Annotated in this window: 39 protein-coding genes, 1 tRNA gene and 1 pseudogene (1 of these 41 only partly in view); 33 read left to right on the top strand and 8 right to left on the bottom strand. The window is 71.0% G+C overall.

The window, feature by feature from the left end:
• Window positions 1-904: 904 nt before the first annotated feature.
• Complete coding sequence (locus tag GUI43_RS16885; protein WP_428842217.1) at window positions 905-2587, bottom strand: beta-N-acetylhexosaminidase; 1683 nt, start codon at window positions 2585-2587, stop codon at window positions 905-907.
• A gap of 356 nt (window positions 2588-2943) precedes the next feature.
• On the opposite strand from GUI43_RS16885, the gene ppdK reads away from it, so the two are divergent.
• Window positions 2944-5652: a pyruvate, phosphate dikinase gene (gene ppdK, locus GUI43_RS16880; RefSeq protein WP_112590415.1), complete on the top strand. Its 2709-nt coding sequence runs from the start codon at window positions 2944-2946 to the stop codon at window positions 5650-5652.
• Between the two features lie 42 nt (window positions 5653-5694).
• Here the strand turns inward: ppdK and GUI43_RS16875 are convergent, their stop codons facing one another.
• On the bottom strand, window positions 5695-6195 hold the full coding sequence (locus GUI43_RS16875; RefSeq protein ID WP_112590338.1) for a roadblock/LC7 domain-containing protein: 501 nt from the start codon (window positions 6193-6195) through the stop codon (window positions 5695-5697).
• A 253-nt stretch (window positions 6196-6448) separates the two neighbouring features.
• On the opposite strand from GUI43_RS16875, the gene GUI43_RS16870 reads away from it, so the two are divergent.
• The 3 genes from GUI43_RS16870 to GUI43_RS16860 all read left to right on the top strand — a co-directional run bounded on the left by GUI43_RS16870 (window position 6449) and on the right by GUI43_RS16860 (window position 9039).
• The gene (locus GUI43_RS16870) at window positions 6449-6802 is read left to right on the top strand and encodes a VOC family protein (protein WP_112590341.1); all 354 of its coding nucleotides are present in this window, start codon (window positions 6449-6451) and stop codon (window positions 6800-6802) included.
• Window positions 6803-6903: 101 nt separating this feature from the next.
• Window positions 6904-8175, top strand: a complete 1272-nt coding sequence (locus GUI43_RS16865) for a deoxyguanosinetriphosphate triphosphohydrolase (RefSeq protein WP_112699225.1) — start codon at window positions 6904-6906, stop codon at window positions 8173-8175.
• Between the two features lie 15 nt (window positions 8176-8190).
• Complete coding sequence (locus tag GUI43_RS16860; RefSeq protein WP_112699224.1) at window positions 8191-9039, top strand: siderophore-interacting protein; 849 nt, start codon at window positions 8191-8193, stop codon at window positions 9037-9039.
• Between the two features lie 7 nt (window positions 9040-9046).
• On the opposite strand, the gene GUI43_RS16855 is transcribed toward GUI43_RS16860, so the two are convergent.
• Entirely contained in the window at window positions 9047-10198 is a 1152-nt protein-coding gene (locus GUI43_RS16855) for a low temperature requirement protein A (protein WP_170158745.1), read from the bottom strand.
• Between the two features lie 166 nt (window positions 10199-10364).
• Between GUI43_RS16855 and dnaG the strand changes: the two are divergent.
• Both dnaG and GUI43_RS16845 read left to right on the top strand, forming a co-directional pair.
• Window positions 10365-12267: pseudogene (gene dnaG / locus GUI43_RS16850) on the top strand (DNA primase).
• Window positions 12268-12804 (top strand): hypothetical protein, encoded by a 537-nt coding sequence (locus GUI43_RS16845; RefSeq protein ID WP_112590355.1) that lies wholly within the window; start codon window positions 12268-12270, stop codon window positions 12802-12804.
• Window positions 12805-12813: 9 nt separating this feature from the next.
• Here GUI43_RS16845 and GUI43_RS16840 read toward each other — a convergent pair whose 3' ends face one another.
• Both GUI43_RS16840 and GUI43_RS16835 read right to left on the bottom strand, forming a co-directional pair.
• Entirely contained in the window at window positions 12814-13833 is a 1020-nt protein-coding gene (locus GUI43_RS16840) for a TAXI family TRAP transporter solute-binding subunit (RefSeq protein ID WP_112606206.1), read from the bottom strand.
• Window positions 13830-15857: a TRAP transporter permease gene (locus tag GUI43_RS16835; RefSeq protein WP_428842216.1), complete on the bottom strand. Its 2028-nt coding sequence runs from the start codon at window positions 15855-15857 to the stop codon at window positions 13830-13832. Before GUI43_RS16835 ends, GUI43_RS16840 begins: the two co-directional genes overlap by 4 nt.
• Window positions 15858-16280: 423 nt before the next feature.
• Between GUI43_RS16835 and GUI43_RS16830 the strand changes: the two genes are divergently transcribed.
• Window positions 16281-17213 carry an ABC transporter ATP-binding protein gene (locus tag GUI43_RS16830; RefSeq protein WP_091408968.1) on the top strand — a complete coding sequence of 311 codons (933 nt, stop codon included), beginning with the start codon at window positions 16281-16283 and terminating at the stop codon, window positions 17211-17213.
• A gap of 314 nt (window positions 17214-17527) precedes the next feature.
• On the top strand, window positions 17528-18067 hold the full coding sequence (locus GUI43_RS16825; protein WP_112699221.1) for a hypothetical protein: 540 nt from the start codon (window positions 17528-17530) through the stop codon (window positions 18065-18067).
• Window positions 18068-18228: 161 nt separating this feature from the next.
• Here the strand turns inward: GUI43_RS16825 and GUI43_RS16820 are convergent, their stop codons facing one another.
• On the bottom strand, window positions 18229-18465 hold the full coding sequence (locus tag GUI43_RS16820) for a flavin reductase (protein ID WP_112590369.1): 237 nt from the start codon (window positions 18463-18465) through the stop codon (window positions 18229-18231).
• A 251-nt stretch (window positions 18466-18716) separates the two neighbouring features.
• On the opposite strand from GUI43_RS16820, the gene GUI43_RS16815 reads away from it, so the two are divergent.
• Complete coding sequence (locus tag GUI43_RS16815; protein ID WP_249037771.1) at window positions 18717-19520, top strand: helix-turn-helix domain-containing protein; 804 nt, start codon at window positions 18717-18719, stop codon at window positions 19518-19520.
• Window positions 19511-19702 carry a DUF397 domain-containing protein gene (locus GUI43_RS16810; protein WP_112590374.1) on the top strand — a complete coding sequence of 64 codons (192 nt, stop codon included), beginning with the start codon at window positions 19511-19513 and terminating at the stop codon, window positions 19700-19702. Before GUI43_RS16815 ends, GUI43_RS16810 begins: the two co-directional genes overlap by 10 nt.
• A 7-nt stretch (window positions 19703-19709) precedes the next feature.
• On the opposite strand, the gene GUI43_RS16805 is transcribed toward GUI43_RS16810, so the two are convergent.
• A complete protein-coding gene (locus GUI43_RS16805; protein ID WP_112699220.1) occupies window positions 19710-19976 on the bottom strand; it encodes a hypothetical protein in 267 nt (88 codons plus the stop codon).
• A 294-nt stretch (window positions 19977-20270) separates the two neighbouring features.
• Here GUI43_RS16805 and GUI43_RS16800 point away from each other — a divergent pair, with 294 nt between their 5' ends.
• From GUI43_RS16800 to GUI43_RS16705, 20 genes are all read left to right on the top strand, one after another.
• Window positions 20271-21059 (top strand): ABC transporter permease, encoded by a 789-nt coding sequence (locus tag GUI43_RS16800; RefSeq protein WP_112699219.1) that lies wholly within the window; start codon window positions 20271-20273, stop codon window positions 21057-21059.
• A 68-nt stretch (window positions 21060-21127) separates the two neighbouring features.
• On the top strand, window positions 21128-21937 hold the full coding sequence (locus GUI43_RS16795) for an ABC transporter permease (protein WP_112699218.1): 810 nt from the start codon (window positions 21128-21130) through the stop codon (window positions 21935-21937).
• Window positions 21938-22001: 64 nt separating this feature from the next.
• A complete protein-coding gene (locus GUI43_RS16790) occupies window positions 22002-23021 on the top strand; it encodes a YihY/virulence factor BrkB family protein (protein ID WP_112606232.1) in 1020 nt (339 codons plus the stop codon).
• A 260-nt stretch (window positions 23022-23281) separates the two neighbouring features.
• Complete coding sequence (locus tag GUI43_RS16785; protein WP_112699217.1) at window positions 23282-24460, top strand: ROK family protein; 1179 nt, start codon at window positions 23282-23284, stop codon at window positions 24458-24460.
• 133 nt (window positions 24461-24593) lie between these two features.
• On the top strand, window positions 24594-26102 hold the full coding sequence (locus GUI43_RS16780; protein WP_181518705.1) for a sugar ABC transporter ATP-binding protein: 1509 nt from the start codon (window positions 24594-24596) through the stop codon (window positions 26100-26102).
• Window positions 26099-27226, top strand: a complete 1128-nt coding sequence (locus GUI43_RS16775; RefSeq protein ID WP_112590387.1) for an ABC transporter permease — start codon at window positions 26099-26101, stop codon at window positions 27224-27226. The genes GUI43_RS16780 and GUI43_RS16775 overlap by 4 nt, the downstream gene beginning before the upstream one ends.
• A gap of 97 nt (window positions 27227-27323) precedes the next feature.
• Window positions 27324-28376, top strand: coding sequence for a substrate-binding domain-containing protein (locus GUI43_RS16770; RefSeq protein WP_112590389.1), 1053 nt, complete (start codon window positions 27324-27326; stop codon window positions 28374-28376).
• A gap of 54 nt (window positions 28377-28430) precedes the next feature.
• On the top strand, window positions 28431-29606 hold the full coding sequence (locus GUI43_RS16765; protein WP_373861117.1) for a Gfo/Idh/MocA family protein: 1176 nt from the start codon (window positions 28431-28433) through the stop codon (window positions 29604-29606).
• A 643-nt stretch (window positions 29607-30249) separates the two neighbouring features.
• Window positions 30250-31416: an inositol-3-phosphate synthase gene (locus GUI43_RS16760; protein ID WP_112699216.1), complete on the top strand. Its 1167-nt coding sequence runs from the start codon at window positions 30250-30252 to the stop codon at window positions 31414-31416.
• On the top strand, window positions 31400-32359 hold the full coding sequence (locus tag GUI43_RS16755) for an SCO3242 family prenyltransferase (protein WP_112699215.1): 960 nt from the start codon (window positions 31400-31402) through the stop codon (window positions 32357-32359). Before GUI43_RS16760 ends, GUI43_RS16755 begins: the two co-directional genes overlap by 17 nt.
• Window positions 32356-33282, top strand: coding sequence for a sugar phosphate isomerase/epimerase family protein (locus GUI43_RS16750; protein WP_112590400.1), 927 nt, complete (start codon window positions 32356-32358; stop codon window positions 33280-33282). Before GUI43_RS16755 ends, GUI43_RS16750 begins: the two co-directional genes overlap by 4 nt.
• Window positions 33283-33325: 43 nt before the next feature.
• Window positions 33326-33934: an EboA domain-containing protein gene (locus GUI43_RS16745; protein WP_091409016.1), complete on the top strand. Its 609-nt coding sequence runs from the start codon at window positions 33326-33328 to the stop codon at window positions 33932-33934.
• Window positions 33935-34792 carry a TatD family hydrolase gene (locus tag GUI43_RS16740; protein WP_112590402.1) on the top strand — a complete coding sequence of 286 codons (858 nt, stop codon included), beginning with the start codon at window positions 33935-33937 and terminating at the stop codon, window positions 34790-34792.
• Window positions 34792-35991 (top strand): metabolite traffic protein EboE, encoded by a 1200-nt coding sequence (gene eboE, locus GUI43_RS16735; protein WP_112699214.1) that lies wholly within the window; start codon window positions 34792-34794, stop codon window positions 35989-35991. Before GUI43_RS16740 ends, eboE begins: the two co-directional genes overlap by 1 nt.
• Entirely contained in the window at window positions 35988-37403 is a 1416-nt protein-coding gene (locus tag GUI43_RS16730) for an alkaline phosphatase family protein (RefSeq protein ID WP_112699213.1), read from the top strand. Before eboE ends, GUI43_RS16730 begins: the two co-directional genes overlap by 4 nt.
• Window positions 37400-38467 carry a polyprenyl synthetase family protein gene (locus tag GUI43_RS16725; RefSeq protein WP_112590410.1) on the top strand — a complete coding sequence of 356 codons (1068 nt, stop codon included), beginning with the start codon at window positions 37400-37402 and terminating at the stop codon, window positions 38465-38467. The genes GUI43_RS16730 and GUI43_RS16725 overlap by 4 nt, the downstream gene beginning before the upstream one ends.
• Before the next feature lie 218 nt (window positions 38468-38685).
• On the top strand, window positions 38686-41541 hold the full coding sequence (locus tag GUI43_RS16720; RefSeq protein ID WP_211326711.1) for a PQQ-dependent sugar dehydrogenase: 2856 nt from the start codon (window positions 38686-38688) through the stop codon (window positions 41539-41541).
• 75 nt (window positions 41542-41616) lie between these two features.
• Entirely contained in the window at window positions 41617-43725 is a 2109-nt protein-coding gene (locus tag GUI43_RS16715) for a ThuA domain-containing protein (RefSeq protein ID WP_112590413.1), read from the top strand.
• Between the two features lie 323 nt (window positions 43726-44048).
• Window positions 44049-44552 carry a sensor histidine kinase gene (locus tag GUI43_RS16710; RefSeq protein ID WP_112601520.1) on the top strand — a complete coding sequence of 168 codons (504 nt, stop codon included), beginning with the start codon at window positions 44049-44051 and terminating at the stop codon, window positions 44550-44552.
• A 212-nt stretch (window positions 44553-44764) separates the two neighbouring features.
• Window positions 44765-45772 (top strand): sugar phosphate isomerase/epimerase family protein, encoded by a 1008-nt coding sequence (locus GUI43_RS16705; protein ID WP_112699212.1) that lies wholly within the window; start codon window positions 44765-44767, stop codon window positions 45770-45772.
• 64 nt (window positions 45773-45836) lie between these two features.
• Here GUI43_RS16705 and GUI43_RS16700 read toward each other — a convergent pair whose 3' ends face one another.
• Entirely contained in the window at window positions 45837-46241 is a 405-nt protein-coding gene (locus GUI43_RS16700; protein ID WP_112582512.1) for a hypothetical protein, read from the bottom strand.
• Between the two features lie 261 nt (window positions 46242-46502).
• On the opposite strand from GUI43_RS16700, the gene GUI43_RS16695 reads away from it, so the two are divergent.
• From GUI43_RS16695 to GUI43_RS16685, 3 genes are all read left to right on the top strand, one after another.
• Window positions 46503-46575: transfer RNA gene (locus GUI43_RS16695), tRNA-Asn, on the top strand.
• A gap of 157 nt (window positions 46576-46732) precedes the next feature.
• A complete protein-coding gene (locus tag GUI43_RS16690) occupies window positions 46733-48850 on the top strand; it encodes an MMPL family transporter (RefSeq protein ID WP_112699211.1) in 2118 nt (705 codons plus the stop codon).
• Window positions 48840-49025 carry the beginning of an FAD-dependent oxidoreductase gene (locus GUI43_RS16685; RefSeq protein WP_112699210.1) on the top strand. It continues 1053 nt past the right edge of the window, so 186 of the gene's 1239 nt are visible here — the first part of the coding sequence; the start codon lies at window positions 48840-48842; its stop codon lies beyond the right edge, outside the window. Before GUI43_RS16690 ends, GUI43_RS16685 begins: the two co-directional genes overlap by 11 nt.

Raw genomic sequence — 49025 nt, 5'->3', positions numbered from 1 at the left:
GTGGTGGGCTTGCTGGTGGTGGGTGCGGCGAAGGCGGTGGTGACGGGGCCGGCGATGGCGCCGCCGGTGAAGGCGAGCCCGGCGGCGGTCAGGGCGGTCTTACGGATCAGATCGGTACGCATGATGGCGTGCTCCTCTGGCGTCGGGGGACCCACACGGCACTTCAACAGGGGGACCAGTGCGTGCGGGGGAAGTTCGAGGGAGTTCTGCCCGGTGACCCGCAACGAGGGGGTCGGCGTCGGGACAGGGTGTAACCGTTCGCGGTGGCCGGTCATTCCGCCTACCCGCGGGGGTCGGCCGTTGTGGTGCTCGGCCGTTCGGGGGTGTAACCGGGGCGGCCCGGCGGGTGTTCCCGGCGGCTGCCCTGCCCGGCCGTTGTGGTGCTCGGCCGTTCGGGGGGTGTAACCGGGGCGGCCCGGCGGGTGTTCCCGGCGGCTGCCCTGCCCGGCCGTTGTGGTGCTCGGCCATGCGGGGGATGTAAACCGGGGCGGCCCGGGCCGGTGTTCCCGTCGGGGCCGGCGCACCATGACCCGGTCTGTTGCGGTGGTCTGCCAGGTATAACGACCCGGCCCGGCCGCCGATTCCGCCGCCGGGGTGGCCCCGACCACCCGACAGCCGACACCAAACCCGGCAAACCCGCCCACTCCGCCCGTCCAGCGATACGGACACGGCGGCCGAGGCGGGTGATCGACTCGGGTTCCTGAAAGTCGCGGTGTCCGGGCGCTGGCGATGCCCCGACTTCATGAAAGCCGAGTGGATCATGCTGGTCCGCGCCGTTCGCGCGCCTCGGACCGGTCCGAGGCGCGCGAACGGCGACGCGAATCGGCCGGTCTCGGGTAGAGCGCCGTGTGGACCGGTCCTGCCCGGAGCTGAGCGCCCTTGCGGGGCCAGGCTGAGCCGGGGATCAGGAGCTGGCGGTGTCGTTTTGGGGCATGTTGCGCTGTGTCGGGATGGTCGGTGCGGTGGGCCAGGGGATCTCGGGCGCGCGGTGGAAGGTGATCCCGGCCGTCGTCCAGCGCGGGCCCTGGCCGGCCAGGCGGTCGCGGAAATCGGCCCAGTCGTGGGTGGCCCGGGTGGACCAGCCCAACTCGGCGATGGCCGGGAGGCGGGGCAGGAGCAGGAGTTCGATGTCGGCCAGCGAGGTGACCGATTCGGTCCAGAGCGGGGCCTCCACACCGAGAACCGCCTCGGCGGGTACGCCGGCGACGTGCGTACCCGGGTCCCAGTCGTACGCCTTTCGCACGTCGATGAGGCCGGCCCAGTCGTGCCCGATCGGGGTGTCCGGGGCGTACTTCATGTCCAGGTAGGCGTGGTTGCCGGGGGAGACGATCAGTCGGGCGCCCCGGCGTACGGCGTCGACGGTGGTGGGGTCTTCGCCGTTCGTGCCCCACCACTGCAGGACCCGTCCGTCGAGGTGGGCGGCGGGTGCGAGCTGGTGCCAGCCGACGACGGTCTTGCCGAGGTCGGCCACGATGCGCTGGACCCGCTCGACGAAACCGGTGTAGACCTCGCCCTTCACCTTGAACGCCTCGTCGCCGCCGATGTGCAGCCAGGGGCCGGGGGTGAGCGCGGCAACCTCGCCCAGCACGTCGGCGACGAAGTCGTACGTCCGCTCGTCGGCCGGGTCGACGTAGCTGAAGCCGACCTCGGTGCCGGTGTACGGCGGCGGTGCGGTCTTGTCCGGTGCCAGCTCCGGGTACGCGACCAGCGCCGAGTTGGTGTGCCCCGGGAGGTCGATCTCCGGGACGACGGTGATGTGGCGGGCGGCCGCGTAGGAGACGATCCGCTGGTAGTCAGCCTTCGTGTAGTGCCCGCCGGGGCCGCCGCCGACCTCGGTCGTCCCGCCGACGGTGGTCAGCTTCGGCCAGGAGTCGACGGCGATCCGCCAGCCCTGGTCGTCGGTGAGGTGCAGGTGCAGGTGGTTGAGCTTGTAGCGGGCCAGGTGGTCGACCACCCGCAGCACGTCCTCGACGGCGAAGAAGTGCCGCGCGACGTCGAGCATCGCGCCCCGGTAGGGGAACCGGGGTGCGTCGGTGATGGTCCCGCCGGGCAGCGCCCAACGTTCGGTGACCGGGCTGGGGCTCTCGATCGCCGCCGGCAACAGTTGGCGCAGCGTCTGTGCGCCGTAGAAGAGGCCGGCGGCGGTGGCGGCGGTGACGCGTACCCCGTCGGTGGCGATGTCGAGGCGGTAGCCCTCCGCGCCGAGGTCGGCGCTGTAGCCCTCCGCGCCGAGGTCGGCGCTGTAGCCCTCCGCGCCGAGGTCGGCGCTGTCGTCGAGCACCAGCGCGATGCCACCGGCGGGCTCCGGCGTGGTGGCGTCGGTGACCGGCAGCGGGTAGCCGGTGGCCGGACGCAGGAGCTGGGCGAGCTGCTCGGCGACCGCCAGCGCGGCGGGGTTGGCGCTGGTCACGATGACCGCGTCGGCCGGGAGGACCCAGTCGGCGGTCGGGTCCGGCTGGACGTGCTGTGGGGCGGGCACGACCTCGGCCAGCCGGTGCGGGGCCGCCGGGGCGAGCAATGTGCCAGCGGTCTGCTCGGCCGCGCGGGCCAGCGTGGCCGCGTCCGGTTCCCCCGCCGAGAGCGGCACGGGGACGGCGGTGGGGCCGGGGGAGGGGGTGGTCGACACGGCGGCGACTCCGGGGGGTGTATTCGCGTCGGTTATGGCAAAAGTGAGGTTCACCGGCTGGCGTGGCGTCAAGCGTACGACGCTCGGCCGGGATGCGTGATGGTGCGCATGGAAGCGTTCCCAAAAACCGGTACGAACACGGATAGTCGTGATGGCTGTGCCAATTGTCACCGAACGGTCCCAGGTCACTCGATGTTCGCTTAACCTTCGCCCACCGATCGACGTTGACCCCGGGATTACCGGCGGTCCGTCCCGGGGAAGAAGAAAACTGAACCTTCGTTAAGTGTCAATCCGGCGCGTGTGTTGTGGAGGCTCTGGTGGCAGCGCAAGAGACCGTCGATCACAAGTACGTCTACGACTTCTCCGAAGGCAACAAGGAGCTCAAGGAGCTGCTCGGCGGCAAGGGGGCAAACCTCGCCGAGATGACCAACCTGGGTCTGCCCGTCCCGCCCGGCTTCACCATCACCACCGAGGCGTGCCAGGCGTACCTCGCGACGGGACGGGAGCCGGACGGGCTGGCCGGTCAGATCGAGGCACACCTGGAATCGCTGGAGCGCGCGATGGGCAAGCGCCTCGGTGACCCGCAGGACCCACTGCTGGTCTCCGTCCGCTCCGGTGCCAAGTTCTCCATGCCCGGCATGATGGAGACCGTCCTCAACGTCGGTCTCAACGACCAGAGCGTGGTCGGGCTCTCCGCGCAGGCGGGGGGCAACGACAGGTTCGCCTGGGACTCCTACCGGCGACTCATCCAGATGTTCGGCAAGACCGTCTGCGAGGTGCCGGGCGAGGAGTTCGAGCACGCGCTCGACGAGGCCAAGCACGCCAAGGGCACCCACAACGACCTGGATCTGGACGCCGACGACCTGCGGGGGCTGGTCGACGCGTACAAGAAGATCTTCCTGAAGCACACGGGTCGGGAGTTCCCGCAGCAGCCACGCGAACAGCTCGACCTGGCCATCCGGGCGGTCTTCGAGTCGTGGAACGCCGAGCGCGCGGTGCTCTACCGCCGCCAGGAGCGCATCCCGGCCGACCTGGGCACCGCGGTCAACGTGGTGACAATGGTCTTCGGCAACCTCGGGCCCGACTCCGGCACCGGGGTCGCTTTCACCCGCGACCCGGCCAGCGGCGCGCAGGGCATCTACGGCGACTACCTGGCCAACGCCCAGGGTGAGGACGTGGTCGCCGGCATCCGCAACACAGTGCCGTTGCAGGAGTTGGAGCAGCTCGACAAGGCCTCCTACGACGAGCTGCTCGGCATCATGGCCCGGCTGGAGGAGCACTACAAGGACCTCTGCGACATCGAGTTCACCATCGAGCGCGGCAAGCTGTGGATGTTGCAGACCCGGGTCGGCAAGCGCACCGCCGCCGCCGCGTTCGTCATCGCCGGGCAACTCGTCGACGAGGGCCTGATCGACCTGGACGAGGCGCTGCACCGGGTCAACGGCGCGCAACTGGCCCAGCTGATGTTCCCGCGCTTCCAGCTCGACCACGAGTTCCAGCCGGTCGCCAAGGGCATCGGCGCCTCGCCCGGCGCGGCGTCCGGCACAGTGGTCTTCACCTCCGCCCGGGCCGTCGAGCTGGCCGCCGAGGGTGAGTCGGTGATCCTGGTGCGCCGGGAGACCAACCCGGACGACCTGAACGGCATGATCGCCGCGAAGGGCATCCTCACCTCGCGCGGCGGCAAGACCAGCCACGCCGCGGTGGTGGCCCGGGGCATGGGCAAGACCTGCGTCTCCGGTGCCGACGAGATCGAGGTGAACGTGCCGGCCAAGCGGTTCACAGTCGCCGGGCAGACCGTCAACGAGGGCGACGTCGTCTCCATCGACGGCACCACCGGCAAGGTCTATCTCGGCGAGGTGCCGGTCATGCCCTCCGAGGTCGTGCAGTACTTCGAGGGCAGCCTTGACCCCGAGCACATCGACAACGCGCTGGTCCGGGCCGTACACCGGATCATGACGCACGCCGACGGGAAGCGGCGGCTGGCGGTCCGCACGAACGCCGACACCGGCGCGGATGCTGCCCGGGCTCGGCGCTTCGGCGCCGAGGGCATCGGGTTGTGCCGCACCGAGCACATGTTCCTCGGTGACCGGCGGGAGCTGGTCGAGCGGTTGATCCTGGCCCGGGCCCCGGGCGAGCGGGAGGCGGCGCTGGCGGCGCTGCTGCCGTTGCAGCGGGCCGACTTCGAGGAGATCTTCCGCGAGATGGACGGCCTGCCGGTCACCGTCCGGCTCATCGACCCGCCGTTGCACGAGTTCCTGCCGCCGCTGGAGCAGCTCGCCGTCAACGTGGCGGTTGCCCAGGAACGCGGCGAGGACGTGGCCAAGGAGGAGGCGCTGCTCGCCGCCGTCCGGCGGATGCACGAGGAGAACCCGATGCTCGGGCTGCGGGGCGTACGCCTCGGCCTGGTCATCCCCGGCCTGTTCGCGATGCAGGTCCGGGCCATCGCCGAGGCGGCCGTCAGCTGTGCCCGCGGCGGCGGGGTGGCGAAACCGGAGATCATGGTGCCGCTGGTCGGGGCCGTGCAGGAGTTGGAGACGGTCCGCGCCGAGGCCGAGAAGATCATTGCCGAGGTGGTCGGGGACAGCGGCGTCGAGGTGCTGATCGGCACCATGATCGAGGTGCCCCGGGCGGCGCTGACCGCCGGGCAGATCGCCGAGGCGGCCGAGTTCTTCTCCTTCGGCACCAACGACCTGACCCAGATGGGCTGGGGCTTCTCCCGCGACGACGTCGAGGGAGCGTTCTTCTGGCGCTACCTGGAGTTGGGCATCTTCGGCATCTCGCCGTTCGAGTCGATCGACCGCGACGGCGTCGGTCGGCTGGTGCGGATCGCCGCCGAGGAGGGTCGGGCCGCCCGGCCCGGACTGAAGCTCGGCATCTGCGGTGAGCACGGTGGCGACCCGGACTCGGTGCACTTCTTCCACGAGGTCGGCCTGGACTACGTGTCCTGCTCGCCGTTCCGGGTGCCGGTGGCCCGGTTGGAGGCCGGTCGGGCGGTCGTGGAGAGCGGCGGGTCGGACAGCCGCTGACGCACGTCGGCGGCGGCCTGGTCACCCGGCCGCCGCCGGCGCTCAGATCGGCGGGCGACGCCAGGTGGGTCGGGACGAGCGGCGCAACTGCGCCGGCAGGGTCGCCATCGGGGTACGCGTGGCCAGCGGGGCGTGCGCGTCCGGTACGGACGTCGCGCCGATGCCTCCGCCGCGAACGTCCAGGAACGACCCCGCCCGGCGGGCGACCGCCCGCGCCTCCTCGTGCAGCGCCTCCAGGTCCCCCGCCGCGGACGCGGTGACGAGGGTCAGCAGGGCGCTGCGCCCGGCCGGGTAGGTGACCACGCAGCCGGCGGTGGTGCACACGACCGACTCCCGGAACTCGCCCTGCCGGACGGTGTCGGCCACCCGGTGCCCGAGCCCGAAACTCGCGGCGGCGAGCGCGGCGAGATGGGTGGCGTCGGTGCTGGGTAGGTCGCTGGAGATGAGCAGGCCGTCGGTGCCCGCGAGCACCGTGCCGGCGATGTCGGGTCGTCGCTGGCGCAGCCCGCGTAGCTCCGTTCCCATCACCGTGTCTGCGTCCACGAGCGTTACCCCTCACCGGTCGGCTCTGCGTGTCAGTCGGCTGGTTACGTTCCGCGCTGGGAACGCTACCGGTGGCGACTTCCGGCCGCGAGCCCGTAACCCTCGGCGATCGGTCGGCAACTGCGGGCCAATCGGTGGTTGTGTGCCCTTCGTCGATGCGTCGTGAGCGGGTCGAGCAGTGGTGGCGGGCGTAATCTTGGCTCGCTCGCACACGGCCGATTGGGCGCCGCGTCGAACGGGAAGAGGTGACTGCATGACCAGTGTCTGGGAGAGCCTGACTGTCGACGCCCGCGATCCGGCCCGACTGGCCCGTTGGTGGGCCGAGGCGCTCGGCTATCAGGTCGTCACCGAGACTCCGAGTGGCGTGGAGATCCGCCAGTCCCCGGACCAGTTGCCCGCCCTGTTCTTCGGCCCGGTGGCCGAGGGCAAGGAGCGCAAGAACCGGCTGCACCTCGACCTGCGCCCCGCCAACCAGGAGGCTGAGGTCGAGCGCCTGGTCGACATGGGCGCCCGGCACGTCGACATCGGTCAGGGCGACGTCGAGTGGACCGTGCTGTCCGACCCCGAGGGCAACGAGTTCTGCGTGCTGCGTGAGCGCGAGGAGTGAGCCGGTCTTGCGAGCCCCGCAGTCGTGAACAACAGAAGCCTTGTGAGCGCGAGGAGTGAGCCGGTCTTGCGAGCCCCGCAGTCGCGAACAACAGAAGCCTTGTGAGCGCGAGGACTGAGCCGGGGGCGGCGGAGGCGCGTTTGGTCGAGGAGCCGCCCAAGGGCACCGGGCATCGCCGGTCGCCGTACGAGCGCGACCGGGCCCGGGTGCTGCACTCGGCGGCGTTCCGCCGGCTGGCCACCAAGACCCAGGTGCACACCGCCGGCACTGACGACTTCCTGCGTACGCGGCTGACGCACTCGTTGGAGGTGGCCCAGATCGCCCGGGAGATGGGTGCGCGGCTGGGCTGCGACCCGGACGTGGTGGACGTCGCGGGGCTCGCGCACGATCTCGGGCACCCGCCGTTCGGGCACAACGGCGAGGCTGCGCTGGACCTGCTCGCCACGCCGTGCGGCGGCTTCGAGGGCAACGCGCAGACCCTGCGGGTGTTGACCCGCCTGGAGGCGAAGGTGCTCGCCCCGGACGGCTCGTCCGCCGGGCTGAACCTGACCCGGGCGTCGCTGGACGCGATCGGCAAGTACCCCTGGCCACGCCGGCCGGGGGAGCGCAAGTTCGGGGTGTACGCCGACGACGCGGCCGTCTTCGACTGGATCCGCGCCGGGGCGCCCGGCGACCGGCGCTGCCTGGAGGCCCAGGTGATGGACTGGGCCGACGACGTCGCCTACTCGGTGCACGACGTGGAGGACGGCATCCACGGTGGCTATGTCACGTTGCATCCGCTGCTCACCGATGCCGACGAGCGGGCCGCGCTCTGCGCCGACGTGGCCGCCGCCTACTCCGGGGAGTCGGCGGCGGACCTGGCCGAGGTGCTCGTCGATCTGCTGGCCGGTCCGCTGCTCGCCCCGTTCACCGGGTACGACGGCAGCCATCGCGCGCAGGTCGCGTTGAAGGCCACCACCAGCGGGGTGACGGGGCTGTTCGTGTCCGCGGCGGTGGCGGCGACGGAGGAGCGCTTCGGTCCGGGCCCGCACCGCCGCTACGCCGCCGACCTGGTGGTGCCCCGCCTGGTGCGGGCGCAGTGTGCGCTGCTCAAGGGCATCGCGTTGCGGTACGTGATGCGTCGCAGTGGCTTCCGGGGCCGCTACGAGCGGCAGCGGACGATGCTGGCGGAGTTGGTCGCCGCGCTGGTCCGGCGTGCCCCGGATGGGCTCGATCCGATCTTCGCCCCGCTGTGGGAGGCCGCCCCGGACGACCGGGCCAGACTGCGGGTGGTGATCGACCAGGTCGCCTCGCTCACCGACCCGGCGGCGGTGACCTGGCACACCCGCCTGGTCGGCAACGGGACACCCCCGATTGACCACGAGTCAACTTAGGCTAACCTAACTGGCATGACGGAACGCCCCAGGAACGTCACCTCGGCCCGGGTGCTGCGCACCGAGCGGCCCACCCCGCACCTGATCCGGCTCGTCCTCGGTGGGGACGAACTGGTCGGCCTGCCGGTGGGCGAGTTCACCGACCACTACATCAAGGTGGTGTTCCCGCAGTCGGGGGTCGCGTACCCGCAGCCGTTGGACCTCGCCGCGATCCGCCGGGACCTGCCCCGGGAGCAGTGGCCCCGGCTGCGCGCGTACACGGTGCGGCGCTGGGATCCGCTGTCCGGGGAGCTGACCGTCGACGTGGTGCACCACGGCGACGAGGGGTTGGCCGGCCCGTGGGCCGCCGCGCTGCGTCCCGGCGATCCGGTGCACTTCGTCGGCCCCGGCGGCGCGTACGCCCCGAACCCGGACGCGGACTGGCACCTGCTGGTCGGTGACGAGAGCGCCCTGCCGGCGATCGCCGCCGCCTTGGAGCGCCTCCCGCTGGGTGCCCCGGCCCACGTCTTCGTGGAGATCGCCGACCCGGCGGAGGAGCAGAAGCTGCTCAGCCCCGGCGCGGTCGAGCTGACCTGGCTGCATCGCGGCGAACGCCCGGTGGGCGAGGCGCTGGTCGCGGCGGTGCGGGCGTTGGAGTTCCCGGCCGGCCAGGTGCACGCGTTCGTGCACGGCGAGGCCGCCTTCGTCCGGGAGTTGCGCCGGCTGCTGCGCGGCGAGCGGGGCGTACCCCTCGACCGGCTCTCCATCTCCGGCTACTGGCGGCGCGGCATGGACGACGAGGGCTGGCGCTCCACCAAGGCCGACTGGAACCAGCAGGTGGCGGCCGAGGAGACAACCGTTCCGGAGCCGGCCGCGGCGGCCTGAGCGCCGCTCACCCCTCAGGGGTGTTCATCTCCCTGCCGGCCCGGGCGAGGCGCCGGCTGAGCAGTACGGCGTACCCGACGACGGCCAGGGAGAGCAGCGACAGCATCAGCCTCGGCTGGTGCACGGTCGCGGTGATCAGGCTGACCGAGACCACCCCGTAGGCGGCGATCGCCAACCGGGCGGCGCTCGGTCGGGTCCAGAGCCAGTACAGGGCGAGCCCGCAGGCCGTCCACACCACCATCGAGGCGCCCAGCAGCAGCCGCAGCTCCAGCGGCAGGCGGTTCGCGTTGTCGTCGACAAGCCGGACCACCTGCCCGAGCGCCCAGCCGAGCAGCAGCAGCGCACCGCCGAGCGGTATGTGCAGGTAGCTGTACGCCTGCCCGCCGCGTAGCCGGCTCTGGGTCAACCGGGTGGTGACGAAGGTGGTGTAGACCCACCAGACCGCCGCCGGGATCAGGAAGGCCATCGCGGCGGTGAGGATCATGTGTGGCGGGGGGTGGTCCGGCACGGCGAAGAGCAGGCTGGCCAGCGCGCTACCCAGCACGATGATGGTGAACTGGCCGATCCGTTCCGGCAGGTGCCGGTTGTCCACCGGCCAACGGTTGAGCCAGCGCACCCCGACCCATGGCGTGGCCAGTTCGATGACCATCGCGACGATCCACAGGACCGGGCGCAGCTCGGTGGGCACGGTCAGCGACACCAGCCAGATCAACCAGCCCGACCCGAAGCCGATCAGATAGACAGTCGTCACCATCCGGGCGCTCGGGCTGGTCGGCCAGGCACGCAGGTACAGCAGGAGCAGCACACCTCGCACGATCAGGTACCCGACCGGCAGGAGCACGCTCTCCGGGACCTCGTCGACCCCGAGAGTCATCGCTCCCGCGCCGACCAACGCGACAAGCACCAGCAGTCGGTGCAACGCGTCGTCCGGATCGAACCGGGTGTCGTAGTACACCTGCCCCATCCAGGCCCACTGGATCACGACGAAGAGCCCGATCACGGCCAGCACGGCCTTCGGCGACGGGGACGGTTCGTTGCCCAGCCGGGCCACCACCGCCGCCAGCGCGTACACGAAGATGAGGTCGAGGAAGAGCTCCAGCCAGGTGGCGTGCCGGTGGCCGGCCTCGTCCGTCTGCGGGGTCTGCCCCGGTAGCCCCATCCGATCGGCAAGCCATCTCGGGAGGCGGGGGGCTTTGGTCCGTACCCGGCGCATCTGGTCATGGTCCCCGTGCGGACCCGGCTGCGGGCCGGAACCGCCCAGCCGGCAGCGGCCGCCGCCACACCGGCGTCCCCCGGCCGGCGTGTCGTCAGTCCGGCAGGGCAGGATGTACGGCGAGGGGGTGGCGCATGGCTGGGCGGATCCGGGACGAGGACATCGCACTGGTCCGGGAACGCACCTCGATCGGGGATGTGATCTCCGAGACAGTCACCCTGAAGTCCGCCGGCGGCGGCAACCTCAAGGGCCTGTGCCCGTTCCACGACGAGAAGAGCCCGTCGTTCAACGTGTCCCCGGCCCGCAACGTCTGGTACTGCTTCGGCTGCGGGGCCGGCGGGGACGCGATCAAGTTCCTGATGGACGCCGACCACCTCAGCTTCGTGGAGTCCGTCGAGCGGCTGGCCGGCCGCGCCGGCATCCAGTTGCGCTACACCGAGGACGACAAGAGCGCCCCCCGCCCTCGCCCGCAGCAGGGCCAGCGCCAGCGCCTGGTCGCCGCGCACGCCGCCGCCGTCGAGTTCTACCGGGCGCAGCTCAGCACCGCGGGTGCCCGGCCGGCGCGTGAGTTCCTGGCCCAGCGAGGGTTCGACCGGGCCGCCGCCGAGCGTTACGGCTGTGGTTTCGCGCCCGACGGTTGGGACCTGCTCACCAAGCACCTGCGCCAGCAGGGCTTCACTCACCAGGAGCTGGTCACGGCCGGGCTGTCCCGGGAGGCCCGCTCCGGCAGCCTGATCGACCGGTTCCGCCGCCGGCTGCTCTGGCCGATCCGCGACCTCGCCGGCGACGTGATCGGCTTCGGCGCGCGCAAGCTCTTCGACGACGACGACGGCCCGAAGTACCTGAACACCCCCGAGACGCCGATCTACAAGAAGTCGCACGTGCTCTACGGCATCGACCAGGCCAAGCGGGAGATCGCCAAGCAGGGGCGGGCGGTGATCGTCGAGGGTTACACCGACGTGATGGCCTGTCACCTGGCCGGGGTGACCACGGCGGTGGCGACCTGCGGCACCGCCTTCGCCGCGGACCACATCTCCGTCCTGCGTCGGCTCCTGTTCGACAGCGACGAAGTGGCCGGCGAGATCATCTTCACCTTCGACGGTGACGCCGCCGGGCAGAAGGCCGCGCTGCGCGCCTTCGAAGACGACCAGCGCTTCGTCGGGCGCACGTTCATCGCGGTCAGCCCCGACAACATGGACCCGTGCGACCTGCGGCTGGCCAAGGGCGACCTGGCGGTGCGTGACCTGGTCGCCCGCCGCGAGCCGCTGGTCGACTTCGCGCTGCGGCACGTGATCAGCCGCTTCGACCTGGACACCGTCGACGGCCGGGTCGAGGCGATGCGGCACGCCGCGCCGCTGGTCGCGCGCCTGAAGGACCGGGAGAAGCGTCCGGAGTACGTCCGCAAGCTCGCCATGGACCTCGGCATGGAGATCGAGCCGGTGCAGCGGGCGGTGCTCGCCGCCGGCAACACCGCGCCGTCCGGCACCCGCGAGGCCGCCCCCGCCGCCCGGCCGACCTCGGCCCGCCCGGAGCCGGCGGTGGACAGCCCGCAGTCGATGGTCGAGCGGGAGGCGCTCAAACTCGCCCTCCAGCAACCGGTCCTGGCCGGGCCGATGTTCGACGCGGTCGAGGCCACCGAATACCGCCACCCGGTGCACGTCGCGGTGCGTACGGCCATCGCGGCGGCCGGTGGTGCCGCGTCGGCGACCGGCGGCGCGGTCTGGATCGAGTCGGTCCGCGACGCCTGCGATGACCTGGCTGCCGCGGCGCTGGTCGGTGAGTTGGCCGTCGAACCACTGCGGATCGACGGCGAACCGGACCCGCGCTACGTGTCGATCACCATGGCGCGGGTGCAGTTCGGGTCGGTGACCGCCCGGGTCCGGGACCTCAAGTCCCGCATCCAGCGGATCAACCCGGTCAACAACAAGGACGAGTACTTCGCCGCCTTCGGTGAGCTGCTGTCCCTGGAGCAGCACGCCCGGGCGTTGCGCGAGCAGGCTGCGGGAGGCCTCTAGATGGGACTGTTCAGCCGCAAGCCGAAGCTGCCGCCGGCCGACCGGCCGCCGCTGACCGCCGACGAGCGGGTGCTGGCCTGGGCGGCCGTCGGCAACGGCGAGGGCGACGGGGTGGTGGTCGCCACCAACCTCGGGCTGTGGCTGCCCGGTCGAGGGCACCGACTCGGTTGGCACGTCATCCTCAAGGCGGTCTGGTCCGGCCGGGAGCTGACCGTCACCCCCGCCGAGACCGTCGTCGAACGCGACGGCTACACGGTGGTCGCCGACGGCCCGGCCGAGACGTACTTCCTCCTCGACCCGCGCGAGCTGCCGCACCAGGTGCGGGCGCGGGTGACCCGCTCGGTCGCGTACACCGAGCACCAGCCGGTGCCCGGCGGCTCGGCGCGGGTCGCGGCCCGCCGCGTGGCCGGGGCCGACGGTCTGACCTGGACGGTCCGACTCGACCCCGGCACCCCCGCGGACGACGAAGCCCTGCTCGCCGAGACCGACCGGCTGGTCGGCGTGGCCCGTGCCGCCACCGCGCCGGCCGATCTCTGACCGGAAGGGTCAGTTGGCGCCGAGGTCCTTCAATGCCTTCTCCGCGCCGCGGTGCAGCGGCACCGGCAGGGTCCTGCGGGCCTTTTCCAGCGAGATCCCTTTGGCCGCCGGGTTCGCCTGGGCCAGCGCGTCGCGCTTGTCGAACACCGTCCGGGTGATCGCGCAGGCCACGTTGGCGTCCAGGTCCTTACGGACCAACAACACGTTGGGTACGACGATCGTCGGGGTGTCGGCCGCCGTCTTGTACGCGTCCCGGCCGATCGTGCCTTCCTGGTAGCCGGGGCTCAACGCGGCCATCTTCGGCAGCAACGGCGAGATGTCGACGAACTTCACCGAGTCGCCGGCCGTGGTGAACAGGTCGGTGAGACCCCCGGTGGGCAGACCGCCGGACCAGAAGAAGCCGTCGACGCTGCCGTCCTTGACCCCCTCGACCGTCTTGGTCAGGTCCAGTCGCTGCGCCCGGATGTCCTTCGCCGGGTCGAGGCCGGCGGCCTCCAGCAAGCGGTTGGCGATCACCTCCGTACCGGACTTCGGTGAACCGGTGGAGATCCGCTTGCCGCGCATGTCGGCCACCGAGGTGATCCCGGAGTCGTTGCGGACCACCACCTGCGTGTAGTTGTCGTAGATGCGGGCCAGCGCCTCCACCGGCTGCGGCGCGGTGAAACTGCCCTTGCCCTCGACCGCGTTGACCGCCGTGTCGAACAGGGAGAACGCCACGTCGTACTGGCCACCGACCAGTTGCTCGATGTTCTGCACCGAGGCGCCGGTCTCGGCGGCGGTGCCGGTGAGCTTGCCGCCGGTCGACCCGGACAACTGCCCGGCCAGGGCGTTGCCGACCACGTAGTAGACGCCCGTCGCGTTGCCGGTGGCGATGCCGACGCGGGTTTCCTTGGTCACCTCGCAGGTGACCTCGCTGGCCGTGTCGTCAGTGGCCGCGCCGCCCTGCTGACCTCCACACCCCGCGGCACCGACCGTGACGAGGGCGAGCACGCTCAGGCCCGCCGCGAGCCGTACGTCGATTCGTCTCACAGTTGTTCCTCCACAGGATTGGCTGGTGATCCGGACGATGACCGGTCGGCAGAGCCGCGTCGGATGAACACGCCCGCCGCCGCGACGACGGCCAGTGCCGCGCCGACAGTGACCGGCACGGGTTCGAGCCAGAGCAGGGCGACGCCGGCGAGGGCGCCCAGCACCCGTTCCGGGGCGCCGGCAGGACCCACGCCGGGCAGCCAGCCACCGGCGGCGACGGCGAGCACCGCCACGCTGAGCGCGGTGACTCCGGCGGCGAAGGCGATCCGCTGGACGCCGCCGATGCCGAGCAGACCGAGCCCGGCCGGCGTGATGACGAACGCGATCGGGATGAGGTACGCCGGCAGCGCGTACCGCAGGGTCTGCCACATGGTCGGCACCAGTCGGCCGCCGGTGACCGCGGCGGCGGCCACCGCGGCGAGCGCTGTCGGTGGGGACACCTCGGACAGCACCGCGAAGTAGAAGACGAACATCGCCGCCGCCGGCGCGGTGACACCCAGGTCGAGCAGGGCCGGACCGACGATCACCCAACCGATCACGAACGACGCGGTGACCGGCACGGCCAGGCCCAGCAGGGTGAGCGCGACGGCGGCGAGCAGCGCGGTGAGCACCAGCACCAGCGTCGGGTCCGAGGTGGCCGCCTGCGCCCCGCCGATCAGCAGCGCCGCCGCCTGCGGCCCGAGGCCGGTCTTCGTGGTGGTCGCCGTGATGATGCCGGCGGCGGCGCAGACCGCGGTGACGGCGAGGACGCCGCGTACGCCGGTGACGAGCGCGGTCACCAGCCGGACCGGGGTGAGTCGGTGCGCGCGGTCCTCGTTCCTGGGGGCCAGGAACGACAACGCGACGGTGAGCACGATGGCGAAGACGACAGCCCTCGTCGCGGACACACCGATCGCGAGGAACACGATGATGGCGATGAGCGAGGCGAAGTGGTAGCCGAACCGGGCCAGCAGCCGCCAGGGCGAGTCGACGTCGATCACCACGGGGCGTACGCCGGACCGGCGAGCGTCGATCTCCACGGCGAGCAGGATGCCGAGGTAGTAGAGCACCGTCGGTACCGTTGCCCAGCCCAGCACCTGGAGGTACGAGACGCCCAGGTACTCGGCGATGATGAACGCCGCCGCACCCAGGGTGGGTGGGGAGAGGATGGCGCCCACCCCGGCCGCGGCCAGCATGCCGCCGGCCCGCTCCGGCGGGTAGCCGGCGCGGCGCAGCAGCGGCCAGGTGACCGCGCCGATGCTCACCGTCGTCGCCGCGCCGGAGCCGGAGACGGTGCCGAGCAGGAAACCCGAGGCCACCGCCGTCCGGCCGGCGGCGGTACGGGAACGTCGGAACGCCGCCGCCGACAACTCGACGAAGAACCGCCCGGCCCCGGAGAACTCCAGCGCCGCGCCGTAGATGGTGAACAGCACGATGTACGAGGCGGCCACGTCGAGTGGGGTGCCGTAGAAGCCGCTGTCGGAGTTGTAGAACGCGTCGACCAGTTGACTGAAGTCGAGCCCGGCGTGCGCAACAGGCCAGGACTGCGGCAACAGCCCGCCGTAGTAGCCGTAGCCGAGGAACAGCAGGCAGACCGCCGGCAGGATCCAACCGGTGGTACGTCGACACGCTTCGAGCAGCAGGAGCAGCAGGACGGTGCCCAGCACCAGATCCGTCGGCGCCAGCAGGCCCTGCCGGTCGAGGAACGCGTTGTAGCCGCCGCCACCGCTGCCGATCCGGATCGGCAGGACGGGATAGAGACAGGCCGCGACGGCCAGGGCGACCAGAACCCAGTCGGCCACTGTGGGCCCCGACGACGCGAGTGCCGGGGTGCGCCTGTCGCTGTCGCTCTCGGTGGCTTCGGCGCGGTTGGCGCGTCGTCGCCGGGCGCGTAGGCGGGCCGGCAGCCGCAGGTCGGCCGGGTAGGCGAGGAAGACCAGCGGGAGTACGCCGGCCAGGAAGATGATCAGGTAGTACTTGCTGCCCTGCGACAGAGGGCGGAACACCTGCCACAGGGCCAGAGCGCCGACCGCCAGCGCCGCCATGGTGAGGAGCAGACCAGCCGGCCCGGAGAGCACCCGTCCCGGCTTCTCGTCCTCGAACTGGGCGGCCAGGTCCCGAGTCGCCCGCTCGGCGACGCTGGGGTCGGGCTCGCTTGGGTCGGGCTCGCTTGGGTCGGGCTTGCCTGGGTCGGGCTCTGTCGGCTCAATTTCCGGTCGTGGTCGGGGTGGCCCGTTGCCGGGGCTCGCTGCGGACCCATCAACGGGAGAGTTGGCTGGTCGGGCAGGTGGCGGCGAGCCATCGGGCGAGCTGATGGGCGACACGAAGGGACGATACACGTCGATTGGCTGACGGGTGGGGCATCGATCGGTGTTTCGTCCCCGGTGGTACGGACACCGGGGTGACCGGCGGGTCGCCGGCGGATATTTGCGTGGAGGGCTGTCGGACCCGGCGGTTAGGGTCGGGCGGTGACTTCGGGGCGACCACTGATTCAGGCTCGCGGGCTGGTGAAGCGGTTCGGTGATTTCACCGCTGTGGACGGCATCGACGTCGAGGTTCGCCCGGGTGAGGCGTTCGGCTTCCTCGGGCCCAACGGCGCGGGCAAGTCGTCCACCATGCGGATGGTCGGCTGCATCTCCCCGCCCAGCGGGGGTGAGCTGCGCATCCTCGACATGGATCCGGTGGCGGACGGGCCGGCGATCCGGGCGCGTCTCGGAGTGTGCCCCCAGCTGGACAATCTCGACCCGGAGCTGACCGTCCGGGAAAACCTCACCGTCTACGCCCGCTACTTCGGCATCTCCCGCCGGGCGGCCCGGGAGCGCGCCGCCGAGCTGCTCGACTTCGTCCAGCTCACCGAGCGGGCCGACAGCAAGGTCGAGCCGCTGTCCGGTGGCATGAAGCGTCGGTTGACCATCGCCCGCGCGCTGGTGAACGATCCGGAGATCGTGCTGCTCGACGAGCCGACCACCGGGCTCGACCCGCAGGCCCGGCATCTGGTGTGGGAGCGGCTGTTCCGGCTCAAGCAGCAGGGCGTCACGTTGGTGCTCACCACGCACTACATGGACGAGGCCGAGCAGCTCTGTGACCGCCTGGTGGTGATGGACGGCGGCCGGATCGTCGCGGAGGGCTCACCTCGAGCGTTGATCGAGCAGCACTCGACCCGTGAGGTGGTCGAGCTGCGCTTCGCCGCCGAGTCGCAGGAGCCGTTCGCCGGCAAGCTCGACGGGCTGGGGGAGCGGGTCGAGGTGCTGCCCGACCGGGTCCTGCTCTATGTGCCCGACGGCGACGCGGCGGTCGCCGAAGTCACCGCGTTGGGGCTCCAGCCGGCGAACGTGCTGGTTCGACGCAGCGGCCTGGAGGACGTCTTCCTGCACCTGACCGGCCGAACCCTGGTCGACTGACGGGCGTTGGCCTGCTCGTCGACCTTGGCGTTGGCGGCCTGGGGCGCGAGCGGTCAAAGAGGCTCATTGACGGCCCAGCCCCGCGACATTTCCGGCGTATCACCCCGGACCTCCGCTTGATCGACTCGGCTTCCTGGAAGTCGGGGTGATACGGCGAAGCGGACAGCCCGGTTTCCTGAAACCCGAGTCGATCAACAGCGGCTCCAGGAGGCCGGGCCTCGGGCGGGGCCCCGACGACTGGGTCGAACGCGAGGGACAAGTCGACGGGAACGTCGTAGGGTGACCGGCGGTCTGTCGTAACCCGGGGGAGCTTCATGTCTGATCTGGTGACCGCAAACAAACGTCAGGCCGGGCTCACCGCCCTCTACCTGGGGATCTTCGCGATGGTCTGGTTCAGTGTGCCGGCGGCGAAGCAGCCGCTGCGTGCCCTGCTCGTGGTGGGCAGCATCGTCGCACTGCTCACCGCCGTGCTGGGCGGTGTGCTGTCCTCCCGACTGCGGGGTGCCGGCAGCCCCCGGGACCGGGCCGCCGACCGCCCCTACCTGCTCATCGTCGTGGCCGAGTTCGCCGCCGCCGGGCTGGGCGCCGCCGTGTTGGTCGCGGCCAACTGGTCCGAGTACGTTCCGGTGCTGGTCTGCCTGGTGGTCGGTCTGCACTTCTTCCCGCTCGCCCCGCTCCTGCGGGATCCGTTGCTTCGCCCACTCGGTGCCGCGCTGTGCCTGGTGGCGGCGGTGGGCCTCGTCATCGGTCTCGCCTCGGCGGTCTCCGCCGGTCTGGTGGTCGGCATCGGCGCGGGAGTGCTGCTGCTCGCCTACGCCGTGCAGGCGCTGATCCGCGCGTACCGACCGGCCTGACCGGCGCAGCCCGCCGAGGTTGGGGCCGCCGCCCGCCCGTAGACACCTCGGCCCGGCCACCGGGCACCCGGTCCGACCAATGACGGTCGACCGTCCGATCGTTGGCAGCTCAGCAGCAGCCGTTCCGGCGTGTCGAACTGCTGAGCTGCCAACGATCACGATCAACGCGCCCTGGCCCAGGTGATGAATCGGTCGGTCAGCCGGTCGTGACCGGCCTGGCCGGCGAGGTCCCCGGCCGCCTCGTACAGCAACGTGGCGAGGTAGATGAGCAGGCCGATCCGGTCCTCGCGGTACTCGCCGAGCAGCGCCAGGCGGGCCGGCGAGCAGGGCCACGCCGCGCCGCAGACCCTGCAGCGCCAGGACGGGCGTGCCGCTACGTGTGGGCGGTACCGCGGCATCAGTGCCCGCCGCCGTTATGGGCCGACCAGGTCAGTCGCACGAGGGAACCTCCATCGGGTGGGTGGGAGCGCCCCGGATCGGGGGTCACGGGGCGCTCCCGGCCTGGTTCCGCCCGCCGTCTGATCCCGTGAGCGGTTCCGCTGCGTGACAGTCTGGTGAGGACCCGACTACGGTGGGAGGTTCCGCACGCCGACGACCAGCGCGTACGGCAATCGGCCCGGCTCGGTACGGGAATGTACGGAGGGTGTCCGTGGAGAGTTCGTCCATGCTGGAGCACTTCGCCGAGGAGCTGCGACTGGCCCGGGCCGCCAACGGGATGTCACAGGCCGCGCTGGCGGAGGCGTTGAGCTATTCCGGGGCGTTGGTCGCCAAGGTGGAGACATCCGAGCGCCGGCCAAGTCTGGACTTCGCCCGCCGATGTGACGCCGTGTTCTCAGCCGACGGTCGGTTCGAACGCATCCAGCGGCGGATCAGCCGGGAGGCAGTGGTGCCGTGGTTCCGCGACTGGGCCGGCATCGAGCAGGAGACCACCGCGCTGCGCTCGTTCGAGCCGCTGTGCGTGCCCGGCCTCTTGCAGACCGAGGGGTACGCCCGCGCCCTACTGACCGGCGGCGGCTTGTTCGCGGCGGACGAGGTCGAGCAGCAGGTGGCAACCCGGCTGGACCGTCAGAGACTGCTCACCCGAGACCGGCCTCCGCTGCTCACTGCCGTGATCGACGAGCACGTGCTGCGCCGATCTGTCGGTGGGCCGGGGGTTATGCGCGAGCAAGTTCAGCACCTCGTGAAGCTCGGCACGGCGTTCCCGAGGGTCCGAATCCAGGTAGTGCCGACTCCCGCCGGTGCTTACGCTGGGCTCGGAGGGCCGTTCGTGATCGCAAGCCTGTCGCAGGGGGAGGACCTTGTCTATCTCGCCGGACAGCGCCACGGGCAGGTCATTGACCGCGTCGAGTACGTCCGTCAGATGGTCGAGGTGTGGGAGTCGATCCGGGGTGAGGCACTATCGCACGGGCAGTCCCTCGATCTGATGGCGGAAGTGGCGGAGACATGGATTTAACCGGTGCCCGGTGGCGCAAGAGCATTCGTAGCGGCCCGGATGGCGGCAACTGTGTGGAGGTTGCCGGCAATCTGCCTGGGCTGGTGGCCGTGCGCGACTCCAAAGACCCGACCGGGCCCGTGCTGCTCTTCCCGCCTGACGCGTGGCGCGCGTTCGTCGGGTCCGACGCCGTCCGCCGGTAGCTGGCGCTCAGTCTCCGGCTGCTTGATCGGCCGTCCCTACCCATCGAGTCATGTGCTGACCGACGACCTCTCGTACCCGGCGACGGAGGTCCGTGTCGCTCATATCGCCCATCCCCTCGGCTTCGAAGACCGCGTCGGTAAAGCTGTCCGCGTCGCTGGGAGGGGACTCGCGGAGCCGAAGGTTCTCTTCAGGGGGCAGGCAGAAGCCCAGCTTGATGCACAGCTCTTCGAGGATTCGTTGGACTTCAGAATTCCTGTCATCACGTTGGCCCACGAGGAACAGCGTGGCGGCTCCTGCCGCGGGTTGCCAATCCTGTCCACGTCTCTGGTCACCGCACCGGCGGCCACGCGGTCTAGATCCACTCGGCTTTCCGGAAATCGGGGCATCAAGGCGGCTCTGACACCGCGACTTCCTGAAAACCGAGTCGATCAAGCACGACCCCGCCCACGGGCGACGTGGGGAAACCCGGGCGACACGTCGGCGGGGTCGTCGTAGGGTGACCGGCGGTCTGTCGTACCCCGGGGGTAGACAGGTCGTGGTGGCCGGCGTGGCGGGCGGGGTGATCGGGTGAGTGTGGCGGGATCGACGCGGTTCCCATGGGTGCCGGCGTACGCGGTGTTCGAGCACTACCTGGTGGGTCTGCGGCGCACCTGGCGGGCCGGGGTGTTCTCCTCGTTCCTGCTCCCGGTGCTGACCGTCCTCGGGTTCGGGGTGGGCGTCGGCGCCTACATCGACCAGGGCGTCGGTGGGGTGCGTTACCTCGACTGGCTGGTCCCCGGGCTGATCGCCTCGACCGCGCTCCAGGTCACCGTCGGCGACTCGACGTGGCCGGTGTTCAGCAACTTCCAGTGGGTCAAGACCTACTTCGCGCAGGGCGCGTCGCCGCTGCGGGTCTGTGACATCGTGGCCGGGCACCTGGCCTTCGTGCTGTTCCGGGTGCTCACCACGATCGCGGCGTTCCTGCTGGTCACCGGGTTGTTCGGGGCGTTGCGGTCGCCGTGGGCGGTGGTCACCCTGCCGGTGGTGGCGTTGCTCGGGCTGGCCGTCGCCGCGCCGACCTTCGCGTACGCCGCGTCGGTGTCGAGCGACAACTGGCTCGCGATGCTGTTCCGGTTCGCGGTCATCCCGATGACGCTCTTCGCCGGGGTGTTCTTCCCTGTCGAGTCGCTGCCCGAGGCGCTGCGCTGGCTGGCGTACGCGACGCCGTTGTGGCACGCCGTGGACCTGTGCCGCGCGGCCACGCTCGGCGTCGCCCCACAGTGGTCGGCCGTCGGGCACCTGCTCTACCTGGCCGCCTGGGCGGTCGCCGGCTGGTTGCTGGCGGTGCGCGCGTTCCGTCGCAAGCTCGTCGTCTAGCCGAGCAGGCCCGGCAGCCGAGCAAGCAGGAGCAACTCGTCGTCTGAAGAGCAAGCAGAGAGGGTGTCGTGGTCACGCTGATCCTGCCCCGGCTGGTCGACGTCTCCGCCGCGTCCCGGCGGTCGGCGTCGGTGGTCGGGCGCAACGTCGCGGCGCTGAAGCCGGTCTACTGGCTGCTGCTGCTCTCCGGCTTCGTGGAGCCGCTGCTCTACCTGCTGTCCATCGGGGTGGGCGTCGGCGCGCTGGTCGGCGACCTGCCGTTGCCGGACGGGCGGCTGGTCTCGTACGCCGAGTTCGTGGCCCCGGCGATGCTGGCCTCCTCGGCGATGACCGGGGCGCTCTCGGAGACCACATTCAACTTCTTCGGCAAGATGAAGTACATGAAGCTGTACGACGGGATGATCGCCACCCCGGTACGGCCGTTCGAGATCGCCGTCGGCGAATTGGGTTGGGCGATGCTGCGGGGCAGCGCCTACTCGGCGGCGTTCCTCGGCGTGATGATCGCGCTGGAGTTGACAAGCGTCACCCGCGCGCTGACCGCTCTCCCGGCCGCGGTGCTGGTCGGGTTCGCGTTCGGGGCGCTCGGCATGGCGATTTCGACCTTCATGCGTAGCTGGCAGGATTTCGACCTGATGGGCTCCGCACAGTTCACGCTCTTCCTCTTCTCCGGCACCTTCGTGCCGGCGCAGGCCTACCCGACAGTGCTGCACTGGCTCGTCGAGATCACCCCGCTGTACCGGTCGGTGCACCTGATCCGGGGGGTCGCGTTGGGCAGCGGTGGTTGGCTCTGGCTGCTCGACGTGCTCTACCTGTTGGCGATGGTGGCGGTCGGCCTGCTGGTGGCTTCTCGCCGAATGGCGAGGTTGCTCTACAAGTAGGGGTTATGCGCGCCCGTCGACGGGGCATGTCCGGAGGTGACACCGCCGACCAGGAGGAGGGGCGATGGCCTCGGACGAGTCTTCCGCCCAGCGTGAGCGTGATCCCGCCACCACGCCGGTCGGGCCCGACGCGGGCCCGGACAGCCCCACCGACCTGCCCGGCAGCGGCTGGAAGGCGGCGTTGCGCCGGACGATCACCGAATTCCAGGACGACAGCCTGACCGACTGGGCCGCCGCGCTGACCTACTACGGGGTGCTGTCCATCTTCCCCGGCGTGCTGGTGCTGATCTCCCTGCTCGGCCTGCTCGGTGAGAGCGCCACCGAGGGCGTCAAGGACACCGTCAACCAGGCGGTGCCGAACGACAGCATCCAGAAGATCATCGAGGGCGCGATCAATACCGCCCAGCAGAACGGCGGCCTGGCCAGCATCGCGGCGATCATCGGTCTGTTGGCCGCGTTCTGGTCCGCGTCCGGCTACATCGGTGCGTTCATGCGTGCGTCCAACACCATCTACGACGTGCCGGAAGGCCGGCCGATCTGGAAGACGCTGCCGATCCGGGCCGGTGTGACAGCGGTGATCGGCGTGCTGCTGCTGGTCTGCGCGGTGATCGTCGTCTTCACCGGCCGCCTCGCCGAATCGGTCGGTGACGTGATCGGGCTCGGCTCGACGGCGGTCGCGGTGTGGGACATCGCGAAGTGGCCGGTGCTGCTGATCCTGGTCAGCCTGATGTTCGCGATCCTGTACTGGGCCTCACCGAACGCGCGGCACGGCGGCTTCCGCTGGGTCAGCCCGGGCGGGGTGCTGGCCGTGGTGATCTGGTTGGTGATCTCCGGCCTGTTCGCCTTCTACGTGAGCAACTTCAGTTCGTACGACAAGACGTACGGGACGCTGGCCGGGGTGATCATCTTCCTGGTGTGGCTCTGGCTGAGCAACATCGCGATCCTGCTGGGGGCGGAGTTCGACGCGGAGCTGGAGCGGGGCCGCGCCATCTCGGCCGGACACGCGGTGGACGACGAGCCGTACGTCGAGCTGCGCGACGACCGCAAGCTCCGCAAGAAGCGAAATTCTGCCGGCCGTCGCTGACGGCCCCGCGCCAATCGCCCCGCCACCGAGGATCGGCTGGCGGGGCGTTTGCGTGTCCGTCGATGGAACTGCTGGCGAGGGGACGCGGGCGGTCCGTGATCCTTTCCTTGATCGACTAGTAGCTTTTGTTCTTTCGGACAAAAGTTGGTCTCGGAACGGCTGAAGCTCTGGACAGGCGGCGTGGAACGCTCTTACTGTGTCGGACACAACACATCGACATTGCGTCGATGTGAACGCTGCCAAAGAAGAGGGGGCCCCGGGTGCGCACCGTCGACCCCCTGCACGTGCGCCTGTTGCGGCTGCTCCGCGACGAGGGCGCCGTGTCCCGGGCCGAGCTGGGCGACCGGCTCCAGATGCCGCGTCCGCGCATGCTGGCCGAGCTGGATCGGCTGGTGACGCTGGGTTATGTGGCCGAGGCCGGGCTCGCCGCTTCCCGAGGTGGGCGTCGCTCGACGCTTGTCGAGCTGAACCCGAAGCTGCGCTTCGCCGCCGTCGACCTCGGCGCCAGTTCGATGGACGTCGAGGTGGTCAACGGCCGCCTCGAACCGGTGGCCCACTACGCCGAGGCAGCCGACATCCGCAACGGCCCGAAGGTGACCCTGCAACGGGTCAACGAACTGCTGCACAAGGCCCGGGGCGACGGCGCGTACGAGCGACTGGACGCGGTCGGCATCGGCGTACCCGGCCCGGTCAGCTTCCGCGACGGCGTTCCGGTCTCACCACCGATCATGCCAGGCTGGGACCGGTTCCCGGTGCGTGAGCTGCTCAGCCGTGAGCACGGCTGCCCGGCGGTGGTCGACAACGACGTCAACATCATGGCGATCGGCGAGCGGCACGGTGGGGTCGCCCACTCGGTGGACGACTTCCTCTTCGTGAAGATCGGCACCGGCATCGGGTGCGGCATCTACCTCACCGGTGAGGTCTACCGGGGCACCGACGGATGTGCCGGCGACATAGGGCACATCCAGGTCGACTCGCACGGTCCGATGTGTTCCTGCGGCAACGTCGGCTGCCTGGAGGCGCTGTTCAGCGGCGCCGCGTTGGCCAAGGACGCCGCAGCCGCCGCCCGCAGTGGCACGTCGCCGGCGCTGGCCGAGCGGCTGGCGCTGCGGGGTGTCGTCACCGCGCTGGACGTCGCCGAGGGCGCCGTCGAGGGCGACGTGACCTGCATCCAGTTGATCCGCGACGGCGGGCGGCGGGTCGGTGGAGTGCTCGCCGGCCTGGTCAGCTTCACCAACCCGTCCATGATCGTGATCGGTGGCGGGCTGGCCCAGCTGGGCCACATCCTGCTCGCCGAGATCCGCAGTGTGGTCTACCGCCGGTCACTGCCGCTGGCCACCGGCAACCTTCCCGTCGTCCTGTCCGAGCTGGGCGGCCGTGCCGGCGTCGCCGGCGCGGCGGTGCTCGCGAGCGACGTCGCCTTCGGGGAAGCCGCATGAAGCTGTTCGAGATTCCGTCGTGAGCGAGGAGGAGACTGTGGCTCTGCCCGAGGATGACCCCGCCACCGCGTCGGCCGAGGCCGTCGCCGAGGCGCCGCTGGTCGAGGCTCCCGCCGACACCGTCGCGGGCGAGGTGGTCCTGCGCCTCACCGACCTGGTGAAGACCTTCCCCGGCGTACGCGCGCTCGACGGCGTGCAGCTGGAGGTGCGTGCCGGCGAGGTGCACTGCCTGCTCGGGCAGAACGGCGCCGGCAAGTCCACCCTCATCAAGGTGCTCGCCGGGGTGCACCAACCGGATTCCGGGCAGGTGGAGTGGCGCGGTGAGCCCGCGACGTTCGCCAACCCGCAGGCCGCCATGAAGGCGGGCATCGCCACGATCTACCAGGAGCTCGACCTCGTCGAGGATCTGTCGGTGGCGGAGAACGCGTTCCTCGGGCACGAGTACCGCAGCTTCGGTTTCGTCCGGCGCGGCCGGATGGCCCGGCACACCCGGCAGATCCTCAGCCGGCTCGGCCACGGTGAGATCCCGCCGGGGCGGATGGTCCGGTCCCTGCCGGCGGCCGGCAAGCAGATCGTCAGCATGGCGCGGGCGCTGTCGCACGAGGCCCGACTGATCATCATGGACGAGCCGAGCGCGGTGCTGGCCCACGACGAGGTCGGCAACCTGTTCCGGATCATCCGAGAGCTGACCGCTCAGGGCATCGCCGTCATCTACATCTCCCACCGCCTGGAGGAGATCCGCGAGATCGGCGACCGGGTCACCGTACTCAAGGACGGCCGGACCACGGCGGCGAACCTGCCGGCGCGCGACACCCCGACCCGCGACCTGGTGAGCCGGATGACCGGCCGCACCATCGAGTACGTCTTCCCGGACCGGCCGACCGACGACTCCGCGGGTGCGGACCTGCTCCAGGTGGAGGGGTTGACCCGCACTGGCGAGTTCGCCGACGTGTCGCTGAACGTGCGTGCCGGGGAGATCGTGGGCATCGCAGGGCTGGTCGGCTCCGGTCGTTCCGAGCTGCTGGAAACGATCTACGGTGCGCGCCTCCCGGAGGCCGGCACGGTGCAGATGGACGGAAAGGTCCTACGGCCCGGCGTCGGCGCGGCGGTTCGCGCCGGCATGGGAATGGCCCCGGAGGAACGCAAGAGCCAGGCGCTGCTGCTCGGCGAGCCGATCTACCGCAACGTCACGCTGGCCACCTTCGGCCGGTACGCGCGGCTCGGCTTCACCAACGCCGCCAAGGAACGCGCCGAGGCGGACCGGATCGCGGAGACCCTGGAGCTGCGGCCCCGGGACGTCGACCGGCCGGTACGCACGCTGTCCGGCGGCAACCAGCAGAAGGTGGTGGTCGGGCGTTGGCTGCTCGGCGGCACCAAGTTGCTGCTTCTCGACGAGCCGACCCGGGGCGTGGACGTGGGCGCCCGGGCTGAGCTCTACCAGGTCATCCGGGCATTGGCCGCTCAGGGCGTGGGGGTGCTGCTGGTCTCCAGCGAGGTGCCCGAGGTGCTGGGTCTGGCCGACCGGGTGCTGGTGATGCGGGAAGGGCGGGTCGTCCGCGAAGCCGCGGCCGGCGAACTCGACGAGAACACTGTGCTTGACCTCGTGATGGCGGGGTCCTTGATGGAAGGCGCACCGGCATGAGCGACGCGACTCCCACTCCCACCGCGACACCGGAGCGCCCGCAGCTTCCGGCGCAGTCGCCGCCGGTGGACCCGGCGGAGACGGCGGTGGCCGGCAACAAGGCAGGATCCGGGGGCAAGCTCTCCTGGTGGCGGGGTGACGGTGGCGACGGCGCCAAGCGCAACCTCGGTCTGATCGGGGTGCTGGCCGCGCTCATCGTGGTCGGCGCGATCACCAAGCCCGACCTGTACGGCGACCCGAACTGGGTCTGGAACAACGTCCTGGCCATTCTCCAGTTGGCCTCGGTCGTCGGCGTGGTCACTGTCGGGATGACCTTCGTGATCATCGGTGGTGGCATCGACCTGTCGGTCGGCGCGATCGTCGCGCTGGCCGGGGTCTGGTGCACCACTGTGGCCACCCAGAGCTACGGCGCCGGCGGCATGATCTTCGCCGCCCTCGCGGTCGGCATCTGCGTCGGCCTCGTCAACGGTGTGCTCATCTCGTACGGGCGGCTGGTCCCCTTCATCGCGACGCTCGCGATGCTGGTGGCCGCGCGAGGGCTCGCGGCGTCGATCTCCAACAAGCAGACCCAGGTGTCGAGCAGCACGTTCATCAACGACATCGCGGCGCGCAAGGTGATCGGGATCCCGATCCTGGTCTACATCCTCGGCGCGGTAGTGCTGGCCGGTTGGGTAGTGCTCAACCGCACGACCTTCGGCCGGCGGACCATCGCCGTCGGCGGCAACCCGGAGGCGGCCCGGCTGGCCGGCATCAACGTCCGGCGGCACACCATGCTGCTCTACGCGCTCTCCGGTCTCTGCTGCGGTATCGCCGCCATCATGCTCACCTCGCAGGCGACCTCGGCGCAGGCGGCGATGGCCAACCTGTACGAGTTGGACGCGATCGCTGCAGCGATCATCGGCGGGACGCTGCTCAGCGGCGGCCGGGGCACGATCGTCGGCTCGCTGCTCGGCGTCATCATCTTCGCCACCATCACGAACCTCTTCGCCATCAACGGCCTCTCCATCGAGGCGCAGAACATGGTCAAGGGCGGCATCATCGTCGCCGCCGTCCTGGTCCAGCAGTTCCAGTTCAAGTCAGTCACTCGGCTCCTCGCGCGGAACAGGGTCACCACCGCAACCTGACGCACCGCACCGTTGTCCTGGCGACGTCGAGACATTCGACGGTGGCCGGGCCTCGCACACCCTCAATAAGTCAAATCCCGCTCCCAGGAGGTCATTCATGACCCAGCACAGTCGCGACCTGTCGCGCCGCCGGTTGCTCTTCGGTGGAGCCGCAGTGGGCGCTGCCACCCTCCTCACCGCCTGCACCAGCAACGAGACCCCGGCCGCCAGCACCCAGACCAAGGCCGCCGGAAACAGCGAAGGCAACAACGCCCCGGGCAAGAAGGTCGTCATCGGCTTCTCCGCCCCGGCCGCCGACCACGGCTGGATGGGCGCGATCCACGCCAACGCCAAGGCGCAGGCCGCTGCCTACTCGGACGTGGAGTTCAAGGAGGTCGACGGTGGGTCGAACTCCGAGGCCCAGCGCTCCACGCTCGGCACGCTGATCGCCCAGAAGCCGGACATCATCGTCGTGCTGCCGCACGACGGCAAGGAGGTCAACGCCGTTGCCCTCCAGGCGATGCAGGCGGGCATCCCGATCGTGAACCTCGACCGGGCGTTCCCCGACGCGCTGGCCTCGCGACTGGTCATCAAGGGCGACAACTACGGCATGGGCGTCTCGGCCGGGCACTACATCGGCAAGATGCTCAAGGACAAGGGCGTCGCCAACCCGGTCATCGGTGAGATCGCCGGTCTGGAGATCCCGCTGACCGTCGAGCGCAGCGAGGGCTTCAAGGCCGCCCTGGCGACCTACGGGTTCACTGTGAAGAACCGCCGTTCGGCCGAGTTCACCTCCGACAGCGGTCAGCGCGAGGCGTCCCAGCTGCTCCAGGCGCTGCCGAAGATCGACGCCATCTGGAACCACGACGACGACCAGGGCATCGGTGTGCTCGCGGCCATCAAGCAGGCCAACCGGTCGGAGTTCTTCATGGTCGGCGGCGCGGGCTCCAAGCTCGCGATCGACGCCATCAAGGCCGACAACACCGTGCTGAAGGCCACTGTCACCTACAACCCGTCGATGGCCTCCTCGGCGGTCTCGCTCGCGCGGCTCATCGCGCAGGGTCGGGGCCTGGGCGACCTGACGGAGCTGCAGGTGCCCAAGGAAGTGACCCTGGCCTCGGAGACGATCACCAAGGAGAACGCGAGCAGCTACGACAAGCTCGGGTTCTGACATACCGGGGGGAGACCCACCTTGTCCACGACAGACAAAGAACTGCGGGTCGGCATGGTCGGCTACGCGTTCATGGGCGCCGCGCACTCACAGGCGTGGCGCACCGTGAATCGCGTCTTCGACCTGCCGGCGCGGGCCCGGATGGCGTTGATCTGCGGCCGAGACACAGCGAAGGTGGCTGACGCCGCCGACACACTCGGCTGGGACGCGTACACCACCGACTGGCGTGACCTGATCAACCGGGACGACATCGACGTTGTCGACATCTGCACCCCGGGCGACAGCCACGCCGAGATCGCTCTCGCCGCGTTGGCCGCAGGCAAGCACGTTCTGTGCGAGAAGCCATTGGCCAATTCGGTGGAGGAGGCACGGGCGATGACCGCTGCGGCGGACGTCGCCCGGGCCGCCGGAGTGCGGTCGATGTGCGGGTTCAACTACCGCCGGGTCCCCGCGGTTACGATGATGCGCCAGTTGGTCGCCGACGGACGGCTCGGGGTGATTCGACACGTCCGTGCGACGTACCTGCAGGACTGGATCGTGGACCCGCAGTTCCCGCTGGTCTGGCGGTTGCAGAAGGACAGGGCGGGCTCCGGCGCGCTCGGTGACATCGGTGCGCACATCATCGACCTGACCCAGTTCGTCACGGGTCAGCGGATCAGCGGCGTCAGCGCGGTCACCGAGACCTTCGTCAAGGAGCGGCCGCTGCCGGCCGAGTCGAGCGGTCTGGCGGCCTCGGTGGACGGCCACACCGCGCCCACCGGGACGGTCACCGTCGACGACGCCGCTGTCTTCGTGGCCCGGCTCGACGGTGGCGCCCTGGCCACGTACGAGGCGAGCCGCTTCGCGACCGGCCGTAAGAACGCGCTGCGCGTCGAGATCAACGGCTCGCTGGGCAGTGTGGTCTTCGACCTGGAGCGCCTCAACGAGCTGGAGTTCTACGACGCGACCCGCCCGGCCGTGGAGCAGGGCTTCAGCCGCATCCTGGTGACCGAGGGCGAGCACCCGTACATGTCGGCGTGGTGGCCCCCGGGCCACATCATCGGCTACGAGCACTCGTTCACGCACGAGATGCGCGATTTCATCGAGGCGGTCGCCACCGGTGTCGACCCGACTCCCTCCTTCGCCGACGCGTTGCAGGTCCAGCTGGTGCTGGACGCGGTGGCCCGCTCGGCGGAGCTCGGCTCCTCCTGGGCCGAGGTGGAACCGGCGCTGACCGCGGCGGCCGTCTGACCATTGACCATCCGCGACGGCGGTGTTCGCACCGCCATCGCCCGACCGGCTTTCCGAAGCCGACCGGCGAGGGACCAGCCACGGATTGCGCCCCGTGGCCGGGACAGAGGTCGGCTTCGGAGAGCGTGCAGCCGGGCCCTACGGCCCGGTGGCGCACGAGCAGGACGGTCGTCCGGTGCGACCGGACCGGGATTCCCCGGCCGCACCGGAGGACCGCCACCACCGGTGACCTCCGGAGGACCTGATGACACCGCCCGCCGCCGCCCCCACCCGTACCGCATCCGCTCGCCGGTTCCCGGCCGGGCGTGGTTCGGTAGGTGTTCCGGTGGGCGCGGCGGCCTGAGACGCCCGGCCGGGGCATGCCAATGCCCCGACCGGCCGGATGCGGGGGAGGCAGGGTCGAGACGCCGACCCGACCCTGCCTACCAGCCCCGTCTGCTCGCACCTGCCGGGATCCGGCCCGGCGTCGTCGCCGCCGACGCCGACGTCGGAAGCCGGTGCTGTTCCGGTGCGGGGCGAGCGGACGGGGCCCATCCACCCGACCCGAAACTTTCCGAAACCGGGCCGTATCTTTCCGAAACATATTCTGATATTCCTATATTTAGCGGTACCGACGGTTCCTCGTGAATGGGGAAGGAGCACCATGCGAACAGGTGTCTGGCTGGTAGGAGCGCGCGGATCCGTCGCGACCACCAGCATCGTCGGGGGGCTCGCGCTGCGAGCCGGCCTGGCCGGGCCCACCGGCTGCGTCACCGAGCTTCCCGAGCTGCGCGGCCCGGCCCTGCCGGCCTTCGCCGACCTGGTCTTCGGCGGACACGACCTGGCCACCACTCCGCTGTGCAAGCGCGCCGAGGCCCTCGCCGACGCCGGTGTCATCCCCTGGCGACTGGTCGCCGCGCTCCGCGACGAACTGGGCGTGGTCGAGCAGGAACTGCGCCCCGCGCCGGTCGGCGACACCCAGGCCGACCGCGCCGAGGCCGTGGTCCGCGACCTGACCAGCTTCCGCGAACGGCACGAGCTGGACCGGGTGGTGGTGGTCAACGTCTCCGCCACCGAGCCGGCCCCTCGACCGCACCCCGCGCACGCCGACCCGGTCGCGCTACGCGCCGCCCTCGACGGTCCGGACGAGGTGCTGCCGGTCAGCTCCCTCTACGCGTACGCGGCGGTCCTCGCCGGCTGCCCGTACGTCGACTTCACCCCGTCCACCGGGCTGCGGCTGCCGGCGCTGGCCGCGTTGGCCGAGGAGGCCGGACTGCCGTACGCCGGGCACGACGGCAAGACCGGGGAGACCCTGGTCAAGTCGGTGCTCGCGCCGATGTTCGCGATGCGCAACCTGGCCGTTGGCTCCTGGTCCGGGGTCAACCTGCTCGGCGGTGGCGACGGCGCCACCCTCGCCGACCCGGCCGCGAACGCGGCGAAGGTGCAGAGCAAGCAGCGGGTGCTCGGCGAGACGCTGGGCTACGTCCCGCAGGGCGGCACCCGCATCGAGTACGTCGAGGAGCTGGGCGACTTCAAGACCGCCTGGGATCTGATCACCTTCAGCGGATTCCTCGGCACCGGCATGCGGATGGAGTTCACCTGGCACGGCTGCGACTCCGCGCTGGCCGCGCCACTGGTGCTCGACCTGGCCCGACTCACCGCCGCCGCGCACGCCGCCGGGCAGGTGGGGCCGCTGGCCGACCTGGGCTTCTTCTTCAAGGACCCACTGGGCGCGCCCACCCACTCGCTGGGCGAGCAGTGGGCCCGGCTGACCGCCTTCACCCGGCACCTGCACGACGGCGGGGACGGTGACCATGACAACGTTGGCTGACCTCGCCGAGCTGGTCCGGGCGCCGGCCGCGCTCTCGGTGCCCGGTGACGTGATCGCCGGGGCCGCGGCGGCTGGCGCGTTGAGCCGGCGTACCCCTGCCCTGGCCGGCGCCTCGGTGCTGCTCTACTGGGCCGGCATGGCCGCCAACGACTGGGCCGACCGGCGCCTGGACGCCGAGGAACGGCCCGAGCGGCCGATCCCGAGCGGACGGATCACCCCGGCCGCCGCTGTCGGTCTCGCGGCGGGCCTCACGGCCGCCGGCGTGGGCCTGGCCGCCGCCGCGGGCGGTCGACGCGCCGCCGCGCTCGCCGTGCCGCTGGCCGCCACCATCTGGGGGTACGACCTGCTGGCCAAGAACACCGCGGCCGGCCCGGCCGTGATGGCCGCCTGCCGAGGGCTGGACGTGCTGCTCGGCGCGTCCGGCGGCCGGATCACCCGGGCGTTGCCGGCGGCGGCCACCGTCGCCGCGCACACCTGGACGGTCACCGCGCTGTCCCGCCGGGAGGTCACCGGCGCCGACGCCACCCTGCCGATGCGCACCCTCGCCGGAACCGCGCTGGTCGCCGCCAGTGCCGCCGTCGCCGTGCCGGGCGCCCGACGCGCAGCCCTCCGAACGACGAACCAGACCGGGGCCACCGACCGGGCCGAGACCGCCGACGGGACCGGCGTGCGCGCGGGTCGCAGTCGGTCGGCCACGATCGCGGCGGTGCTACCCGCAGTGCTGGCCGGCTGGTACGCCGCCCGGTACGGCGCGGCCCAGGCCGAGGTGGTCCGGGACCCGTCCGCCGGGCGGGTCCGCGCGGCCGTCGGCGCCGGGATCACCGGGTTGCCGGCCCTCCAGGGGGCCCTCACCGCCCGGGGTGGAGCGGGTCTGCTCGGGGTGGCCGTCGCGGCGGCCGCGCCGCTGGGTCGACGGCTGGCCCGGAAGGTCTCCCCGACATGAGTGTCCCCGAGCCCCGGCCCGGTGCGCCGGCCGCCGACGCCACCACGCTGCGCCTCGGGTACGGCACGAACGGCTTCGCCAACCACCGCCTCGACGACGCGCTCGCCGTCATCGCCGACCTCGGCTACGACGGGGTGGCGCTCACCCTGGACCACGACCACCTGGACCCGTTCGCGCCCGGGCTCACCCGCCGGGTCGCCGCGGTCAGTCGACGGTTGGAGTCGCTGGGCCTGGCGGTGGTCATCGAGACCGGCGCCCGCTACCTGCTCGACCCGTGGCACAAGCACGCACCGACGTTGCTGCACGACGACCCGACCCGGCGGATCGAGTTCCTGCGCCGGGCCGTGCGGATCGGCGCCGACCTGGGCGCGGAGGCCGTCTCGTTCTGGGCCGGTGTCCGACCCGAGGCGGTGTCACCGCAGTGCGCCTGGGACCGTCTGGTGGCTGGCTGCGCCACGGTGGTCGACGCGGCCGAGACCGCCGGCGTCACAGTCGGCTTCGAACCGGAGCCGGGCATGCTCGTGCAGGACATCGCGGACTGGCGTCGGCTGCACGCCGCACTCGACAGCCCGGCCCGTTTCGGCATCACCCTCGACATCGGCCACTGCCGGTGCCTGGAGCCCTGGCCGGTGCCACAGTGTGTCGCCGAGGTGGCCGACCACCTGGTCAACGTGCAGATCGACGACATGCGTCGAGGCGTGCACGAGCACCTGGAGTTCGGCGTCGGCGAGATCGACTTCCCGCCGGTGCTGGCCGCCCTGGCGGCGGCCGGCTACCAGGGGCTGGTCGCTGTGGAGTTGCCCCGCGACTCGCACGCCGCACCCGCCGTGGCCGCCCGGTCGATCGAGTTCCTGCGCGCCGCCGCACTGGCCGGCCGCGCGAAGGACGAACCGCCCGCAGACATTCCTGGGGTGCCTGCATAGCAACAACTGGGGTGCCCGCGTAGCAACAAGGGGAGGAGACGGGATGACACCGGATTCACTACGGGCCGCGCTGGGAGGCGTACCCGATCCCGATTGGCTGGACACGGCGCTGCGCCGGGTCACCACCGAGCCCACCGCGATCACCCGGCTCTTTCCCGCCGTCGGCCGACGCTGCGGGCGGGCCGCGCTGCCCGACGCCCCCGGCTGGACCGCCGACGACGCGGCCCGGGTGCTGCTGCTCACCAGCCTGCCCGGCGAGCACGCGGCGTACGCCGAGCGCCTCTACCAACACGGTGACGCGGCCGAGCGACGAGCCGTGCTGCGCGCCCTGCCGCTGCTGCCGATCGGCGCCGACGGGGTCCCGTTGCTGCACGACGCGATCCGGACCAACGACACCCGGCTGGTCGCCGCCGCGCTCGGCCCGTACGCCCGGCACCTCGACCAGGCCGCCTGGCGGCAGGCGGTGCTCAAGTGCGTGTTCAGCGGCGTCCCCCTGGCCAACGTGGCCGACCTGGACACCCGGGCCGACGGCGAGCTGACCGCGATGCTGGCCGCGCTGGCCGCCGAACGGCACGCCGCCGGCCGGGAGTTGCCCGCCGACGCCAACGACCTGCTCCACCGGCTCACCGCCGCACTGCCCCGGGAGGCGTGAATGCGCATCTTCGACCCCCACATCCACATGACCTCACGCACCACCGACGACTACGAACGGATGGCCGCCGCCGGAGTGCGCGCGGTGGTGGAGCCGGCGTTCTGGCTGGGGCAGCCGCGCACCAGCGCCGCCTCGTTCACCGACTACTTCGACTCCCTGATCGGCTGGGAGCCGTTCCGGGCCGGGCAGTTCGGGGTGCGCCACTTCGCCACCATCGCGCTGAACCCCAAGGAGGCCAACGACCCGCGCTGCCGGCCGGTCCTCGACCTGCTGCCCCGCTACCTGGACAAGGACGCGGTGGTGGCGGTCGGCGAGATCGGGTACGACTCGATGACGCCCGAGGAGGACGAGGCGTTCGCTGCGCAGCTCGCCCTCGCTGTGGCGTACGACCTGCCGGCCCTGGTGCACACCCCGCACCGGGACAAGGCGCGCGGCTGCGAGCGGACCCTCGCCGTGGTCGCCGAGTCCGGCATCGACGCGGGTCGGGTGGTCGTCGACCACCTCAACGAGGTGACAGTGAAGCTGGTCCGTGACAGCGGCTGCTGGCTGGGTTTCTCCATCTACCCGGACACCAAGATGACCCCGCAGCGGATGGTGGATTTGCTGCGGGAGTACGGCACGGAACGGATGCTGGTCAACTCGGCAGCCGACTGGGGACGCTCCGACCCGCTGCTGACCCGGGCCACCGGCGAGGCGATGCTCGCGGCCGGCTTCGGCGACGACGACGTCGACAAGGTGCTGTGGCGAAACCCGGTGGAGTTCTACGGGCAGTCGGGGCGGCTCGACCTCAGCGACCTGGACGTCGCCGCCGCGGTGGACCCGCAGACCGGCAACTCGATCCTGCGTGGCGGCAGCTGATGCGGCTGCGACATGCCGGCGGCGAGACCGTCCACCTGGGCTACTGCACCAACGTGCACCCCGCCGAGGACCTCGCCGGCATCCTCGGTCAACTGGACACCTACGCGGTGCCGGTCCGCGAGGCGCTCGGCAGCGACCTGCTCGGGCTCGGCCTGTGGCTGGCCGCCCCGGTCGCCGCCGAGCTGGCCGCCGACCCGACGCTACGCCGCCGGTTGCGCACCGAGCTGGACGCGCGCGGCCTGGAGGTGGTCACCCTCAACGGCTTCCCGTACGCGGCCTTCCAGGCCCCGGTGGTCAAGCAGGACGTGTACCACCCGGACTGGACCACCGAGCAGCGCCTGACCTACACAGTGAACCTGGCACGGGTGCTCGCCGACCTGCTGCCCGACGACGCCGCCCGAGGTTCGATCTCCACGCTGCCGCTGGCCTGGCGTCAACCGTGGGACACCGGCCGGGCCGACGCGGCCCGAGGTCGACTGGACCAGCTCGCCGCCGGCCTGGCGGACGTGCAGCGGGACACCGGCCGCGAGGTGCGCGTCGCCTTCGAGCCGGAGCCCGGCTGTGTGGTGGAGAGCACCGGTCAGGCGGCCGCGCTGCTGTCCGGGATGGACACGGATCGACTGGGCGTCTGCGTCGACCTGGCCCACCTGGCCTGCGCCTGGGAGGACCCGGCCGAGGCGCTGGAACGACTGCGGGCGGCCGGGCTGCCGGTGGTGAAGGTGCAGGTCTCGGCCGCCGTCGAGGCCGCCGATCCGGAGGGCGGAGCCGAGGCGTTGCGCCGCTGGGTGGAGCCGCGCTTCCTGCACCAGACCCGGGGCGCTGGGTGCGCCGGTCTGGCCGACCCGGCCGACCCGAGGTACGCGGCCGACGACCTGGACGAGGCGCTGGACCGGGCGCTGCCCGGGCCGTGGCGGGTGCACTACCACGTGCCGCTGCACGCCCCACCCGAGGAACCGCTCGGCTCTACCCTGCCGGTGCTCCGCGCGGCCCTGAGAGCGCTCTTCGACGGCCCGACCGCCGGCTGCGACCACCTCGACGTCGAGACGTACACCTGGGGGGTGCTGCCGGCCGCCCGACGGCCCGGCACCGACGCGGAGCTGGCCGCCGGCATCGCCGCGGAACTGGCCTTCGCCCGGGACGAACTGGTCGGCCTCGGCCTGACCGCAGAACGAACCGTGAGCATGGGAGTGACGCGATGAGCCGGCGACTGGTGGTCCTCGACGTGGTGGGGTTGACGCCCCGACTACTGGCGCACATGCCTCGACTGCGGGGGGTCGCCGACGGCGGCTTCCGGGCCGAGCTGGGCACCGTGCTGCCCGCCGTGACCTGCTCGGTGCAGTCCACCTTCCTCACCGGCGAGCAGCCCAGCGGGCACGGGATCGTCGGCAACGGGTGGTATTTCCGGGAGCTGGGCGAGGTGTTGCTGTGGCGGCAGCACAACGCGCTGGTCGGCGGGGACAAGCTCTGGCAGGCCGCCCGTCGGGCCGAACCCGGCTACACGGTGGCCAACGTCTGCTGGTGGTACGCGATGGGCGCCGACGTCAACTGGACGGTGACGCCCCGCCCGGTCTACTACGCCGACGGGCGCAAGGAGCCGGACTGCTACACCGACCCGCCGGAGCTGCACGACGCGCTCACCGGGCGGCTGGGCACCTTCCCGCTCTTCACCTACTGGGGGCCGACGGCCGGGTTGCCGTCGTCGCGGTGGATCTGCCAGGCGGCCGAGCAGATCCTCGCCGACGTGTCACCCGACCTGACCCTGGTCTACGTTCCGCACCTGGACTACGACCTGCAACGCTTCGGTCCCTCGTCGGCCCAGGCCGCCGCGGCGGCTGCGGAGCTGGACACGGTGCTCGGCCCGCTCCTGGACGCCGCCCGGGCCCGGGACGCCACAGTGGTGGTGCTGTCGGAGTACGGCATCACCGACGTGTCCCGGCCGGTGGACGTCAACCGGTTGCTGCGCTCCGAGGGGCTGTTGCGGGTGCACACCCAGGCGGGCATGGAGTACCTCGATCCGTGGACGTCGAAGGCGTTCGCGGTCGCCGACCACCAGATCGCGCACGTCTACGTCCGGGACCCGGCCGACGTGCCGGCGGTGGCGAAGCTCTGCGCCGGCCTGCCCGGGGTGGCCGAGGTGCTCGACGCCGAGGGCAAGGCAGCACACGGGCTGGACCATCCGCGCGCCGGTGAGCTGGTGCTGGTGGCCGAGCCGGACGCCTGGTTCACCTACTACTACTGGCTGGACGACGCCCAGGCACCGGACTTCGCCCGGCTGGTCGAAATTCACCGGAAGCCGGGCTACGACCCGGCGGAGCTGTTCTTCGACCCGGCCAACCCCGGTGCCGCGAAGGCCCGCGCCGGGGTCGCCCTGGCCCGCAAGAAGCTCGGCATGCGGTACCTGATGAGCGCGGTCGGCCTCGATGCCGGTGCGCGGGCGGTGCGTGGCTCGCACGGGCGGCTGCCCGACGACCCGGCGGACGGCCCGGTGCTGCTCTGCTCCGACCCGACCGCGGCCCGGGACAAGATCGCGGCGACCGAGGTCAAGGCGCTCCTGCTGGAGCTGGCCGGGCTGAGCCCCGGCGGCGCGGTCGGGTCGGGGGAGGGCTCATGACGGTCACCGTCGTGCCCACCGACGCCAGCGAGCTGCGGGCGCGCTTCGACGCGGAGCTGGCCGGGTTTCTCAGCCGGCAGGGCCCGGACTGGCCGGACGGGGCGCCGCGGGGCGTGTTCACCGCGCTCCAACGGTTCGTGCTCGCCGGCGGCAAGCGGTTACGGCCGCTCTTCTGCTACTGGGGCTGGCGCGGCGCGGGCGCGGCCGACGGCACCCCGATCGTGGTGGCCGCGGCGGCCCTGGAGCTGTTCCACGCGTTCGCGCTGATCCACGACGACATCCTGGACGGCAGCGACCGCCGCCGGGGTGAGCCGTCGGTGCACCGGCTCTTCGCCGACCTGCACGCCCGCTCGTCGTGGCGCGGCGACCCCGAGGCGTACGGCCGCAACACCGCGCTGCTCTGCGGGGACCTCTGCGCGGCCTGGTCGGATCAGATGTTCCACGAGTGCGGGCTGAGCACCGAGCAGGTGCACCGGGGGTACGGCGTGTTCGCGCTGATGCGTACCGAGGTGATCGCGGGGGAGTACCTGGACCTGGTCTCGGGTGTGGGTGACGGCTCGGTGGCCAGCGCGCTCACCGTGATCCGGATGAAGGCTGCCCGGTACACGGTCACCCGGCCGTTGCAGATCGGTGCGGCACTGGCCGGCGCGGGGCCGGAGCTGATCGCCGCCTTGGGCGAGTTCGGTGACCCGCTGGGTGACGCGTTCCAGCTCCGCGACGACGTCCTGGGCGTGTTCGGTGACCCGGCGGTCACCGGGAAGTCGGTCCTGGACGACCTGCGTGAGGGCAAGCCCACGGTCATGATGGCGCTGGCCCGTAGCGCCGCCGACCGGCCGCAGACCATCCGGCTGCGGGAGCTGTTCGGCAACCCGGCGTTGGACGCCGAGGGCGCGGCGGAGCTGCGCGACATCATCGAGGCGACCGGCGCGCGGGAGCGGATCGAGCAGATGATCCGGGTCCGGACCGAGGCCGCGCTCTCCGCCCTGCAGAACGCCATGGTGGCCGATGAGGCCCGTGCGGCCCTGGTTGCGCTGGCCGGGCAGGCGATCGACCGACGCGCCTGACCGGCGACTTTCGATCAAATCGACGAAAGTTGATGCTGAACCGCCGGAAGGTATGGACACATCGACACGTGCGACTTAGTGTCGTGACCAACACGACAATGTTTCGTCGAGGTGAACCGGCGGCGCGGTAACCCATCGACCCCCCACCACCGCTACGGCATCCGGCGCGACGGCGCGCGCCCGGCCTGGCAGTCACACGTCAGGAAGGGACAGCACAGATGTCCATGAAGGACGCACCCAGACAACGGTCCCGACGATGGTTCTCCGCCGGATCCGCGCTGCTGCTGGCGGTCGCCGCCGGCACTGTCACCTTCGCCGCCGGCTCGGCACCCGCCCAGGCACACACGATCGTCGCCAGCGACTTCCAGCAGGTCGAGCTGGCCCGTGGCGTGACCGACATGGGTGAGCCGATGTCGCTGGCGGTGCTACCGGACCGCTCGGTCCTGCACACCGCCCGCAACGGCACCCTGCGCCGCACCGACGCCAACGGCACCACCTCCGTGATCGGCACCCTGTCGGTCTACACGCACGACGAGGAGGGGTTGCAGGGCGTCGGCGTCGACCCGGGCTTCGCCAGCAACCGCTACATCTACCTCTACTACGCCCCGCCGCTCTCCACCCCCGGCGGCGACGCGCCGGCCACCGGCACCGACTTCTCGGCCTTTGACGGGGTCAACCGCCTCTCCCGGTTCACCCTCAACTCGGACTTCACGCTCAACCAGGCCAGCAAGGTCGACGTGCTCGACGTCCCGGCCAGCCGGGGTGTGTGCTGCCACGTCGGTGGGGACATCGACTTCGACGCCGCCGGCAACCTCTACCTGTCCACCGGCGACGACACCAACCCGTTCGAATCGTCCGGCTACTCACCACTGGACGAGCGGACCAACCGCAACCCCGCGTACGACGCGCAGCGCAGCGCCGGCAACACCAACGACCTGCGCGGCAAGATCCTGCGGATCAAGGTGAACGCCAACGGCACGTACTCGATCCCGTCGGGCAACCTGTTCGCCCCCGGCACGGCCAGGACCCGGCCGGAGATCTACGCGATGGGGTTCCGCAACCCGTTCCGGATCAGCGTGGACAAGGCCACCGGGGTGGTCTACGTCGGTGACTACGGGCCGGACGCCGGCTCCACCAGCTCCACCCGCGGGCCGTCCGGCCAGGTGGAGTTCAACCGGGTCGCGGCACCGGGCAACTACGGCTGGCCGTACTGCACCGGCACCAACACCAGCACCGAGACGTACAACGAGTTCGACTTCGCGACCAGCGCCAGCGGCGCGAAGTACAACTGCACCGGCGGGCCGACAAACAACTCGTTCCGCAACACCGGCCTGACCACCCTGCCGCCGGCCCAGCCCGCCTGGATCCGGTACGCCGGTGACGCCGGCACCCCGACCGAGTTCGGCGGCGGCTCCGAGTCGCCGATGGGCGGCCCGGTCTACCGGTACAACGCCTCGTCGACCTCCACCACCAAGTTCCCGCAGTCGTTCGACGGGCAGTTCTTCGCCACCGAGTTCGGCCGAGGCTGGATCAAGCCGATCCACGTCAACGCCGACGGCTCCCGAGGGGCCATCGACACCTTCCCGTGGGTCGGCAAGCAGGTGATGGACTCGGCGTTCGGCCCGGACGGCGCGTACTACGTGCTCGACTACGGCACCGGTTACTTCAACGGTGACGCCAACTCGGCGCTCTACCGCTTCGACTACGTCGGCGGCGGCAACCGGGCGCCCACCGCGAAGGCCAGCGCCAACCGCACCTCTGGCGCGGCCCCGCTCGCTGTGACGTTCTCCTCGGCCGGCTCGGCCGACCCCGAGGGCGGCGCGTTGACCTACGCGTGGGCGTTCGGTGACGGGACCACCTCGACCGCCGCCAACCCGACGAAGACCTACAGCGCCAACGGCACCTACACCGCCACGCTGACGGTGCGGGACCCGCAGGGCGCCACCGGCAGCAGCAGCGTGCAGATCAGCGTCGGCAACACCGCGCCCACCGTCACGATCAACAACCCGGGCAACGGTCAGCTGTTCGGCTTCGGGGACACGGTCGCGTACAGCATCACGGTGTCCGACCCGGAGGACGGCACCATCGACTGCACGAAGGTCAAGATGACCTACGTGCTCGGGCACGACCAGCACGGGCACCAGATCACCTCGAAGACCGGTTGCTCGGGCTCGATCACCATCCCGGTCGACGGTGAGCACGACGACGCGGCGAACATCTTCGCGATCTTCGACGCCGAGTACACCGACGCCGGTGGGCTGACCACGCACACCCAGCACACGCTGCCGCCGCGGCACCGCCAGGCCGAGTTCTACGGCACCTCGTCGGGGATCAACGTGTTCAGCAAGACCCCGGCCGAGGGTGGCAAGACCGTCGGCGACATCAACAACGGCGACTGGATCGCGTTCCAGCCGTACCGGCTGGGCAACGTGACCTCGTTCAACGCCCGGGTCTCCTCGGCGGGCGCCGGTGGCACCCTCCAGGTCCGGGCCGGCTCGGCCACCGGCACCGTGCTCGGCTCGGCCACGGTCCCGGTGACCGGCGGCTGGGAAACCTTCACCACTGTCACCGGGACGATCAGCAACCCGCCGACCGGCACGACCACGCTCTACCTGACCTTCGCCGGGTCGGGCACCGGGGCGCTCTACGACCTGGACGCCTTCACCCTCGTCACCGGGACACCCCCGGCCGGTGGGGCCGGGGCGATCAAGGGCCTCGGCGGCAAGTGCCTGGACGTGCGCAACGCCGCCACCGCCGACGGCACGCAGATCCAGATCTACACCTGCAACGGCAGTGCCGCGCAGACCTGGGCGGTCACCCCCAACTCCACGATCAAGTCGTTGGGTAAGTGCCTGGACGTGTCGGGCGGTGCCACCGCCGACGGCACCAAGATCCAGCTCTGGACCTGCAACGGGACCGCCGCGCAGAACTGGGCGGCCCAGGCCGACGGCACGCTGCGCAACACGTCGTCGGGCAAGTGCCTCGATGTCTCCGGCAACAGCTCCGCTGACAGCACGGTGGTCCACCTCTGGACCTGCACCGCCGCCGCCAACCAAAAGTGGACCCTGCCCTGAGCTGGCGGGAGGGGCCCTTCGACAACGCCTAGTGTGATGCGAGGGGCCCCTCCTAACCGCAATTAGGAGAGCGATATGCGCAGACGCCTGCGACCCGTCCTCGGTGCGGCCATGGCCGCACTCGCCGTCATCGCCTGCACCACCCCGGCCACCCCGGCCAGCGCCGCCGACGCCCCGTACGACGTGCTGGTCTTCTCCAAGACCGCTGGTTTCCGCCACGACGCGATCCCGGTCGGCATCCAGACCATCCGCGACCTGGGCGCGGCGAACAACTTCACGGTCACCGCGACCGAGGACGCCGCCGCGTTCACCACGAGCAACCTCAACCAGTACGAGGCGGTCGTCTTCCTCAACACCACCGGCGACGTGCTCAACGCCAGCCAGCAGACCGCCTTCGAGTCGTACATCGGCTCCGGCCGCGGGTACGTGGGTGTGCACGCCGCAGCCGACACCGAGTACGACTGGCCGTTCTACGGCAACCTCGTGGGCGCGTGGTTCGCCTCGCACCCCGCCATCCAGCAGGCCAACATGAAGGTGGAGGACCGGGGCCACGCGGCCACCGCTCACCTGCCGCAGACCTGGACCCGCACCGACGAGTGGTACAACTACCGCACCAACGCCCGGTCGAGCGCCCACGTGCTGGCCACCCTGGACGAGTCGTCGTACTCCGGCGGCGGGATGGGCGCCGACCACCCGCTGAGCTGGTGCAAGAGCTACAGCGGCGGCCGGTCCTTCTACACCGGCGCGGGGCACACCCAGGCGTCGTACGCGGAGGCGGGGTTCCGCAACCACCTGCTCGGCGGCATCCGGTACGCCTCCGGTCGGAGCAAGGCCGACTGCCGGCCCGAGACCGGCTACACCCCGCTGTTCAACGGCTCGACGGCCGGCTGGTCACAGGCCGGCCCGGGCAGCTTCACCAACACCGACGCCACTCTGACCTCGGTCGGCGGCATGGGGCTGTACTGGTACAACGCCAAGCAGTTCACCAACTACTCGCTGAAGATGGACTGGAAGCTGGCCGGTGACGACAACTCCGGCATTTTCATCGGGTTCCCACCGTCGAGTGACCCGTGGTCGGCTGTCGACAACGGGTACGAGATCCAGATCGACGCCACCGACGCGGCCGACCGCACCACCGGCGCGGTCTACACCTACAAGTCCGCCGACATCGCCGCCCGCGACGCGGCGTTGAACGCGGCGGGGGAGTGGAACACGTACGAGCTGCTGGTCGAGGGCGAGCGGCTACAGATCTTCCTCAACGGGGTGAAGATCAACGATTTCACCAACACCAACCCGGTCCGCTCGTTGGCCGGTCACATCGGCATTCAGAACCACGGCACCGGGGACGACGCCTCCTTCCGCAACATCCGGATCAAGGAGCTGGGCACCACGCCGCCGCCCACCGGCACGATCCAGGCCGAGGCGTTCAGCTCGGCCAACGGCGTCTCCGCGTTCACCAAGGCGGGCGCCAACGGTGGGCAGACCGTCGGCTACATCGACCCGGGTGACTGGGCCGCGTACAACGGGGTCAACCTGGCCGGGGTCACCTCGTTCACGGCCCGGGTCGTCTCCGGCGGCGCGGGTGGCGCCATCCAGGTGCGCACCGGTTCGGCCACCGGCCCGGTGCTCGGCACTGTCGCGGTGCCCAACACCGGCAGTTGGACGACCTTCGCCAACGTCTCCACGGCACTGTCCAACGTCCCGTCCAGCACCCAGAACCTCTACCTCACCTTCACCGGTAGCGGCACGGGGCTCTTCGACCTGGACGACTTCACCCTGGTCAAGGGCAGTGGGGGCGGCACCGGTGTCGGCCCGATCAAGGGTCTCGCCGGCAAGTGCCTGGACGTGCGCAACGCCGGCACCGCCGACGGCACCCAGATCCAGATCTACACCTGCAACAGCAGCACGGCGCAGACCTGGACCGTGACGCCGAACTCGACGATCAAGGCGCTCGGCAAGTGCCTGGACGTCTCCGGCAGCGGCACCGCCGACGGCACCAAGATCCAGCTCTGGACCTGCAACGGCAGCGGCGCGCAGAACTGGGCGGCCGCGTCCGACGGCACCCTGCGCAACCCGTCGTCGGGCAAGTGCCTGGACGTCTCCGGCAACAACTCCGCCGACAGCACCGTCGTGCACCTCTGGACCTGCCTCAACGCGGCCAACCAGAAGTGGACCCTGCCCTGACCGACTAGGGCTGGAGGGGTCGACGCTGTTGGCCCCTCCCGCTCCGGCGGCCGACCATGCCGGGCCGGGTGTGCCCCGACCGGCCGGGTTCGTCGGCTCTGGCGGAGCGGCGAGGCTCGGGAGGTGTCACCCGCGAGCGCTATACCTGTGAGTCATAGTTATGACTCACAGGTATAGCGCTCGCACCGGTGTGTGCCCCGACGCAGATCTCGCCCGTGGCACGCGGCCCGTCGACGCGGTGCCGTCGAGAGCGCCGACCGGGTGGGCGCGTTGCGGGGGACGCCGGGGGTTGGCGCACAGCTGGCTGCCGTACCTTGACCTGCATGGGGTTGTTCGCGCAGTGGCGTGGGACGGTGCTGGCGCGAGGCCATCAGCTGCTCGGTGCGCTGGGCCGGGCCGACGAGCCCGACGACCCGTCCGAGCCGGCGCCCAGCCTGAACCGTCTCGACGCGCTGGTGGAGGGCTTCACCGCCGGTCAACCGGTGCGCTGGACCATGGCCGGGCAACCCCGGCCGCTGCCCGGCCCGGTCGACGTGGTGGCGTACCGGATCATCGAGGAAGCGCTGACCAACGCGTGCCGGCACGCGCCGGGCGCGCCGGTCGGGGTCCGCCTGCGCTACGACGCCGCGGGCATCACCATCGAGGTCCGCGACGAGGGCACCGGTCCCGCTCCGTCCGGCGGCGGCACCCAGGGCGCCGGTCGGGGTCTGCTCGGGGTACGCAGGCGCGCCGAGCGGCTCGGCGGCACGTTCTCGGCCGGCCCGCGCGCCGGTGGCGGCTTCACCGTACGAGCTGTCCTGCCCGCGCCCGAGGAAATGATCGGATGATCGGCCGACCGCGGGGCTTCCCCGATGGGGCACTGCGGAAATAAGGTGGGGGTCGGCGACCGTGCTGGTGGCCGGTGACCCGGTGGGAGGCGCAACCCGCCGGGCTCAGGTGTGTTCCGCACCCACCGGTGACCGCTCGGGTGCCGCGCACGTCCGGTCACCCTCGCCCCGGTCCGCACAAGGAATCCCCATCACAACAGGGGAGAAGGACAATGGCGCGACCCATCACGCTCTTCACCGGCCAGTGGGCCGATCTTCCGTTCGAGGAGGTCTGCCGGCTCGCCTCCGAGTGGGGCTACGACGGTCTGGAGATCGCCTGCTGGGGCGACCACTTCGAGGTCGACAAGGCGCTCGCCAACGACTCGTACGTCGAGCGCAAGCGGGAGACCCTCGCGAAGCACAACCTTGAGGTCTTCACGATCTCCAACCACCTGGTTGGTCAGGCGGTCTGCGACCACCCGATCGACGAGCGGCACCAGGACATCCTGCCCGGCCGTATCTGGGGCGACGGGGAGCCCGAGGGGGTTCGTCAGCGGGCCGCCGAGGAGATCAAGGACACCGCGCGGGCGGCGGCGAAGCTCGGGGTGAAGACGGTCGTCGGCTTCACCGGGTCGTCGATCTGGCACACCCTCGCGATGTTCCCGCCGGTGCCGCCGTCGATGATTGAGCGCGGCTACCAGGACTTCGCCGACCGGTGGAACCCCATCCTCGACGTGTTCGACGAGGTGGGAGTGCGGTTCGCGCACGAGGTGCACCCCAGTGAGATCGCGTACGACTACTGGACGACGAAGCGGACGCTGGAGGCGATCGGCAACCGGCCCGCGTTCGGTCTGAACTGGGACCCGTCGCACTTCGTCTGGCAGGAGCTGGACCCGGTGAACTTCATCTTCGACTTCGCCGACCGGATCTACCACGTGGACTGCAAGGACGCGAAGGTGCGTACCGGCGATGGCCGGCGTGGCCGGCTCGCCTCGCACCTGCCCTGGGCCGACCTGCGGCGCGGTTGGGACTTCGTCTCCACCGGCCACGGCGACGTGCCCTGGGAGGACTGCTTCCGCGCGTTGAACGCGATCGGCTACAACGGCCCGATCTCCATCGAGTGGGAGGACGCCGGAATGGACCGGCTGGTCGGCGCCCCGGAGGCGTTGCAGTTCGTCCGCCGGCTCGCCTTCGACGCACCGAGCGCCGCCTTCGACGCGGCGTTCAGCAGCAAGGACTGACCGCACGTCGGACAGACCACGGGCCGGTCGCCCTGCGGCGACCGGCCCGTCGACGTGCGGTTGGTCAGAGCGTGCTGGCGTTCGTGCCCGAGCCGGACGGCTTGGTGCGGGGGTTCGTGGACGACGGCGACCCGGAGGTCGTGCCGACCGTGCTGGTGCCCGCCTTGGCGCCCACGGTGGCGGGCGTGCCGGCGAACGCGTCGTCGGCTGCGGTCAGCTCCTGCTTGCCGGTGCTGCCGTTGCCGTTGCCCAGCTTCTCGGCCAGTTTGGTCTGGCCGAGCTTGTCCTTGCCCTCGCTGTAGAGCTTGTTGGCCTGGGCCTGCGCGACCCCGGCCGCCTCCTGGACGGTCGGGTGGTCGAGCACCTTGCGGCCCTTGACCACGAGCTCTTCGTACTTCTCCCGGCCGGCACGGGCGCCCAGGACGAATCCCGCAGCCAGCCCGCCAAGAAACATGATCTTTCCGCGCATGGCGGCTCCTTCCGTACCTGACGCGCCGTCGCCCCGGCGAGTTGCCCCGTCGGAAGGCGACCTGTTCGCGCCTGCGTCCTCTGTCCGCAGCTAACTACCCATCCTGCTCCCCGCTCAAGCATGCTTGTGCCGGGATGGCGATTTACCCCTATTGTCAATGCGATGGCGGGGAGGCAACCCACTGGACCACCACCGGGGGATGTCCTGTACTCTTGTCCCGTCGCACGGCGTCGGGGAGATCCGAAGTCGGGCGGAGCACGATCCCCTGTAGCTCAATTGGCAGAGCAGCCGGCTGTTAACCGGCAGGTTATTGGTTCGAGTCCAATCGGGGGAGCTTTTCCACGTACGCCCGTCAGCCACCGGCCGACGGGCGTTTTCGTGTGTGTGACACGGTTTCACCCACCCTGGGCCTGCTTGCCCGGCAGGATGGTCGATGTCGACTGAGGCTCCCGCTGCGTCGATTGATGCGTCGATCCTTGGGGTGAGTGCGGATGTCCGGACGAGGCGGCAGGGCCACGCTGATCGCGGTGGCGGTCGTGCTGGCCTGGTTGTTGGTCGGCGGCGTGTCCGGCCCGTACGCGGGGCGCCTCAGCGAGGTCGCCACCAACGACAACGCCGCCTTCCTGCCCACCGACGCCGAGGCGACCCGCGCCCAGGACCTCGCCGGCGAGTTCGTCGACCGGCAGACCATCCCGGCTCTGGTCGTTTACGAGCGGCCCTCCGGGATCACCGACGCGGACCGGCAACGGGTGGGCGCCGACGCCGCCCGGTTCGCCCAGATCCCCGGCGTGGTCACCCCACTGCCCCCGCCCATCCCGAGCGAGGACGGCCAGGCACTCCAGGTCGTCGTACCGGTGGACGACGCCGAGGGCGAGGAGATCGGCACTGTCGTCGAGCAACTGCGCGACATCACCGGCGGTGACCGGGACGGCCTCACCGTGGACGTCTCCGGCCCGGCCGGTCTGCTCGCCGACCTGATCGAGGTCTTCTCCGCCATCGACGGACCACTGCTGCTGGTCACCCTGGTCGTGGTGCTGGTCATCCTGCTGATCGTCTACCGCAGCCCGGTCCTCTGGATCTTCCCGCTGCTCGCCGCCGGGATGTCGTACGCCCTCGCCTCGGTCTTCGTCTACCTGCTCGCCGACGCGGACGTGGTGAAGCTCAACGGGCAGGCCCAGGGCATCCTCACAGTGCTGGTCTTCGGCGCCGGCACCGACTACGCGCTGCTGCTGATCGCCCGCTACCGGGAGGAGCTGCACCGGCACGACCGGCCGTGGGACGCCATGAAGACCGCCTGGAAGGGCGCCGCGCCGGCCATCATCGCCTCCGGCGGCACTGTCATCGTCAGCCTGCTCTGCCTGCTGCTGTCCAGCCTCAACTCCAACCGGGCACTCGGCCCGGTCGCCGCCATCGGCATCGCCGCCACCCTGCTGGTGATGCTCACCTTCCTACCCGCCCTGCTGGTGCTCGGCGGACGGTGGGCGTTCTGGCCCCGACGGCCCCGAGCCGACCAGGCCGACCCGCGGGCCGAACACGGCATCTGGAGCCGCGTGGCCGGCTTCGTGGCCCGGCACGCCCGCCCGATCTGGCTGACCACCGCCGTCGTGCTGGCCCTGTTGACCCTCGGCCTCACCCAGCTCGGCGCCACCACGCTCGGCCAGTCCGACCTGTTCACCCAGCGCACCGACTCGGTCGACGGCCAAGAGGTGATCTCCCGGCACTACCCGGCCGGCACCGGCAGCCCGGCCACCATCTTCACCACCGAGCAGACCGCCCGACAGGTCGCCCAGGTCGCGAAGGACGTACCCGGGGTCGCCGACGTCCGCCCCCTTCCGGCCGGCCCGCAGACCGGCCCACCCGAGGCGAACGCCGCCCCGAAGGTCGTCGACGGGCGGGTGCAACTGGAGGCGACCCTGGCCGACCCACCCGACAGCGACGGCGCCGAGCGGACCATCCGCGAGCTGCGGGTGGCCGTACACCAGGTGCCCGGCGCGGACGCGGTGGTCGGCGGCTTCACCGCGATCAACGTGGACACCTCGGACGCCGCCAAGCGCGACCAGAACGTCATCATCCCGGTGGTGCTGGTGGTCATCGCTGTCATCCTGGCCCTGCTGCTGCGTGCGCTGCTCGCCCCGCTGCTGCTGATCGCCACCGTGCTGCTCAGCTTCGCGGCGACCCTCGGCCTCTGCGCGCTGCTGTTCCGCCACGTCTTCGACTTCCCCGGCGTGGACTCGTCGTTCCCGCTGTTCGCGTTCGTCTTCCTGGTCGCGCTCGGCATCGACTACAACATCTTCCTGATGAGCCGCGTCCGCGAGGAGTCGGTCAAGCGCGGCACCCGCGCCGGAGTGCTCGCCGGCCTCGCCGTCACCGGCGGGGTGATCACCTCCGCCGGCATCGTGCTCGCCGCGACGTTCTCCGCCCTCGCCGTCCTGCCCCTGGTGGTGCTCGTCGAGTTGGGTACGGCGGTCGCGATCGGGGTACTGATCGACACCATCATCGTCCGGTCGCTGCTGGTGCCCGCACTCGCGTACGACATCGGGCCGAAGATCTGGTGGCCGGGCCGGTTGTCCCGGGCGAACGGTGAGCGGGAGGCACGCGGTGCTGGCTGAAACCGATGTGGTCATCGTCGGCGGCGGCCTGGCCGGCCTCGCCGCCGCCCGCCGGCTGCACCGCGCCGGCGTGCCCTGGCGGCTGGTGGAGGCCGAGGGTCGGCTCGGCGGCCGGGTCGCCACCGACGTGGTCGACGGTCACCTCATCGACCGGGGGTTCCAGGTGCTCAACACC

Source organism: Micromonospora noduli (genome assembly GCF_003264365.1).
GTDB lineage: Bacteria > Actinomycetota > Actinomycetes > Mycobacteriales > Micromonosporaceae > Micromonospora > Micromonospora noduli.
This window is presented reverse-complemented; position numbering and strand designations above follow the sequence as displayed.

What these genes read in the sequence shown, in the direction of transcription:
- GUI43_RS16755 (WP_112699215.1), top strand. Translation starts at nt 31,400, where the DNA reads ATGACAACGTTGGCTGACCTCGCCGAGCTGGTCCGGGCGCCGGCCGCG.
- GUI43_RS16725 (WP_112590410.1), top strand. Translation starts at nt 37,400, where the DNA reads ATGACGGTCACCGTCGTGCCCACCGACGCCAGCGAGCTGCGGGCGCGC.
- GUI43_RS16740 (WP_112590402.1), top strand. Translation starts at nt 33,935, where the DNA reads ATGCGCATCTTCGACCCCCACATCCACATGACCTCACGCACCACCGAC.
- GUI43_RS16820 (WP_112590369.1), bottom strand. Translation starts at nt 18,465, where the DNA reads ATGCCGCGGTACCGCCCACACGTAGCGGCACGCCCGTCCTGGCGCTGC.
- GUI43_RS16790 (WP_112606232.1), top strand. Translation starts at nt 22,002, where the DNA reads ATGGCCTCGGACGAGTCTTCCGCCCAGCGTGAGCGTGATCCCGCCACC.
- GUI43_RS16760 (WP_112699216.1), top strand. Translation starts at nt 30,250, where the DNA reads ATGCGAACAGGTGTCTGGCTGGTAGGAGCGCGCGGATCCGTCGCGACC.
- GUI43_RS16705 (WP_112699212.1), top strand. Translation starts at nt 44,765, where the DNA reads ATGGCGCGACCCATCACGCTCTTCACCGGCCAGTGGGCCGATCTTCCG.
- GUI43_RS16825 (WP_112699221.1), top strand. Translation starts at nt 17,528, where the DNA reads ATGTCTGATCTGGTGACCGCAAACAAACGTCAGGCCGGGCTCACCGCC.
- GUI43_RS16715 (WP_112590413.1), top strand. Translation starts at nt 41,617, where the DNA reads ATGCGCAGACGCCTGCGACCCGTCCTCGGTGCGGCCATGGCCGCACTC.
- GUI43_RS16730 (WP_112699213.1), top strand. Translation starts at nt 35,988, where the DNA reads ATGAGCCGGCGACTGGTGGTCCTCGACGTGGTGGGGTTGACGCCCCGA.
- GUI43_RS16845 (WP_112590355.1), top strand. Translation starts at nt 12,268, where the DNA reads ATGGGACTGTTCAGCCGCAAGCCGAAGCTGCCGCCGGCCGACCGGCCG.
- eboE (WP_112699214.1), top strand. Translation starts at nt 34,792, where the DNA reads ATGCGGCTGCGACATGCCGGCGGCGAGACCGTCCACCTGGGCTACTGC.
- GUI43_RS16710 (WP_112601520.1), top strand. Translation starts at nt 44,049, where the DNA reads ATGGGGTTGTTCGCGCAGTGGCGTGGGACGGTGCTGGCGCGAGGCCAT.
- GUI43_RS16765 (WP_373861117.1), top strand. Translation starts at nt 28,431, where the DNA reads ATGGTCGGCTACGCGTTCATGGGCGCCGCGCACTCACAGGCGTGGCGC.
- GUI43_RS16855 (WP_170158745.1), bottom strand. Translation starts at nt 10,198, where the DNA reads ATGGGGCTACCGGGGCAGACCCCGCAGACGGACGAGGCCGGCCACCGG.
- GUI43_RS16835 (WP_428842216.1), bottom strand. Translation starts at nt 15,857, where the DNA reads ATGGCGGCGCTGGCGGTCGGCGCTCTGGCCCTGTGGCAGGTGTTCCGC.
- GUI43_RS16870 (WP_112590341.1), top strand. Translation starts at nt 6,449, where the DNA reads ATGACCAGTGTCTGGGAGAGCCTGACTGTCGACGCCCGCGATCCGGCC.
- GUI43_RS16770 (WP_112590389.1), top strand. Translation starts at nt 27,324, where the DNA reads ATGACCCAGCACAGTCGCGACCTGTCGCGCCGCCGGTTGCTCTTCGGT.
- GUI43_RS16775 (WP_112590387.1), top strand. Translation starts at nt 26,099, where the DNA reads ATGAGCGACGCGACTCCCACTCCCACCGCGACACCGGAGCGCCCGCAG.
- GUI43_RS16860 (WP_112699224.1), top strand. Translation starts at nt 8,191, where the DNA reads ATGACGGAACGCCCCAGGAACGTCACCTCGGCCCGGGTGCTGCGCACC.
- GUI43_RS16745 (WP_091409016.1), top strand. Translation starts at nt 33,326, where the DNA reads ATGACACCGGATTCACTACGGGCCGCGCTGGGAGGCGTACCCGATCCC.
- GUI43_RS16810 (WP_112590374.1), top strand. Translation starts at nt 19,511, where the DNA reads ATGGATTTAACCGGTGCCCGGTGGCGCAAGAGCATTCGTAGCGGCCCG.
- GUI43_RS16690 (WP_112699211.1), top strand. Translation starts at nt 46,733, where the DNA reads ATGTCCGGACGAGGCGGCAGGGCCACGCTGATCGCGGTGGCGGTCGTG.
- GUI43_RS16700 (WP_112582512.1), bottom strand. Translation starts at nt 46,241, where the DNA reads ATGCGCGGAAAGATCATGTTTCTTGGCGGGCTGGCTGCGGGATTCGTC.
- GUI43_RS16750 (WP_112590400.1), top strand. Translation starts at nt 32,356, where the DNA reads ATGAGTGTCCCCGAGCCCCGGCCCGGTGCGCCGGCCGCCGACGCCACC.
- GUI43_RS16720 (WP_211326711.1), top strand. Translation starts at nt 38,686, where the DNA reads ATGTCCATGAAGGACGCACCCAGACAACGGTCCCGACGATGGTTCTCC.